The 50713-nt window shown below is 65.5% G+C and carries 45 protein-coding genes, 3 tRNA genes and 2 pseudogenes (1 of these 50 cut by a window edge); 30 read left to right on the top strand and 20 right to left on the bottom strand.

Features of this window, described 5'->3' with window-relative positions:
- From AC2W7L_RS08770 to AC2W7L_RS08740, 7 genes are all read right to left on the bottom strand, one after another.
- Nucleotides 1-475 (bottom strand): hypothetical protein (locus AC2W7L_RS08770; protein ID WP_486004137.1); only part of this gene is annotated, 475 nt, incomplete at its 3' end.
- Nucleotides 476-644: 169 nt separating this feature from the next.
- Complete coding sequence (ligA, locus tag AC2W7L_RS08765) at nucleotides 645-2873, bottom strand: NAD-dependent DNA ligase LigA (protein ID WP_486004136.1); 2229 nt, start codon at nucleotides 2871-2873, stop codon at nucleotides 645-647.
- A complete protein-coding gene (locus AC2W7L_RS08760) occupies nucleotides 2870-3811 on the bottom strand; it encodes a hypothetical protein (protein WP_486004135.1) in 942 nt (313 codons plus the stop codon). The genes ligA and AC2W7L_RS08760 overlap by 4 nt, the downstream gene beginning before the upstream one ends.
- Complete coding sequence (locus AC2W7L_RS08755; RefSeq protein ID WP_486004134.1) at nucleotides 3802-3999, bottom strand: hypothetical protein; 198 nt, start codon at nucleotides 3997-3999, stop codon at nucleotides 3802-3804. The genes AC2W7L_RS08760 and AC2W7L_RS08755 overlap by 10 nt, the downstream gene beginning before the upstream one ends.
- Nucleotides 3992-6085 carry a S9 family peptidase gene (locus AC2W7L_RS08750; protein ID WP_486004133.1) on the bottom strand — a complete coding sequence of 698 codons (2094 nt, stop codon included), beginning with the start codon at nucleotides 6083-6085 and terminating at the stop codon, nucleotides 3992-3994. Before AC2W7L_RS08750 ends, AC2W7L_RS08755 begins: the two co-directional genes overlap by 8 nt.
- Nucleotides 6086-6151: 66 nt before the next feature.
- Nucleotides 6152-7366, bottom strand: a complete 1215-nt coding sequence (mnmA, locus tag AC2W7L_RS08745) for a tRNA 2-thiouridine(34) synthase MnmA (protein ID WP_486004132.1) — start codon at nucleotides 7364-7366, stop codon at nucleotides 6152-6154.
- On the bottom strand, nucleotides 7363-8574 hold the full coding sequence (locus tag AC2W7L_RS08740; RefSeq protein WP_486004131.1) for a cysteine desulfurase family protein: 1212 nt from the start codon (nucleotides 8572-8574) through the stop codon (nucleotides 7363-7365). Before AC2W7L_RS08740 ends, mnmA begins: the two co-directional genes overlap by 4 nt.
- Nucleotides 8575-8688: 114 nt before the next feature.
- Here AC2W7L_RS08740 and AC2W7L_RS08735 point away from each other — a divergent pair, with 114 nt between their 5' ends.
- Complete coding sequence (locus tag AC2W7L_RS08735; protein ID WP_486004130.1) at nucleotides 8689-9039, top strand: hypothetical protein; 351 nt, start codon at nucleotides 8689-8691, stop codon at nucleotides 9037-9039.
- A 131-nt stretch (nucleotides 9040-9170) separates the two neighbouring features.
- Nucleotides 9171-9563, top strand: coding sequence for a hypothetical protein (locus AC2W7L_RS08730; protein WP_486004145.1), 393 nt, complete (start codon nucleotides 9171-9173; stop codon nucleotides 9561-9563).
- Nucleotides 9564-9667: 104 nt separating this feature from the next.
- On the opposite strand, the gene AC2W7L_RS08725 is transcribed toward AC2W7L_RS08730, so the two are convergent.
- The 4 genes from AC2W7L_RS08725 to AC2W7L_RS08710 all read right to left on the bottom strand — a co-directional run bounded on the left by AC2W7L_RS08725 (nucleotide 9668) and on the right by AC2W7L_RS08710 (nucleotide 14253).
- A complete protein-coding gene (locus AC2W7L_RS08725; RefSeq protein ID WP_486004129.1) occupies nucleotides 9668-10621 on the bottom strand; it encodes a hypothetical protein in 954 nt (317 codons plus the stop codon).
- A gap of 8 nt (nucleotides 10622-10629) precedes the next feature.
- Entirely contained in the window at nucleotides 10630-11460 is an 831-nt protein-coding gene (locus AC2W7L_RS08720) for a hypothetical protein (protein ID WP_486004128.1), read from the bottom strand.
- A gap of 50 nt (nucleotides 11461-11510) precedes the next feature.
- The gene (locus AC2W7L_RS08715) at nucleotides 11511-12479 is read right to left on the bottom strand and encodes a tetratricopeptide repeat protein (protein ID WP_486004144.1); all 969 of its coding nucleotides are present in this window, start codon (nucleotides 12477-12479) and stop codon (nucleotides 11511-11513) included.
- Between the two features lie 157 nt (nucleotides 12480-12636).
- Entirely contained in the window at nucleotides 12637-14253 is a 1617-nt protein-coding gene (locus tag AC2W7L_RS08710; RefSeq protein WP_486004127.1) for a DUF8094 domain-containing protein, read from the bottom strand.
- Between the two features lie 311 nt (nucleotides 14254-14564).
- On the opposite strand from AC2W7L_RS08710, the gene orn reads away from it, so the two are divergent.
- From orn to AC2W7L_RS08695, 3 genes are all read left to right on the top strand, one after another.
- A complete protein-coding gene (gene orn / locus AC2W7L_RS08705) occupies nucleotides 14565-15149 on the top strand; it encodes an oligoribonuclease (RefSeq protein ID WP_486004143.1) in 585 nt (194 codons plus the stop codon).
- 118 nt (nucleotides 15150-15267) lie between these two features.
- Nucleotides 15268-15639, top strand: coding sequence for an ArsR/SmtB family transcription factor (locus AC2W7L_RS08700; RefSeq protein ID WP_101553593.1), 372 nt, complete (start codon nucleotides 15268-15270; stop codon nucleotides 15637-15639).
- Nucleotides 15636-17300 carry a SulP family inorganic anion transporter gene (locus AC2W7L_RS08695; RefSeq protein WP_486004126.1) on the top strand — a complete coding sequence of 555 codons (1665 nt, stop codon included), beginning with the start codon at nucleotides 15636-15638 and terminating at the stop codon, nucleotides 17298-17300. Before AC2W7L_RS08700 ends, AC2W7L_RS08695 begins: the two co-directional genes overlap by 4 nt.
- A gap of 7 nt (nucleotides 17301-17307) precedes the next feature.
- On the opposite strand, the gene AC2W7L_RS08690 is transcribed toward AC2W7L_RS08695, so the two are convergent.
- Nucleotides 17308-18228 (bottom strand): SCO6745 family protein, encoded by a 921-nt coding sequence (locus AC2W7L_RS08690; protein WP_486004125.1) that lies wholly within the window; start codon nucleotides 18226-18228, stop codon nucleotides 17308-17310.
- A gap of 309 nt (nucleotides 18229-18537) precedes the next feature.
- Here AC2W7L_RS08690 and AC2W7L_RS08685 point away from each other — a divergent pair, with 309 nt between their 5' ends.
- The 9 genes and pseudogenes from AC2W7L_RS08685 (at nucleotide 18538) to AC2W7L_RS08645 (ending at nucleotide 27675) form a co-directional block, all read left to right on the top strand.
- The gene (locus tag AC2W7L_RS08685) at nucleotides 18538-19533 is read left to right on the top strand and encodes a (Fe-S)-binding protein (protein ID WP_486004124.1); all 996 of its coding nucleotides are present in this window, start codon (nucleotides 18538-18540) and stop codon (nucleotides 19531-19533) included.
- Nucleotides 19534-19544: 11 nt separating this feature from the next.
- Nucleotides 19545-21052: pseudogene (locus AC2W7L_RS08680) on the top strand (lactate utilization protein B).
- Nucleotides 21049-21771, top strand: a complete 723-nt coding sequence (locus AC2W7L_RS08675) for a LutC/YkgG family protein (protein WP_486004123.1) — start codon at nucleotides 21049-21051, stop codon at nucleotides 21769-21771. Before AC2W7L_RS08680 ends, AC2W7L_RS08675 begins: the two are co-directional and overlap by 4 nt.
- Before the next feature lie 109 nt (nucleotides 21772-21880).
- Nucleotides 21881-22615: an LmeA family phospholipid-binding protein gene (locus AC2W7L_RS08670; RefSeq protein WP_486004122.1), complete on the top strand. Its 735-nt coding sequence runs from the start codon at nucleotides 21881-21883 to the stop codon at nucleotides 22613-22615.
- A gap of 37 nt (nucleotides 22616-22652) precedes the next feature.
- A complete protein-coding gene (locus AC2W7L_RS08665; RefSeq protein ID WP_486004121.1) occupies nucleotides 22653-23891 on the top strand; it encodes a M20 family metallo-hydrolase in 1239 nt (412 codons plus the stop codon).
- A gap of 26 nt (nucleotides 23892-23917) precedes the next feature.
- A complete protein-coding gene (locus AC2W7L_RS08660; protein ID WP_486004120.1) occupies nucleotides 23918-25468 on the top strand; it encodes a SulP family inorganic anion transporter in 1551 nt (516 codons plus the stop codon).
- Nucleotides 25469-25617: 149 nt separating this feature from the next.
- Complete coding sequence (locus tag AC2W7L_RS08655; RefSeq protein WP_486004119.1) at nucleotides 25618-25767, top strand: hypothetical protein; 150 nt, start codon at nucleotides 25618-25620, stop codon at nucleotides 25765-25767.
- A gap of 113 nt (nucleotides 25768-25880) precedes the next feature.
- Nucleotides 25881-27167, top strand: a complete 1287-nt coding sequence (nhaA, locus tag AC2W7L_RS08650) for a Na+/H+ antiporter NhaA (RefSeq protein ID WP_486004118.1) — start codon at nucleotides 25881-25883, stop codon at nucleotides 27165-27167.
- A gap of 139 nt (nucleotides 27168-27306) precedes the next feature.
- Nucleotides 27307-27675 carry an antitoxin gene (locus AC2W7L_RS08645; protein WP_167197724.1) on the top strand — a complete coding sequence of 123 codons (369 nt, stop codon included), beginning with the start codon at nucleotides 27307-27309 and terminating at the stop codon, nucleotides 27673-27675.
- 121 nt (nucleotides 27676-27796) lie between these two features.
- On the opposite strand, the gene AC2W7L_RS08640 is transcribed toward AC2W7L_RS08645, so the two are convergent.
- Together AC2W7L_RS08640 and AC2W7L_RS08635 are read right to left on the bottom strand one after the other, a co-directional pair.
- Entirely contained in the window at nucleotides 27797-28531 is a 735-nt protein-coding gene (locus tag AC2W7L_RS08640; RefSeq protein ID WP_486004117.1) for a hypothetical protein, read from the bottom strand.
- Nucleotides 28531-29391, bottom strand: coding sequence for a hypothetical protein (locus AC2W7L_RS08635; RefSeq protein WP_486004116.1), 861 nt, complete (start codon nucleotides 29389-29391; stop codon nucleotides 28531-28533). Before AC2W7L_RS08635 ends, AC2W7L_RS08640 begins: the two co-directional genes overlap by 1 nt.
- Before the next feature lie 193 nt (nucleotides 29392-29584).
- Here AC2W7L_RS08635 and AC2W7L_RS08630 point away from each other — a divergent pair, with 193 nt between their 5' ends.
- Both AC2W7L_RS08630 and AC2W7L_RS08625 read left to right on the top strand, forming a co-directional pair.
- The gene (locus AC2W7L_RS08630) at nucleotides 29585-30916 is read left to right on the top strand and encodes a glutaminase (protein ID WP_486004115.1); all 1332 of its coding nucleotides are present in this window, start codon (nucleotides 29585-29587) and stop codon (nucleotides 30914-30916) included.
- Nucleotides 30917-31098: 182 nt separating this feature from the next.
- A complete protein-coding gene (locus tag AC2W7L_RS08625) occupies nucleotides 31099-31917 on the top strand; it encodes a siderophore-interacting protein (protein ID WP_486004114.1) in 819 nt (272 codons plus the stop codon).
- An 18-nt stretch (nucleotides 31918-31935) separates the two neighbouring features.
- Here AC2W7L_RS08625 and AC2W7L_RS08620 read toward each other — a convergent pair whose 3' ends face one another.
- From AC2W7L_RS08620 to AC2W7L_RS08605, 4 genes are all read right to left on the bottom strand, one after another.
- Nucleotides 31936-34050 (bottom strand): choice-of-anchor I family protein, encoded by a 2115-nt coding sequence (locus AC2W7L_RS08620; RefSeq protein WP_486004113.1) that lies wholly within the window; start codon nucleotides 34048-34050, stop codon nucleotides 31936-31938.
- Between the two features lie 173 nt (nucleotides 34051-34223).
- Nucleotides 34224-35117 (bottom strand): dihydrodipicolinate synthase family protein, encoded by an 894-nt coding sequence (locus tag AC2W7L_RS08615; protein ID WP_486004142.1) that lies wholly within the window; start codon nucleotides 35115-35117, stop codon nucleotides 34224-34226.
- Nucleotides 35118-35244: 127 nt separating this feature from the next.
- Nucleotides 35245-36090: a PfkB family carbohydrate kinase gene (locus tag AC2W7L_RS08610; RefSeq protein WP_486004112.1), complete on the bottom strand. Its 846-nt coding sequence runs from the start codon at nucleotides 36088-36090 to the stop codon at nucleotides 35245-35247.
- 143 nt (nucleotides 36091-36233) lie between these two features.
- A tRNA-His gene (locus AC2W7L_RS08605) sits at nucleotides 36234-36306 on the bottom strand.
- A gap of 227 nt (nucleotides 36307-36533) precedes the next feature.
- Between AC2W7L_RS08605 and AC2W7L_RS08600 the strand changes: the two genes are divergently transcribed.
- The 6 genes from AC2W7L_RS08600 (at nucleotide 36534) to AC2W7L_RS08575 (ending at nucleotide 41693) form a co-directional block, all read left to right on the top strand.
- Nucleotides 36534-38240 carry a hypothetical protein gene (locus tag AC2W7L_RS08600; RefSeq protein ID WP_486004111.1) on the top strand — a complete coding sequence of 569 codons (1707 nt, stop codon included), beginning with the start codon at nucleotides 36534-36536 and terminating at the stop codon, nucleotides 38238-38240.
- A 190-nt stretch (nucleotides 38241-38430) separates the two neighbouring features.
- Nucleotides 38431-39993 carry a hypothetical protein gene (locus AC2W7L_RS08595; protein WP_486004110.1) on the top strand — a complete coding sequence of 521 codons (1563 nt, stop codon included), beginning with the start codon at nucleotides 38431-38433 and terminating at the stop codon, nucleotides 39991-39993.
- Between the two features lie 6 nt (nucleotides 39994-39999).
- On the top strand, nucleotides 40000-40722 hold the full coding sequence (locus tag AC2W7L_RS08590) for an ASCH domain-containing protein (protein ID WP_486004109.1): 723 nt from the start codon (nucleotides 40000-40002) through the stop codon (nucleotides 40720-40722).
- Nucleotides 40723-40818: 96 nt separating this feature from the next.
- Nucleotides 40819-41103, top strand: coding sequence for a DUF3618 domain-containing protein (locus AC2W7L_RS08585; protein WP_062862037.1), 285 nt, complete (start codon nucleotides 40819-40821; stop codon nucleotides 41101-41103).
- Complete coding sequence (locus tag AC2W7L_RS08580; protein WP_486004108.1) at nucleotides 41096-41416, top strand: GroES family chaperonin; 321 nt, start codon at nucleotides 41096-41098, stop codon at nucleotides 41414-41416. The genes AC2W7L_RS08585 and AC2W7L_RS08580 overlap by 8 nt, the downstream gene beginning before the upstream one ends.
- 204 nt (nucleotides 41417-41620) lie before the next feature.
- A tRNA-Lys gene (locus tag AC2W7L_RS08575) sits at nucleotides 41621-41693 on the top strand.
- Between the two features lie 241 nt (nucleotides 41694-41934).
- Here AC2W7L_RS08575 and AC2W7L_RS08570 read toward each other — a convergent pair.
- Entirely contained in the window at nucleotides 41935-42573 is a 639-nt protein-coding gene (locus AC2W7L_RS08570) for a GntR family transcriptional regulator (protein WP_173155775.1), read from the bottom strand.
- Nucleotides 42574-42778: 205 nt separating this feature from the next.
- Between AC2W7L_RS08570 and AC2W7L_RS08565 the strand changes: the two genes are divergently transcribed.
- From AC2W7L_RS08565 to AC2W7L_RS08530, 8 genes and pseudogenes are all read left to right on the top strand, one after another.
- Entirely contained in the window at nucleotides 42779-44083 is a 1305-nt protein-coding gene (locus AC2W7L_RS08565; protein WP_486004107.1) for an NRAMP family divalent metal transporter, read from the top strand.
- Nucleotides 44080-44871: a LamB/YcsF family protein gene (locus AC2W7L_RS08560; RefSeq protein ID WP_486004106.1), complete on the top strand. Its 792-nt coding sequence runs from the start codon at nucleotides 44080-44082 to the stop codon at nucleotides 44869-44871. Before AC2W7L_RS08565 ends, AC2W7L_RS08560 begins: the two co-directional genes overlap by 4 nt.
- Nucleotides 44868-45683 (top strand): putative hydro-lyase, encoded by an 816-nt coding sequence (locus AC2W7L_RS08555; protein ID WP_486004105.1) that lies wholly within the window; start codon nucleotides 44868-44870, stop codon nucleotides 45681-45683. The genes AC2W7L_RS08560 and AC2W7L_RS08555 overlap by 4 nt, the downstream gene beginning before the upstream one ends.
- A complete protein-coding gene (locus AC2W7L_RS08550) occupies nucleotides 45680-46564 on the top strand; it encodes a 5-oxoprolinase subunit B family protein (RefSeq protein ID WP_486004104.1) in 885 nt (294 codons plus the stop codon). The genes AC2W7L_RS08555 and AC2W7L_RS08550 overlap by 4 nt, the downstream gene beginning before the upstream one ends.
- Nucleotides 46522-47388, top strand: coding sequence for a 5-oxoprolinase subunit C family protein (locus AC2W7L_RS08545; protein ID WP_486004141.1), 867 nt, complete (start codon nucleotides 46522-46524; stop codon nucleotides 47386-47388). The genes AC2W7L_RS08550 and AC2W7L_RS08545 overlap by 43 nt, the downstream gene beginning before the upstream one ends.
- A 3-nt stretch (nucleotides 47389-47391) precedes the next feature.
- Nucleotides 47392-49148: pseudogene (locus AC2W7L_RS08540) on the top strand (acetyl/propionyl/methylcrotonyl-CoA carboxylase subunit alpha).
- Nucleotides 49149-49286: 138 nt separating this feature from the next.
- A complete protein-coding gene (gene bcp, locus AC2W7L_RS08535) occupies nucleotides 49287-49760 on the top strand; it encodes a thioredoxin-dependent thiol peroxidase (RefSeq protein ID WP_486004103.1) in 474 nt (157 codons plus the stop codon).
- A 136-nt stretch (nucleotides 49761-49896) separates the two neighbouring features.
- Nucleotides 49897-49978, top strand: a tRNA-Leu gene (locus AC2W7L_RS08530).
- Between the two features lie 53 nt (nucleotides 49979-50031).
- Here AC2W7L_RS08530 and AC2W7L_RS08525 read toward each other — a convergent pair.
- Nucleotides 50032-50713: the final stretch of an MFS transporter gene (locus tag AC2W7L_RS08525; protein WP_486004102.1), read on the bottom strand. 710 nt of this gene lie beyond the right edge of the window; 682 of the gene's 1392 nt are visible here — the last part of the coding sequence; its start codon lies beyond the right edge, outside the window — the gene reads right to left on this strand; the stop codon is at nucleotides 50032-50034.

The raw sequence follows: 50713 nt of genomic DNA, 5'->3' as shown, positions 1-50713 counted from the left end.
GGTAGCAATTACTAGGCGGAGGGCGTTCGGGCCAGGTGCGGGTGCCTTGGATGTATCCGGCCATGTCGGCCACGACGCGGTCGGCGTCGGCCTGGGTGAACTCGCCGGCTGAGACTCCGGCCTGAAGGTCGGCGGCGAGATCGGCGATGCGGGTCCGGGCGTCGGCCGCAGTGGCCGCGACGAGTTCGGTGCCGGTGAACGAGGCGCCGACTGCAGGATCGTCGACGATGGTGCCCTCGATGACCTCATTCGCGTCAGTCGAGGCGCCTGCGAGCGCGGTCGATTCCTCGGTTCGTCCGGTGGCCGGAGCAGCCGGGGTGCGCATGGACGTCAGTGCCGGCTGGGCATTGCGTTTGGTGGTCGGCGGTCCCGGATTGAGCACCAGGTCGGCCAATCCTGCCGTCACGGGAGCCGCGGTCAGTGCCGCAGCGACGACGACGGCGGTGCCGGCGAGGAGTCGAGGAATCCATCTCATGTCCCACACTCTTCCACTCGAAGCTGTCTCTGAGCTTGGCTGAGTCTGAACCCCGACTTCGAGTTCGGTCACGAACGAATCACAGCCGCACCATGGAACCTCCCCGAACCGGAATGTATTCCCTCCGGCAGCGAACCGCTAGGAACCGGGCACGGGGCCCGGGCACACCTCAGTCGAGGCTGCCGGTCTCCAGCAGAACCCTGAACTGGTCCTCGTCGAGGACGGGCACGCCCAGCGACTCCGCCTTCTCCAGCTTCGATCCGGCGTTCTCACCGGCGACGACATAGTCGGTCTTCTTCGAGACCGATCCCGCTGCCTTGCCGCCGGCACCGAGGATCGCCTCCTTGATGCCATCGCGGGTGAACGAGCTCAGCGAACCGGTTGCCACGATCGTCAGTCCCTCGAGGGTCTGCGCGGCGGCTTCGACCTCGTCGTCTTCCATCCGCACCCCTGCGGCCGACCAGGTCTCGACGATCTCGACGTGCCAATCGATCTCGAACCAATCGCGGATGCTCTGCGCGATCGTCGGACCGATGCCCTCGACGGCCGACAACTCCTCGAGGCTTGCCTCACGGATGGCCTCAAGGGTGCGGAACTTCGCGGCCAGGGTCCGTGCCGCGGTCGGTCCGACATGGCGGATCGACAAGGCGACGAGCACCCGCCACAGATCCTGATCCTTCGCCTTCTCCAGTTCGTCGAAGAGCTTCTTCGTGTTCGCGCTCGGGGCACTCGGCTTCTTCGCGGTTCCCCGGGTGTAGAAATACGGCACAAGCTCACGCTCACCGGTCTCCACTCCCTTGGACTTCTTGTTCCGCCAGATCTTGACCTCGGCCAGATCTTCCGGGGTGAGGTCGAAGAGGAAGGCCTCCGACGTCAGCGGGGGCGTGTCCGGTTCGGCCGGCGCCGTCAGCGCCAGCGCGGCCTCCTCGCCGAGGGCTTCGATGTCGAAGGCCGCGCGGGAGGCGAGGTAGAAGATGCGGTTGGCCAGCTGCGCCGGGCACGACCGAGAATTCGGACACCGCAGATCCTTGTCGCCCTCCTTCTGCTCACCGAGCTCGGTCCCGCAGGACGGACAGTGGGTGGGCATGACGAATTCGTGTTCGGATCCGTCCCGCAGCGCCGCAACCGGGCCGAGCACCTCGGGGATGACGTCACCGGCCTTGCGCAAGGTGACGGTGTCGCCGATGAGCACACCCTTGCGTTTGACCTCGTACCCGTTGTGCAGGGTCGCCCGCTCGACGGTCGATCCGGCCACGGTGACCGGCTCCATCACGGCGAATGGGGTCACTCGCCCGGTCCGACCCACCTGCACCTGGATGTCGATGAGCTTCGTCGTGACCTCCTCGGGCGGGTATTTGAAGGCCGTCGCCCACCTCGGTGCGCGAGAGGTATAGCCCAACGTTTCCTGCACGGCGATATCGTCGATCTTGATGACGATTCCGTCGATCTCGTGGGTGACATCGTGACGGTGTTCGCCGTAGTAGGAGATGAAGTCCTCGATCTCGTCGACGGTGTCGAGGACCTTGAAATAGTCGCTGATCGGCAGACCCCAGGACCGGAACTGCTCGTAGACCTCGGACTGGTGGGCCGGTTCAGGATGCGAATCATCGGCCGGAGTCCACACGGCGATGCCGTGGACGAGCATATGCAGGGGCCTACGTGCCGTGACGGCCGGGTCCTTCTGCCGCAGCGAACCGGCCGCGGAGTTCCGCGGATTCGCGAACGGAGCCTTGCCCTCGGCGACGAGGGAGGCGTTGAGTTCGGCGAAGTCCTCGACGGGGAAGAACACCTCACCGCGGATCTCGACCTCGGCCGGCGGGTGCTCGGTGTCGAGGCGGTGCGGGATATCAGAGATGGTCCGCACGTTCGCGGTGATGTCCTCACCGATGCGTCCGTCGCCGCGTGTCGCCGCCCGCACGAGTTCGCCGTTCCGGTAGAGCAGATTGACGGCGAGGCCGTCGATCTTGAGTTCGCACAGGAACTTCGACTTCACCGAGGTGGCCGACCGTACCCGTTCGTACCAGGCTCGCAGTTCGTCATAGTCGAAGACGTTGTCGAGGCTGTACATCGGACCGATGTGTTCGACCGGGTCGAAGGTCGAGGTGTCGACGACGCCGCCGACGGTCTGCGTCGGTGAGGAATCGGTGACGAGTTCGGGGAACTGCGCCTCGAGGTCTTCGAGGCGGTGGACGAGTTCGTCGTACTCCGCATCGGAGACGAGCAGGGAGTCCTGATAGTAGGCGGCCCGCAGCTCCTCGATCCTCTCGGTCAGCTGGGCATGGGCCTGAGCGCGAGCGGTCGCGTCGGTGAGGTCGACTCCCTGCAGGTCGGGTGTGGTCGAATCCGAGGTCTGGTGCTCGGGCGTCGATGAGTCGGCATTGTCCGGTGTCGTGGTCATTCGATCTCCTCAAGAGCCCGCCGCAGACCGGCGGCGATGGTCATGGTTCCCCGATTGTGCTCGGGTCCGATCCCCTGCTGGTCCTCCAGCAGCGGCGGGTAGGTCATCGGCAGTTCGGGGCCGGCGATGATCCCGAATTCGCGCAGGCTCGCGACCCCCATGCCGATGCGCGACCACGGGGTGCGGATCCGCTCGCACCAGTGGTTGACCGCGTCCGATCGCCCACCGGCCGCCGCTGGCAGGTGGATCCAGGTGCCGAGCCCCGCCTCGGCGAGGATCGCCAGCTGTTCCCAGCTGTGTGGTTTCAGGCTAGCCAACGGCACTGACACGGATCGGGCGCCGGTGCGGCGGACCGCCTCGGCGGCGGGGATCTCCTTGCCCTGCAGGCGCAGAGGGTCGAGGTTCGGCAGCGCGAGCACGGCGGGTGGGAGGTGGCGCAGGGTGGATTCGAGGGCCGCCCACACCTGGGTTTCGCTGATGGCCGGCAGGCTCGCCCACCCGGACACGGTCGGCCAGGTGCCGGTGAGGACAGGGTTCAGGCGGGATTCGACGAGGCGGACCGTCGGCTGCATGCCCAGGCCCGCGATACGGTCGGTGAACGCGGCGATGCCGAAGGCGTAGGCCTGGACGACGTCGCGGCGGGCGCCGTAATCGCCGAGGACGCGGGCGCCGGAACTCAGGCTCAGCGCGGTCACCAGCGTCCACGGTCCCGGCAGACTGATCTGGATCTGTCCGGGCCGGGAGGCCCCGTATTCGGCGATCGCGTCGAAGGCTTCGATCAGGGCCGAGTCCTCGAGTCGTTCGTCTTTGCCCGCCGAGGCGGTCAGTCGCCATCCGTAGGATGTGCGGTCGACGTGGAGTTCGGTGAGCAGGCCGACGGCGCGGCCGATGGCGTCGGCACCCCATCGACCCTCGGATTGGTGAGCGGTCAGGGGCATCGGCGGCAGCTGGTCGGCGAGGAGATCGAAGCCGGAGCCGCGGCCTCCCGGACCGGACTTGTCGCGATGTAGCCGCGGCGCGGATCACGGGCTCCGGGCAGCCAGATTCCCGTGGTCGTGGCGGCGGGCAGAACGAACGTCGGGATCTCGGGGGTGGCCGCCTCGGCGGGTGAGTGAAGATCAGCCATGCTGGTGGGCGCGGGGGATTCCGAAGACGTCGACATAGAATCCGAACTCGCTTTCCAGGGAATCGATGATGGTCTCGGCGCGGACGAAGCCGTGGGATTCGCCCTTGTACAGACGGTAAATGTACTCCACTCCGGCCAGTTCGAGTGTATCGACGAACTCCTGGGCCTGGGAGGGTGGGACGATCGGGTCACGGTCGCCTTGCATGACGGCCACGGGCACGGTGATATCGGTGGTCCGGCGGATCGGCGAACGGGTGATGTATTCGTCCTGGGCGGCGGGCCAGGGGCCGACGAGTCCGTCGATGTAATGGGATTCGAAGTCGTGGGTGTCGACGACGAAGCGCATGAGGTCGGTGACTCCGAAATACGAGGTGCCGCAGGCGAACACTTTCGTCGAGGCGAGGGCGGACAGCACGGTCCATCCGCCCGAGGAGGCTCCGGAGATCGCGATGCGGTTCGGGTCGGCGAGTCCGGCTGCGACGAGTCCATTGACGGCGGCGACGGTGTCCTCGACGTCGACGACTCCCCATCCGCCGCGCAGCCGGTCTCGCCATGCGCGACCGAAGCCGGTCGACCCGGCGTAGTTGACTTCGAGGACGCCGATTCCCTGGGAGGTGAAGTAGCTCGTGCGGGCCGTCATCTCCGGGGTTGCCTGCCCGGTCGGTCCGCCGTGGATCGAGACGATGTAGGGCGGGAGTTCGTCATCGGGGGCGGCGAAGCGGGGATTGTGCGGCGGATGGATGACGACGGGCACTCCCCCGAGCTCGCCGACCTGCGGGCGGGAGTAATAGCCCTGGTGGGTGTCGAGGCGTTCGCTGGCGATCTCGGTGAACAGTCCGGTCACCCGATCGACGGCGTAGAGGACTCCGGGACGCCGTGTCGATTTCGCCGTCAGCAGCAGGTGGGTGCGTCCGAGGTCGAGGAGCTCGATCGTGCCGAAGGTCTCCCCCGTCGTGTCGATGGTCTCCCAGGGAGTGGCGACAGGGTTCGGTGCGGCCGGGTCGGAAGACGGTGAGGACCGGTCTGGTTCGAGCGCGACGGGACTGTCAGTGAGACGGCGGCGCACGAGTGTCGCGGTGGCCCCCTGCGAATGCGCCCACACCTCGTCGCCGTCGTTGAGGTGCCACCTCGTGCCCAGCTGCCAGAGGGCACCGCCGATCTCCTCGCCGGTGTCGATGACCGGACGCAGACGGTCGATGTCGAGCTGGACGGGGGCCTCTGCATGGCGTGCGTCGGTGACGACGGGACGAGCGGCGACGGGGTCGATGTCGAGTCCGTACAGCGACCAGTGACCTGCGTGGTCCGAGATGACGTGGAGGGAAGCGTCTGAGGTGAATTCCGGCTGGAGCAGGGAGATGCCCGGATCGGTCGGGCTCGGCAGTCCCGGATCGGATCTGCGTGGTCGTTCGACGCCGTCGCCGCTGAGCACTCCGACCGCAGGGGTGGCCGGGGTGCGCACATCGACCAGCCACAGGGTGGTTCCGTCCCAGGGCATGTTCGGGTGTTCCCAGCCGATGAATGCCAAGGTGCTGCCGTCGGGTGAGAGCCTGGGCCAGGCCATGAAATGAGAATGGGTCGAGAGCACATTCGTCGTCCCGTGCTTGGTCAGCAGCACGATGGCGCGTTCACGACGGGTGGACCGGCAGTCCTCGCGCACGCACAGCAGTCCCCACGGACTCATGTGCAGATCTCCATAGCGGATCCGCCCCGAGGTGTCCGGGGTCAGGGCATGCGGGGCACGCCCCGGAATGATCTGCCAGACGCGCTGATCAGCGGCGTTGACGAAGTAGATGACCTCGCTGCTCTGATCGAGAGCCCACGCGGCTCCCCCGTATTCGTGGACGGCGGAGCGGATGTTGAAGCCGGAGGGAATGACCTGTTCGCTGTCTCCCGGACGCGACAGCGAGGTGCGGACGAGTCCGGTGCGAGCCTTCTCTGTGGGGATCTTCGTCGAATAGAAGATCTCATCTCCGCGGAAGGCGGCATCGAAGATCGGAGCAGCACCGGCAGCCACCTCAGCGGCGTTGAGAGGCGAAGACCAGGTTCCATAAGGTGCCGTGACGACATCTTGGGGAAATTCCTTCATGCCCCCAGAGTATCGTCAGTGGCCGACATCGGGCCCGAACTCGTCGCTTAAGTGAGGTGAGTCAGCTCAGGCGTCGGCGAATTCCGGTGCCGGGGTGATGCGGTCCTTCGCCGTGGAGTCAATGGTGGCCTGGCCGAGCACGCGAGTGCCGCGGTAGATCACCATGGTCTGGCCCGGGGCCACTCCGGAAAGCTCCTCATCGACGTCGACGTGCATGAGCTGCCCGGCCGGACGTGCGGCGGGCACCTCGACCTCGTCGATGATCGGATTCGCCTCATGCTCGGGTGCCTCGGCGACGAAATCGCCGAGCCAGGCACGGGCCGGAACCGGGTCGGCGTGGGCGCGGATCTGGACTTCGCAGTCGATTCCGGTCTCCGGGGTGTCCCCCATATCCGACGGAGCCGCTCCGGCCCAGGAGGTGCGTATGCCGGTGAGGTGGGAGACCGCGAGATCGGCGCGCGATCCGACGGTGACGGTGTTCGTCGCCGGGTCGAGGCCGGTGACGAAGCGCGGCTTGCCATCGGCAGCGGGCTTCTCGATGCCGAGGCCCTTGCGCTGACCGATCGTGTACGTCATCGCTCCGTCGTGACGCCCAAGCACTTCGCCTTCGGAGTCCTTGATGAGTCCCGGACGCATCGGGATCTTGTCGGCCAGCCAGGCCTTCGTGTCCCCGTCGGGGATGAAGCAGATGTCATAGGAGTCGGGCTTGTTCGCCACGGAGAAACCGCGCTCGGCCGCCTCGGCGCGCACTTCGGCCTTCGACGCGGTCGCACCGATCGGGAAGTAGCAGTGCTCGAGCTGATCGGAGGTGAGCACACCGAGGACGTAGGACTGGTCCTTGGCCAGGTCCTCACCGCGGTGCAGTTCGGGTCGCCCTTCGTCATCGCGGAGCACCTCGGCATAGTGACCGGTGGCGATGGCGTCGAAGCCGAGCGCCAGGGCGCGGTCGAGGAGGGCGGCGAACTTGATGCGCTCGTTGCAGCGCATGCACGGATTTGGGGTGCGGCCGGCGGCGTATTCGGCGATGAAGTCATCGACGATGTCTTCCTTGAACCGCTCGGAGAAGTCCCAGACGTAGAAGGGGATGTCGAGCATCCCCGCCACGCGGTGGGCGTCGCGGGAGTCTTCGATCGTGCAGCAGCCGCGCGATCCGGTGCGCAGGGTGCCGGGCATCCGGGACAGGGCGAGGTGGACGCCGACGACTTCGTGTCCAGCGTCGACGGCACGTGCCGCGGCTACAGACGAATCGACTCCGCCGGACATAGCGACGAGTACTCTCATGATGCTCCTTGCATCCATCGGGGTGTTGCCGAAACCATCCCGGCTCGGCGTGCCTGGTCGACGACCTCAGGCAGGGCCGCGAGCAGGGCATCGACATCGGCTTCGGTCGTATCGTGACCGAGCGTGAAGCGCTGAGTGGTCCGGGCGCTGTCCTCATCGAGCCCGCATGCCAGGAGCACGTGAGAGGGGCGGGAGACGCCGGCAGAACAGGCCGAACCCGTCGAGGTGGCCAATCCCCTGGCATCGAGACCGAACAGCAGCGAGTCCCCCTCGCAACCCGGGAACGTGAAGTGGGCGTTGGCCGGCAGGCGGTCCGCTCCGCGCGGACCGGAGAGCCGTGCCCCGTCGATGCTCGATTCGATTCCCGCGATGAGGCGGTCCCGCAGTCCCGACAGTCGTGCCGACCGGGCCGCGAGGTCGTCTGTGACGAGGTCGACGGCGGCGGCGAAGGCCACGGCACCGGCGACGTCGAGGGTGCCCGAGCGCACGCTGCGTTCCTGTCCCCCGCCGTGGAGGATCGGAGTCGGGGTCGCCCCACGGTCGAGCAGGAGTGCGCCGATGCCGACGGGACCGCCGATCTTGTGCGCGGTGATCGTCATCGCCGTCGCCTTGAGCACAGCGAAGTCGAGCGGAATCTGCCCGAGGGCCTGCACGGCGTCGATGTGGAAGGGAATGCCGAGTTCGGCGGCGATCTCTCCGATCTCAGCGATCGGCTGCAGAGTGCCGATCTCGTTGTTCGCGGCCATCACGCTGATGAGCGCGGTGCGTTCGGGATCGCGGCGCAGTTCGGTCACTGCCGCGTCAAGGTCGAGGCGTCCTGCCCCGTCGACGTCGAGGTAGACGGCTTCGGCGCCTTGCGCCTCCAGCCATTCCACGGTCTCGAGGATAGCGGGGTGTTCGATCGTCGTCGTCAGCACCCGCGGGCGTGCGGGCGCGGTGAACGTCCCGTTGTTGCGAGCGAGGTAGAGGCCTTTGAGCGCGAAATTGTCCGCCTCGGTGCCTCCCGAAGTGAAGATCACCTCCGACGAGGTGGCCGCACCGACCGCGCGGGCGATGGCCTCGCGTGCTTCTTCGATGCGCATCCGTGCCGCCTGTCCGACCGCGTGCAGAGCCGAGGGATTGGCCCGCCGGGCCAACTCCTTCGTGTACACCTCGAGGACCTCGGCGGGCATCGGCGAGGTGGCTGCGTGATCGAGATAGATGGGCACCCTGCAATTTTAGGGCGTGAGCCAGGCTACGGCCAGGATCCGTGCGGCATCTCACCCGCGAAGCGGCGCATCCGGACGAGTTGCCTGCCGGTATGGCCGACTAAACTGGGTCGGGTGTTCACCGTTTTCACCATCGTCCTCTATGCCACCACCGGCATCCTGACCCTGTGGTCGATCATCGAGACTATCCGCAACCGTCCAGCTGGTAAGGCCCTGCTCGGCGGTGCCGCTCTGCTTCTGCTGCTGCTCATCGTGCAGCTGATCATCTCGATTGCGACCTTCGGAGCCACTCATGATGTCGACCCGCTGCTCTACTTCGGCTACATCATCACCGCGGTCATGGTCATGGCGCTGGCCGGGTTCTGGGCGTTTGCGGAGCTCAGCCGCTGGGGGCCCGGAGTGCTCGCCGCGGCGGGACTGACGGTGATCGTGATGATCGAGAGATTGGACCAGATTTGGCAGTGAACAGGCGCAACCGGTTCGGCGGGGATTCTGCCGACGATGCGAACTCAGCGGGCAGCGCACACCCAGCGGACGGTACGAACTCCGCAGCCGCCTCGGCGAAGGGAAAGACGGGGCGGTCACCGTATTCCGCGATGCATACCGGTCCGGGCCGGGCGCTGACGGCGGTGTACGGGGTCTTCGCCCTCTCGGCCACGGCCCGGGCGGGCTACCAGCTCATCCGCGAATTCGACGTCGCGCCGATCGCGTATTCGCTCTCGGCGCTGGCAGCGGTGATCTACATCCTCGCCACGGTCTGCCTCGTCATCGGCAACCGCATCTCACACCGGATCGCCGTCGCCGCCTGCGCGATCGAGTTCGTCGGCGTCATCGTCGTCGGCATCCTCAGCCACACCCACCCCGAGGATTTCGCGAAGCCGTCGGTGTGGTCGAACTTCGGCAGCGGATACGGCTACATTCCGCTGATTCTGCCGCTCATCGGCCTGTGGTGGCTGCTGCGCGTCGGCCGCCGCGCGAACCGCGACTGAGCGGCGTATGAGCGGGTTCAAAGCTCATATGCGGTGATCGTGATCAGCGCGTATGAACTTCGAACCCGCGGGTGCTGACACGACGAGCGAACAGCAGCCCCAGGTCACTCCACCTTGGAGGAGATGACGTTCCAGTCGGTGGCCACCGCGGTGAGCTCGTCACCGGTCTTCATCAGCACATAGGGGTGTGCGGTGTCGACCTTGATGGTGTCGCCCTCTTTGTCATTCGTCTTCACGGCCTCGACGGTGTCGCCGAGGTCGAGAGCGTAGTCGGACGGCGCCTTGATCGTCAGCGTGCAGCGGACTTCGCCCATCCCGATCGCACCGTTCTCGGTGCTCAGAGTCATGTCCTCGAACTTGAGGTCCTCATAGGGCTTGCAGTCGACGTCGACCTTGTCGAAGCCGGAGTCCTTGTCCCGCAGGTCACCCACGTAGTCGCGGAATCCCTTGAATCCGCCTTCCTTGAGCCCATCGGGTCCCCCGGACTTCGCCTTGCCGTCGACGAGGAACGACGAGACGTCTCCGGAGGCGGTGGTCAGATCGCTCGAGAATTCCTCCGGTGCCTCTTCCACGGCTCCCTGATCGTCGGCCATGAGCGCCGGAACCTGATCGGTGGGCACATACGATGCCTGGCGCACGAGGGGGTCGGTCGACGCCGATTCCCGCGTAACCAACATCACCTGGGTCAGCTGCTTGTCCCCGTCCGTGGACTTCTTGTCCGCGGTGCCGAAGGCGTAGAACCACATCGGGTATTCGGTGAAGCTCGGGCTGCCGGCGACGACCTCGGTGAAGTTCGGTGCGCGCAGCTTCTGCTTCGCCTTGTCCGCGATCTGGATCTGCGCGCGGGTGTGATCGATGAGCGGTGCCGCCTGGATCTTGTCGAGGTCGGTGCCCTTGTCGCCGAGGGTCTTGTCGAGCGATTCCGTGTAGTTCGTCATGAACTTCCCGGCCTCACCGGGGCGCACCGCAGTGCGCTCGTACGGGGTGACATCCGGGCTGCTGGGTTTGGCGATCGGCATGTTCGCGCAGCCGCTGAGCACGAGTCCCGTGCCTATCATCGCGGCCGTCACCGTCCGCAGGGACCGACGGTTCCGCAGATCCCGTCGCCGAGGCGGCGCTGAGCTTGCGGTTCCCGGCTGTACCGTCGAGATCGGCTGAGTCGCCGGACCTGACTCGCCCTTGACCGCGCGGTCATCGGCCGCTGACCGGCCGCCTCGGCGGGGGTGCGTTCGTCGGGGCCGCTTCCGCCGCCATCCGAGCCGCCGCGGCCGTTGCTGCCGCCGCCATCGGATCCCCTGTTGCCCGAGCGACCGACGTCCTTCTTGGGCGGGCGGATGCGTGAGGACCACCAGCGCATGAAGAAGAACACCGAGAATCCGGCGAGGATGATCGCGCCGGCAATGCCGAGCAGGCTGAGTGCGAACACGCCATTGACGCGCATCTGGAGACTCACCGTCGTTCCGTCGAGACTGTCATCGGAGTTCGCAGGGGCGATGACGAGCACCTGCGGCTGCGCATCGAGGTCGAAGGTTTTCGCGACCGTCTTTCCCGTGTCCGTGCTGATCCACCAGTCACGATCGGTGATATCGGCCTCCGGCTTCGCATCACCGGGAGTGAACCGGTGGGAGGCGGGGTTCGGGAACGACACATCACTGATCTGCTCCTGCGCCACCCCGTCGAGGTAGCTGTCGGCGTCGACCCCGCTGGCGGAGCCGACGAACAGCTCCGTGCCCTTCGAGTTCTTCGCCGTCACGGTCACACTCGACCCCGAATAGGGCACGATCGCTTCGTCGAGGACGACGGCGTACGCCCCGTCCTTGACCTTGAAGGCCGGCGTCTCGGTGATCTCGTCGGTGCCGACGGCCGAGAGCGCAGAGATGACCAGTCCGGCGAGCATGAGTGCCGCTACGCCGAAGAGGATGGCGGTGATGAGTCGGATTTGCTGGATCAGAACAATGCCCTCATGAGTGCGGTCCGTGCCTTGGTCACGGCTGGGTCGTCGGCGCCGAGGACCTCGAACAGATCGAGGACCCGCAGGCGCAGGGATTCCTTCTCATCACCCGCGGTGGTGCGGATGAGAGAGATGAGTCGGTTGAAGGCGCTGCCGGCGTTGCCACTGACGATCTCGGCGTCGGCGGCGGCCTTCGCGGCTTCGACGTCCTGGGGGTCGGCTTCGGCGGCGGCGATGAGGTCGGCCGGTTCCTGGTCGATGAGGCGGCGGCCCAGACCTGCCCGGGCGAGACCGAACTTCGCCTCCTCGTCGGCCGGAGAGTTCGCCAGTGCGGCCTTGAACAGGCTCTCGGCGGTGTCGAAGTCGCCCGTGGCGAGTGCCTCCTCGGCCTCCGGGTGGGCGGGACCGGCCGGTTCGGGTTCGGCTCCCCCGACGGCCGCATAGCCGGTCACACCGTTCTCACCGGCGAGCTTGAGGAGTTCGTCGAAGTACGCCTGGACCTGCGGTTCGGGCAGAGCGCTCTGGAACAGCGGCACGGGCTGGCCCTTGATGAGGGCGACGACCGTCGGGATCGACTGGACGCCGAATGCCTGCTGCAGACGCGGGCTCGCATCGACGTCGACCTTCGCCAGCACCAGGCGTCCCCCATAGGAGGTGACGACGCGCTCGAGGACCGGGGAGAGCTGCTTGCAGGGTTCACACCATTCGGCCCACAGGTCGATGACCACGGGCACGCGGTCGGAGATCGCGACGAGGCTGGTGAAGGTCGATTCATCGACGTCGAAGACCAGTCCCGGAACGGCGACCGCGTTCGGGTCCTGACCTGCCTGGCCGCCGGCGCCACCGGCAGCACCGGCACCCGCACCGGCCGCTTGCCCGCCCTGGTCGGCGGGCATATTCTTGCTGCGCACTGCCGACAGGTCGAGTCCCTGGTTGGGTTGCGTATTCTCCTGCGAGGGATCCATTGACACGTGGTCTCCTTTGTGACGCGGTCGGTGGGCTCGGCGAAAACCGTGACGCACCTGGTCCATGTTTATCCAACAGAACGTATCAACATCGGTGCGCCCACGGCTATTTCCTCAGCCGTCAGGGAAGGAGCGCCACGGTGCCGACCCGTCCGCCTCAGCCTGCTTCGGCTCCGGCGAGTGTCTCGAGACCGCCGATGAGCTTGACCTTGCCGTCCTTGGGCACGAGGAAGGTGAGCACCTGGGTGGTCTTCGTCGTCACAGGCTGCTGGGTCGACCCGGAGCCGACGAGCTCCTTCTGCGGCGACGACAGCGACAGGGTGCCGGTGCGACCTTCCTTCGATTCGGGACTGATCGTCGATTCCGCGTCGATGACTCCCGTGACGATGGCGGCGTCACCGGCGGTGCCTTGGGCGACGAGCTCCTTGCCCGGGGTGTACTTGTAGTCCACTTCGGCCTTGCCTTCTTCGGCGCTGGCCTTCTGATCCTTCTGGTTCTTCCAGATGGACTTCGAGAAGTCATCGGAGGCGAACTTCTTCGCTTCCTTCGAGTCCGCTCCGCTGCCGAGAGCCTTCGCGTAGTCGGCGACGGCCTTCTCCGGAGTCGTGACGAAGTCCTTGGATCCTGGTTCGAGCATCTTCGCACCCTGACGCGAGTCGGGCAGTTCGGGCAGCTTCGTGCCGGCCGTCAACTGGGTCTGCGACCACAGTTTGTAGTCGCTGCGCGGATCCTTCTGGGTCAGCACCAGCAACTGCGAGTTTCGCGCGGAGGTGATGAGGCTGGTCACGCGCGGCCAGGCGTCGGTGGCGGAGGTGTAGTTGGCGACGATCTCTTCGCTGGCCACTGCCGGCGCCATCTTCTGATCCTCGACCTTCTCCTTGACCTTGTACAGGTCTTCCCGCTGCTTCAGCGCGGGTCCGGTCGCACGTTCGGCCAGTGCCTTCTTATCGGTCTTCTTGTCCGCGGCCTTGACGTCGGCGGCCACGGAGTCGAGGATCCGCTTCGCCTGATCGTCGGTGACTCCCGCGGCCGCTGAGCTCGGAGCCTCGGAGGGCTCGGGCTTGGGCAGCTCTTCCGGCCCGCAGGCGCTGAGCGCGAGCACGGGGACGACGGCGAATGCGGTGCCGTATTCGGCGAGCTTGCGGCGGCGCTCCTGGCGTGCCTTGCGCCGGTTCGCTTCCTTCTTCGAATTGTTCGCGCCGAGGAAGAGGAGGACGACGCCGATGATGAAGATGACACCGCCGATGATCATCAGCGGGAGCGCCCATGGGGTCTCGGCGTGGTTGGGCCAAGTCAGGGTCACGGATTCGACCTTTCCGGCTTCTCCGTCGCCGGCGACGAGGAATCCGGTGCGGTTGGCGTCGTCGTTCCATTCCAGTTCCACCGAATCGGTGCCGGTGACCTCGGACTGCCACAGATCGGCCCCGGCGGGGTTGGGAACCTTGCCCTCGCCGTCGGTGCCCTTGACCGTGAGCTCGCCGCCTGCGGCGATCCCGGTGACGCGATCATAGGCGGACTGTCCCGCCCAGGCTTCGACGTTCTCGATCGGAGCTTGGGCGATCGTGAGATCACCGCTGCCCTCGACCGTCAGGGTCGCAGGCGTTTCGTAGAGGTTGAGCATTCCGGGGTCGACGATGACTGCCGGTTTGTCGGCGTCGATCTGTGCGGTGGCAGTGATCGTATCCTCCGGCGCCCACAGGGTCTTCTGCAGGATGCCGAGGCCACCGACGACGACACCCACCACCATGAGAATCACAGCGATTGTGTAACGCACGTGCGAACCTTCCCTCAGCCGAGCAAAATGGCACCCCTGGTTCGGGGACACTCCAAGTTTAAGTCACTTACCGGACATCGCCTTTGTGCGCACACTCAGTGTGTGTCGACGTTCACAGGCACTCCCCTACCCCGAACGTCACCGAGGCGGCCCTCCGACAGCCGTCCGTGCCCCGTCCTCCACCCTCGCCGAGGCGGGCGCGACCCCGCCCGCGGATGGGCACCGATTCGGTCCCGGAATGTCCCCAACACCGCCCCCTGCCCTAAGCTGGGCGGGTGAGCAACAACAGAATTGTGTGGATCGACTGCGAAATGACCGGCCTCGACGAGGTGCGGGACGAACTCATCGAGGTGGCTGCGATCGTCACCGATTTCGAGCTCAACCCCCTCGATGACGGAATCGACATCGTCATCAAGCCCTCGGCGGATGCACTGGCGAACATGAATGAGTTCGTCACGAATATGCACACCACCTCGGGTCTGATCACCGAACTCGACGCGGGCACCACCGTCGCCGAGGCGCAGGCCCAGGTCCTCGAATACGTGAAGAAGCATGTCCCCGAGTCCGGCAAGGCACCGCTGGGCGGGAATTCGGTCGGCACCGACAAGGTGTTCCTGAACAAGCAGATGCCCGAACTCGTCGAGCACCTGCACTACCGGATCATCGACGTCTCCTCGGTCAAGGAACTGGCCAAGCAGTGGTTCCCCCGCGCCTACTTCCAGGCACCGGCGAAGCACGGCGGGCACCGCGCGCTCGGCGACATCATCGACTCGATCATCGAGCTCCAGTACTACCGGAGGGCCGTGTTCTCCGCCGAGGGACCGAGCTCCGACGAGGCGAAGTCGATTGCCGCCGAGGTGGCCGAGACCTACCCGAAGCAGACCGACGAGGACTGACCGCCGCCTTCCGAAGCGATCGTGAGCACCAGCCCGGTTCCGCAGATGCGGAACCGGGCTGATCATTCTCTGAGACCGGTCGGATCTGAACCCAACCTTTCGATATGATGGTTTCATCATGCCATTGGATCAGCTTCAGCGCCCCCTGTACGAGGTCAAGGCGAACCTCTTCAAGGGCCTCGCCCACCCCTTCCGCATCCGCATCCTCGAGCTCCTCTCCGGCAACGACGAGGTCAGTGTGGCCGATCTGCAGGCAGAGACCGCGCTCGAGGCCTCGCACCTCTCGCAGCATCTCGCGGTACTGCGGCGCCACCGTCTCGTCGAATCCGAACGTCGGGCCAGCCATGTCTACTATCGTCTGGCCGACCGGCGCACCGCAGAGCTGCTCGCGGTGGCCAGGAGCCTGCTGCTGACGATGCTCGAAGACGATGAGCAGCGACTCGCTGAAGCCCGGTCACTGCCGAAGATCCCGGGCGCGGATACCGCATGAGCCCGGCATCGCTGCTGCGCCGCACCCGGTCTCTGCTGCCGTCGGTCGCCGACTACCGTGAGACCCGCCGCTCCTGGCCGAAGGACCTGCTCGCCGGTGCCACCGTCGGCATCGTCGCCCTGCCTTTGGCGCTGGGGTTCGGAGTCAGCTCCGGTCTCACAGCCGAACAGGGACTCATCACCGCGATCGTCGCGGGCTTCCTCGCCGCGGTCTTCGGCGGATCCCACCTGCAGATCTCCGGTCCCACCGGCGCCATGGCCGTCGTCCTCGTGCCGATCGTCGCCAGTCACGGTGCCGAGGCCGTCGTCGCCGTCACCCTCATCGCCGGCCTCATCGTCGTCGCGGCCGGACTGCTGCGCCTGGGCCGGACGGTGTCCTTCATCCCCTGGCCGGTCATCGAAGGCTTCACCGTCGGCATCGCTGCGATCATCTTCCTCCAACAGGTGCCGTTCGTCACGACCCCCGATGATCTGGCTCCGGGCGAGGTGAGCATGAATGCCTTCGCGGCAGCCGTGCAGCTCATCTCGGATGCGGACTGGTCGTATCTGCCCTATTCTCTGGGCGCTGTGGCGATCGTCGCCGTGTGCATGGCGGTCTCCCCGAAGATCCATTCCGCGATTCCCGGATCGCTGGTCGGCATCATCATCGTCACCGTGCTGTCTGGAATCATTCCGAACCCGTTGGCCACGATCGAGGCGATCCCCCAGTCCTTGCCTGCCCCGAGCATTCCCGTCATCGATCCTGCCGTTCTGCCGGCTCTGCTGCCGGCTGCGGGCACGATCGCCGCGCTTGCCGCCATCGAATCGCTGCTCTCGGCCAGGGTCGCCTCGTCGATGTCCGATGCCGGTGCCTACCAGCCCGATCGGGAGCTCGTCGGTCAGGGTGTTGCGTCGATCGGGTCCTCGTTGTTCGGCGGCATGCCCGCCACCGGTGCGATCGCCCGCACCTCGGTGAATATCCGGGCCGGAGGGCGCACACGTCTGGCTTCGATCACCCATGCGGCGGTGCTGCTGCTCATCGTGTTGGTGGCAGCGGCTCCGGTGAGTCAGATCCCGTTGGCCGCCCTTGGCGGAGTCCTCTTCGTCACCGCAGTGCGCATGATCGACCTTGAGACGATGCGCTCGATTCTGCGCTCGACGAAATCCGATGCCTTCGGGTTCGTCATCACTGCGCTCATCACCGTCTCCTTCGACCTCATCGTGGCTGTGGGCATCGGTGTCGTCGTGGCGGCGTTCTTCGCTCTGCGGAAACTGTCCGCAACGACCTCGGTTCGCATCGAACGACTTTCGGAAACAGAGGCCGCTCAGCCAGGCGACGAGAAGATCGCGATCGTCCATTTCCGAGGACCGCTGTTCTTCGCTTCGGCCGATCGCATCTCCGATGAGGTCATGGAACTCAATGGAGTCTCGGTCGTTGTGCTGCGGATGTCGCAGCTCGAACTCGTCGATGCCACCGGAGCTCATATCCTCACCGAAATGGTCACGGCTCTCGAACGCCGCGGGATCACGGTGCTCATCAAAGGCGTCAGGGACAGTCAGGCCGGACTGTTCGAACAGGTCGGAGTGCTCGCAGCTCTGCGCCACCACCGGCACCTGTTCGATGAGCTGCCGGCGGCACTCGACCACGCTCGCTCTCATGTGGAGCGGGCACACCAGAGCTGAATCAGCTTCAGCCGACCTTCTTCTCGGGCCGCGCGAAGATGTTCGACGGGAAGGCACCGGACTTCGCGATCACGCGCAGCAGGTCACGGCTGGGGGCGAGCAGCGATTCGATCGTCTGATCGTCAAGGACCGACCACGCGGCTGTGACCGTGCCGTCGGTGAGGATTTCGACCTGTTCCTTCAGGTCGCGCCCTGCCTCGGTGATGGTGGGAAGATCGTGCCCGCGGTCATCTTTTTCCACGGTGATCAGCCCGGCCTCGGCGAGCCTGGTCTGCGCGGTCTGCCATTCCCCATCGGTGTAACCGCGGGTCTTCTGTGCTGCTCGCGGACGGAATCCGGCTCCGGTCGCGACATCGAGCATGAGAGCGTCGATTCCGGGCACACCGGCGGTGACAAGGGAGGCGACATGGCCGTCGCCGCGGAATTCGCGGGCCACGGTGGCCACGTCCCACAGCTTCTCGAAAGCGGTGTTCGCTTGGTGGGAGCCGATGACGTCGGCGGTGGCCGCGGACAGGGGCCGCCCGGCGAAGTCCATGGCGGTGAGCACGGGGGTCAGCGTTTCGGTCAGCTGGGTGGCCGCCTCGGTGAGCAGGGCGATATCGTCACGGTCGCCGAAGAGTTCGGCCATGAATGCGGACACGGCGTCGAAGCGGGCCTGGACCATCTGCTCCGGGCTCACCGTCTCCCACAGTCGCGGCAGCAGATCGGCGACGAAGTTCGGGGAGTAGTTGTAGTACGCGGCGCTGACGACTCCGGGATTCACCCGCCCCAGCGGCGCCGAACGCGCGGCCATATTGCCCTCGACTCCGGGTTCGAGTCCGTACTTGGCGTATTCGGCGCCGACCGTCTGTGAGAAGTACATCGACGAGTGGAATGAGTTGATGCGGGCCGAGACCGTTCTGATGTTCTGTGTGCGCTGGGAATCCATATCGTCATCCTATGGGCGGTCTCCTCCCAGGTAAATGGGTCTGCACGTGCATCGTCGCCGCTCTGATCGGCGCCGGAGATTAGCGCAGTCCCATGGGACCTAAATCGCTTGCCCCTCCCCCGAGGTGGCCGGACTTCCGCGTCGATCCGCGCACCGGCACGCCCCTCCGGTCGTGTCCATTTGCCGCGTCAGGACCCGGTGCTACGGTCTGAGCATGGAGTGACACGGACCGTTTGCGACCACGGCATCGTCCCGGTCGGAAGCCGATCCCGCCAACCGCATCAGCACAGCGTCCGGCTTGGAGGTCAGATGAGGATCGCACTGTTCGCCACCTGCATCGTCGATGCGATGTATCCCGAGGTTGCGCAGGCAACCGTGAGAATTCTGCGCCGACTCGGCCATGAGGTGATCTTCCCCGAAGGCCAGTCGTGCTGTGGGCAGATGCACATCAACTCCGGCAAGTTCGCGCAGGCCGAACCGGTCATCGCCAATCACGTCCGCGCTTTCACAAGCACCGAATGGGATGTCGCCGTCGCCCCGTCCGCCTCCTGCGTGGCCTCGCTCGGCCACCAGCAGCCGATGGTCGCCACCCGGGTGGGCAATGATGCCCTGGCTTCCGAGGCCGCCGAGGTGGCCGAACGCACCTATGAGCTCACCCAGTTCCTCACCGACGTCGAAGGCGTCACGGATGCCGCGGCCGATCTCGGGTCCTATTTCCCGCACCGCGTGACGTATCACCCGTCGTGCCACGGAATGCGGCTGCTGCGCCTCGGCGATCGACAGTCCTCCCTCGTCCGGTCCGTCGAGAGCATCGACTTCGTCGAACTGCCTCTGGCCGATTCCTGCTGCGGGTTCGGCGGCACTTTCTCCGTGAAGAACCCGGAGGTGTCCTCGGCGATGCTCGCCGACAAGGTGCGCACGATCCAGGCGACCGAAGCCGATGTCTGCACCGGCGGCGATGCCTCCTGTCTGCTGCACATCGGCGGTGGAATGTCGCGGTTCGAACGCACCGGAAGCTTCGACGGCGCGCCGGACGTCACCGCCGTCCACGTCAAGGAGACGAGCTCGACCGATGAGCGGGGGCACACGACCGAGACGCTGACGACGGTCGTCGGTGCCGACGATGACGACCACCTCACCCCAGGCCATCGGGGCACCTCTCCGGCCGAGCCGAGCCGCACCCAGTCCGGGTTCCGCGTCGGTCAAGCCGCGGTCCATCTGGCCCGGATCCTCGCATCGACGAAGGAGGACCCGCTGCGGGTGCCGAGCGAAGGAGCAGAAGTGAGCGGAGGGAGCCTGCGATGACCTTTCTGGGAATGCCGCTGCTGCCGTCGAAGCGACGCAGCGATCTGCCCGGCGGGCAGGGCAACATCATCGAAGCCGAGGCCTTTCCCGAGGCCTCGCACGAACATCTGAGCAACCAGCAGCTGCGCAACAACATCGGCCACGCCACCTCGACGATTCGGTCCAAGCGCGCCGAGGTCGTCTCCGAGCTCGACGACTGGGAAGCCCTGCGCGACGCCGGTGAGGCCACGAAGAACGAAGTGATGGCGAACCTCCCCGAGTACCTCGCGCAGTTCGAAGAGTCATTCACCGCCGTCGGCGGCATCATCCACTGGGCCCGCGACGCCGATGAGGCCAATGCCATCGTCACCGAGCTCGTCGAGGACAATGCGCCGATGCTCGAGACCGGTCGTCGTGAGGTCATCAAGGTCAAGTCGATGGCCACCCAGGAGATCGGGCTCAACGAGCACCTCGAGGCCGAAGGCATCGATGCGTTCGAGACGGATCTGGCCGAGCTCATCGTTCAGCTCGGCGAGGACAAACCCAGCCACATCCTCGTTCCCGCCATCCACCGCAACCGGGATGAGATCCGTGAGATCTTCATGGACAAGATGCCGACGTCGGGGAGCTGACGAACGAACCGGCCGTCCTCGCCGAGGCGGCCCGCCGACATCTGCGCCACAAATTCCTCACCACGAAGGTCGCGATCTCCGGAGCGAACTTCGGTATCGCTGAGACCGGCACCCTCGGCGTAGTTGAGTCCGAAGGCAACGGGCGCATGTGCCTGACCCTGCCGGAGACGCTCATCACCGTCATGGGCATCGAGAAGCTGCTGCCGAGGTTCGCCGATCTCGAGGTGTTCCTGCAGTTGCTGCCACGCTCGTCGACGGGTGAGCGGATGAACCCGTACACCTCGTTCTGGACGGGGCGGTCCGAGGGAGATGGTCCGCAGAACGTCCATCTCGTCCTCCTCGACAACGGACGCACCAGGGCCCTGACCGATGAGCACGGACGTACGGCGCTCAACTGCATCCGCTGCTCGGCATGCATGAATGTCTGCCCCGTCTACGAACGTACCGGCGGCCACGCCTACGGCTCGACCTATCCGGGACCGATCGGAGCGATCCTGTCCCCGCTGCTCACGGGAGTCGAAGAGCAGGGCAACGGTTCGCTGCCGTACGCGTCGAGCCTGTGCGGCGCCTGCTACGACGTGTGTCCGGTGAAGATCAACATCCCGGAGATCCTCGTCCACCTGCGGGGCGAAGATGTCAAGGCCAACCACTCCCCTGTGTCCTCCCAGCTCGACGCCGCCCTCACCGGCGCGTCGTGGATGATGGGCGACGGGAAGCGGATGGCCGCGGCGGAGAAGGGACTGCCTCTCGCGCACAAGGTCACCGGCGGTGAGCAGATCAACACCCTCCCCGGAATCGCCGGCGCCTGGACGTCGAGCCGCGACATTCCGGCCCTGCCGGAGAAGAGCTTCCGACAGCTCTGGGCCGAAGAGGAAGCGGATGACCGCGAGGAGGAGGGACAGCGATGACCGACACCGCCCGCGAGGAGATCCTCGCCCGCATCAGCGAAGCACTCGGTCGCCGCGGCGGCGGGGAATACGTGTCGTCGTCTCCGCAGACGGCGGCACCGGGCACCGACGGCACGGCACAGGCCGATTCCGGTGGGGCTGCCTCGGCGAAGACAGCTGCCACGGCCGCCGACGCCGGATACCACCATGAGGGCACGCACACGGGTGAGGCCCTCGTCGAGCTGCTCATCGACCGCCTCGTCGACTACAAAGCCAACGTCCACCGCGCCGATGGCGACCCGAGCGCGACGATCGCCGAACTCATCGGCGACCATTCCTCGGTCGTCGTCCCCCGCGGTCTCGACTCGTCCTGGCTGACGGGGTACTCCGGTGAGTTGCGGGTCGATGCTCCGGGTGAGGAGCTCAGCGTCGATGACCTCGACGCACAAGGGGCGGTGGTGACCGCCTCGGCGGTGGCGATCGCACAGACGGGCACGATCGTCCTCGACGGATCGGACGAGTGCGGGCGGAGGGCGATCACGCTCGTGCCCGACCATCATGTGTGCATCGTCCGGACGGACGACATCGTCGACATCGTTCCCGAAGGAGTCGCCCGCCTCGACGCGCACGCACCGCTGACGTTCATCTCCGGGCCCTCGGCCACGAGCGATATCGAACTCAGCCGGGTCGAAGGAGTGCACGGTCCGCGCACACTCGACGTCATCATTCTCGACGAGTGAGCGCAGCGAGGACCTTCGACTCTGCCGTGCCGGTTAGCGCACCCGGACCGGCGGGTGCGAGTCGGTCGGCGAATGCGCACGGACCGTCGGGTGCGGAACAATGGAGTCCATGACCACGGCGCAGACCCTTCAGTACCCGCGGCCGGATGACCGGCCACGACGTCGCAGCCGGTGGACGACATTCATCGTCTCCGCGGTCGTCATCGTCCTCACCCTCATCATCGGCAGTGTCGCGGCCGACCGCATCGTCGACTACACCACGGAGCAGCGCATCGCCGATGGGCTTGCCGACTACGGTGATGCCGAGGTCTCCGTCGACGGCTTCCCCATCCTCACGCAGCTGGCCTCCGGGGAGCTGAACTCGGTGCATGTCACCGCCGACGAGGCGACCTATGAGGGTGTCGACTTCACCGATGTCGATGCGAAACTCTATGACGTTCCGACCAGCGGGTCGAAGCCCATCGGCACCGTCGACGGTACGGCGGTGCTCCCCCACTCGACCCTCGACGAACTCGCCGCCGAGCATGCGAACCTGCCCGAGGGGATGACGTTCACCACCGTCGACGGCGAGCTCTTCCTCAAGGGATCGATGCTCGGTCAGGATCTGCTTGTGGGCATCGACCCGAAGGCCGACGGCAGACGGGCCGTCGTCGACGCGACGACGATCGAGTTGGGTTCGGCGGAGTTCTCCCTCGATCGACTGCCCGGCTTCCTCACCTCGGAGATCTCCGATATAGTCATCGATCTCGACTTCCTGCCCGCCGGGCTCGAACTCACCGACATCACCGCCACCGACTCCGGGCTGCAGGTCCGCCTCCACGGATCAGGGGTCAGCCTGCAGTAGACGAATACAGACACACGACGAGGACTCAATGATGAGCATGATCTCTCCCGCACCCGAACGCGTCGCCTCCGAACTCACCGAGCTGTCGACATTGACCGACTCCGATCGTCCCGGCTGGACGAGGCGTGCCCTGAGCGAATTCGACGTCTCGGGTCGGGAATTCGCCCGCAGACTCATGCGGCAGGCCGGGATGGACACCCGCATCGACGGCGCCGGCAATGTCATCGGAGTGCTGCCCGGCCGCCTCGGCGGCCGTCAGATCATGCTCGGATCGCACACCGACACCGTCGACGGCGGCGGACGTTTCGATGGGATCGTCGGGGTGCTCGGCGCGATCGAGGTGGTGCGGCTCATCCAGGAGCACGATATCCGCGTCGATCACGATCTGGTGGTCGTGGTGTTCTTCAACGAGGAGCCCAATGACTTCGGCCTCTTCTGCGTCGGCTCCCGCGCGATGACCGGACAGGTCGACCGTCAGACCTTAGCCATCACTGATCCCACCGGACGTTCTCTGGCAGACGCACTGCCTGATTCCCGCATCGACCCCGACGACTTCCTCTCGGCCGCCTACGATTTCAATCCGGTCACGGCCTTTCTCGAACTCCACATCGAGCAGGGCCCAGAGCTCGAACGGGCGGGTCGGCAGATCGGCGTCGTCGAGACGATCACTGGAATCAACCACTTCCGGGCCCTCTTCACCGGTCGTCAGGACCACGCCGGCACGACCCCGATGGACGTGCGGGCCGATGCCGGCTGCGCGGCGGCTGGAACGGTGCTCGCCGTAGAGTCGATCGCCGAATCCGGATTGAATACTCGAGGCACCAGCGGACAGATCCGCTTCACTCCCGAGGCAGTCAACGTCGTTTCGCAGATCGCAAGCCTCGAAGGAGAGTTCCGAGGCCCCGAGGGCTCCTGGCTCAACGAAGCTCAGCGTCGACTCACTGCGGCGGCGGGGAGCGAGGCCGAGAAACGCGGAGTCGAGGTCGAAATCGAATGGACCACCGACGATGCCCCTGTTCCGCTGCATGAGCCGATCACTTCCACAATCACCGAAGTGGCCGACGATTTCGGGCTCTCGCGCGCAACCATGTTCTCGGGTGCCGGCCACGATGCCGGGATCATCGCCGCAAAGACTCAGGTGGGAATGATCTTCGTTCCGTCTGTCGACGGCCGCAGCCATTGTCCCGAAGAGTTCACCGACTTCGCCGACATCATGCCCGGCATCTCGGTCCTCCTCGAGACTGTGCTGCGCACAGACCGGCGCGCTCGCGGCTGACCGCGGGGGCGGGTAGTGTTCCGGTCGTGACGACTCCCATTCCCGCCGAGACCGCCGACGACTCCAGACGCTACCGCCCCGACCCGACCGTCCTGAACGCACTGACCTCACCGAGGCTGCTTACCCGTGAGGTCCTCGCCGGACTCGTCGTCGGGCTCGCCCTCATCCCCGAGGCGATCGCGTTCTCGATCATCGCCGGGGTCGATCCGAAGGTCGGGCTGTTCTCCGCTTTCATCATGGCGACCTCGATCGCGTTCCTCGGCGGGCGTCCGGCCATGATCTCGGCGGCAACCGGAGCGGTGGCGCTCGTCATCGCCCCCGTCGCCCGCGAGCACGGGATGGACATGTTCATCGCCACCGTCATGCTCGCCGGTGTGTTCCAGATCCTGCTGGCTGTGGCGGGCGTGGCAAAGCTCATCCGGTTCATCCCCCGCAGCGTCATGGTCGGGTTCGTCAACGCCCTGTCGATCCTCGTCTTCGCAGCTCAGGTCCCCCACGTCATCGGAGTGCCGTCGATGGTCTACCCGCTGCTGGCCATCGGCATCGTCGTGCTCGTGTTCATGCCGAAGCTGACGAAGATCGTGCCGGCGCCGCTGGTCACGATCGTGCTCATCACCGGCATCGCCATCGTCTTCGCCATCGATGTCCCCACCGTCAGCGATCAGGGCGAGCTGCCTCGCAGCCTGCCCGAGCTCTTCATTCCGGACATCCCGCTGACTTGGCAGACCTTCACCACGATCGCGCCCTATTCGCTGGCCATGGCTCTGGTCGGGCTGATGGAATCGCTCATGACCGCCAAACTCGTCGACGAGATCACCGACACGCACTCGAACAAGACCCGCGAGTCCTGGGGCCAGGGTGCCGCGAACATGATCTCCGGCCTCTTCGGCGGTATGGGCGGCTGCGCGATGATCGGGCAGACGATGATCAACGTCCGTGCCTCGGGTGCGAGGACCCGGATCTCGACGTTCATGGCCGGAGCGTTCCTGCTCATCCTCGTCGTCGTGCTCGGCGACGTCGTGGGCATGATCCCAATGGTCGCGCTCGCTGCAATCATGATGATGGTCTGCGTCGACACCTTCGACTGGCATTCGATCCGCCCCTCGACGCTGAAGATGCTGCCGAAGTCCGAGACCTTCGTCATGATCGCCACCGTTGCGGTCGTCGTCGCCACCGGCAACCTCGCCATCGGCGTCGTCGTCGGAGTGTTCGTGGCCAGTGTGCTCTTCGTTCGGCGGGTCGCCCACTTCGTCACCGTCGAACGCACGATCACCAGATCCGCGGCAGGTCCGGACGGGGACGATTCCACCGACACCGAGGCGGTTGCCCGCTATGTGGTCCGCGGCGAGCTCTTCTTCGCCTCGTCGAACGATCTGACGACTCAGTTCCGATACACGCACGATCCCGATCACGTCGTCATCGATATGACGGAATCGCATGTCTGGGACGCGTCGACCGTGGCCGCCCTCGACGCGATCGTGACGAAGTACGAAGCGCTGGGCACGCGCCTGGAGATCACCGGAATGAACGCCTATACCGAGGCACTGCATGCTCGGCTCTCCGGCGGGCTGGGGTAGGTCCCCGGCGACGCTGCGCAGAGGCTCGTGTGCCCTCAGCTCCCCCGATAAGTGTGGCCAGATTGCCATTTTCGCGCCCGAAGCGTGCAATCTGGCCACACTTATCTCCCGTTGGCGCGGTGTGCAGAGGGTCGGTTAGACTGCAACGGATGATTTCCACCATGCGCGGCACCGATTTCAGGCCGCAGGTGTGGGTGCTCGGACATTCCGGCACCAACGGCTACATCACCTCGTGGGGCATGATGCTCTCCGGCACTGCCCCATTGCCTGCCGGATCACCACTCCGGCCCTCTCCCTGAGCAGAAGATGACACTCGCCCCCGCCTCGGCGACCCAGCGGTGACCTGACGGGGCGACCACTCGCACATTTCGGGCCGGACATGCACAGACTCCGGCAACGAAATGGACTCATCGTGACCTCACCTTCCCTCGCCACATCTCCCGGTTCCCGCCTGTTTGCGACGCTGCGCCGCGACACCGTCGGCGGCGCATTGCTCCTCATCGCCGCTGCTGCCGCTCTGATCTGGGCCAACTCTCCGGTATCGGCCGGATACTTCGCGATCCGAGACTGGGAGTTCGGCTATGAACCATGGCACCTGCGGCTGAGCATCGGGCAGTGGGCCTCCGACGGACTGCTCGCGGTCTTCTTCTTCCTCGTCGGCATCGAACTCAAGGCGGAATTCTCCCGCGGTGACCTGCGCCGGCTCCGCACCGCTGTCGTCCCGATCACTGCGGCGGCCGGTGGAGTCCTCGTCCCCGCCCTCATCTGCGCGGCCTTTCTGCTCACCCGCCCGGAACTGATGCGCGGCTGGGCCATTCCCACCGCGACCGACATCGCCTTCGCAGTGGCCGTCCTCGCGATCGTCGGATCCCATCTGCCCAAGGCTCTGCGTCTCTTCCTGCTGACTCTGGCCGCGGTCGACGACCTATTGGCGATCGCCATCATCGCGATCTTCTATACCGAGACCATCGCGATTCGCCCCCTCGCCACCGCGCTTGGAGTCGTCATCGTCTACGGACTCATCGCAAGTCGTTTCCGTCGCATCTTCGTCGAGCGCGCCTGGGCCACATGGGTCGTTCTCCTCCCCCTCGGGCTCGTCGCCTGGGCGCTCATGCACGCCTCAGGTGTCCACGCGACCATCGCCGGAGTGCTGCTGGGTTTCACGATCCCCGCAGTCGTCGGCCGTGCTTCGAACCAAACGCCCGCTGCCCCCGGCGGTCACTCATGCGAAGGCGAGGCCCAGTCCGGAATCGACCTCGCCGAGGCGCTCGAACACCGTATACGGCCGCTGTCGGCCGGGTTCGCCGTCCCGGTCTTCGCCTTCTTCGCCGCCGGTGTCGATATCGGAGGAACTGACGGCCTGGTATCGGCGTTCTCCCATCCCCTGACCTACGGAATCATGGCGGCACTGGTCGTGGGCAAGCCGGTGGGCATCCTCGCCTCCACATGGCTGGTCAGCCGGTTCACCTCAGGTTTGGATCCCAGCCTACGTTGGGCCGACCTCACCGGCATCGGACTGCTTGCCGGAATCGGCTTCACCGTCTCTCTCCTCGTCGCCGAACTCAGCTTCACCGCCGGTTCGGTCGAACACGATGTTGCGAAGGTCGCCATTCTCAGCGCCTCTCTGCTCTCGGCAGTACTCGCCGCGCTCATCCTCACTGCCCGTAATGCCCCTCACCGTCGCCTGTCGCAGGAGTGAAGGAGGTCGGTGACCGGCGAATCCGCATCATGTGATTGCCAGTTCCGACACAGACTGCCGCACTAGGATTCGAACCGTCCCTGTTCATCCCCACGACCAACATCGACAGAGCATTCGACCAACTGAGAAGGACCGTGCCATGGCATTCGACAAGTTTCTCAACAAGGCCAAGAACCTCGCCAATGATCCCAAAGTCAAGGACAAACTCAATTCGGACAAGGGCGAGAAGATCACTGACTCAGTCCTCGACAAAGCCGCCGGCGTCGCCGACTCGCTGACCGGGGGCAAGCACTCGGACAAGATCAAGAAGGCCCGGGATGCGGCGGATAACGCCATCGGCAATGACCGTGGCCAGACCGGTGGAACGAACCGTGGAGACGATCAGCCCGGTGGCGCGAACCGCAACGACGTTCGCGGGAACGACGTCCGCGGAGACGATCAGACCGGCGGAGCGAACCGTCGTGACGATGGCTTCGACGGCGACAATGGATCAGCCGGAAGCCGCTGACCACTGATCTTCTGCATCAGCTGTTCGAGCCCCTGCCGATCACGGCAGGGGCTCGAACTCTGTTCGGCGGTGCCCTGCGACACAGCAGAGGCAGAGACGCAGTGCGGTCGGCAACGCAGACTCAGGAATCGACCTCCGGGGTCGGCAGGGATGCCGGGTCGGCGTCGATCGTGATCCGCACCGCGTCGATGGCGGTGTGATCGCGCAGCAGCTCCTCGCCCGACACCTCCCACCCATCTCCCTTCTTCTCGCCGCACGACTCGCTGTGCGGAGAGATGACCTCACAGTCGACGGCGGTGATCGGTGCCTCGGACTCGACGACGAGGTCGCCGCGGTCCAAGGGCCGGAAGTACACCACAATGCCGCGGCCCTGTTTCCCGTGGACGTCTGCGGCCGGCACCGCCGCCCCGGCAACCTCGTAGTCGAGGACGCCGCGGTGAGATCCTGCAGCGAGTTTGTCCGTGGAGAAGCCGATGTCGACGGAATGCAGCTCTTTCTCGATGGACGCCTCCGCTTTGGTCGAATCGATGGTTCCTCGCGGATTCGAATAATCCGTCCGCAGGTACGGCGGCAGCAGGGACTCAGTATCTGGCAGGCGGAATCCGTCGTGGATGTCACCGCCGAACGACCATTTCGTATCCCGCGCGAGCTCGAATCTCGTGTCCAGCCGCACCGAGTAGCTGCCATCGGCGGCGATGCTGAGCGTGTGCTCAGCGGTTTTGCTGCGCAACGGATTCGGTGCTGCGTCCACCCAACTGGGCACGGCAACCGCGGTCACGATCATCGCGGTGAGGGCGAGCGCTGCCAGCGAGGACGAACCGCGGCGGCGCCTGGTTCCTCGTTTGATCTCTCTCATCACTGCCTCTCATATGCAGGGATCGGGGATGCAGTCATTCCTGCGGGAGGGGTGAAGGCGATGACGTCATGACTGTCGGTCAGGGACTCCCGCCAGACCACGCGGGCGCCGGCCTCCGAGTCTTCACCATCATCGACTCGTGCGAATGCTGCAGCGTCGCAGCCATCACCGAGTTCGAAGTCGACGTTGTCGGCCGGACAATGCACCGGCCCGTCGGTGTCGATGTTCAAAGTGTGTGTCTTCTGCGTGTGCTGACCATTGCCGATCACGGGGATGGGCACGGCGAAGACATCCTCGCCGGCCACGGTGATGAATACCTCGTCGAGGACGTATTCGAGTTCGATGACGTGTCGGCCTTCGCTCCACTGTCCGGTCTTTCCGTCGGAATCCTCCGGGTTGAACTTGAAGTGCGCCTCCGGGTGGTCAAAGCCCTGCTCCCTCTCTTCATCGACGGCGATGTCCAACTCTCCGAGTGTCTTCGGTGAGGTCCGAGTCGAGTCATCGGCTGTGCTCAGCTCGACGGCGCTGAGCGAAGACAGTTTCGGCATCATCGCCAGTCGGTTCCCGGTCTGAGGATTCCGACCCACTCCTGCATCACTGATCCACAGACCGACCGGTTTTCCGCCTTCAGGCGGGGTCTCGTAGATCAGCCTTTGGCGGATCTGCACGGTCCCGTCCCTCTGCGGGGCCACCTCGGTGATGGATTCCTGCGGGGTCAGCGCATGCTCGGACAGACGTTCGGTCTCCGGGTCTGGCGGTGCCGACCGCAGCACCAGCGCGGTGACGATCACGCCGATGACGACGACAGCGACGGCGGTGAACGCGATGCCGACGAGAAGGAGCAGCTTGGAACGGGTCATGACTTCACACTAAGGTCGGGACCCGTCACAGGAGCAGCACATTCGGTGCCAGACCTGGAACATGCCAGGACCGGATCAGCCGATTCATCGGCTCAGTCACCGACACACAGCGGGCAGCGAGCGAGTGTGTGAGAATGGCAGTCTGCGTCAAGCCACGCTGTGCCGACCGACCACTACTGCAGCAGGAGGTGCCATGCGATCGCCCATTCCGGATTTCCTCGATGAGACGCTCGACCGATTCCGACCGGATCGGTCCGGCGAGAATGCGGACTACATCCCGGACCTCGCAGCAGCGGATCCGGAGAAGCTCGCGATCTGCATCTCCACCCTCGACGGCGTCGAATACACCTCCGGCGATGCCGACCACGAGTTCTCGATCCAGTCGATGTCGAAGCCCTTCATCTACGGCCTCGCCCTCGAACAGGAGGGTCTGGCCGGAGTCCTCGAGAAGGTCGGCGTCGAACCCAGCGGTGAGAAGTTCAATGAGCTCTCCCTGGACAAGAAGTCCGGCCGCCCGCTCAACCCGATGATCAACGCCGGGGCCATGACCATCCACTCCATCCTCGGCGATCCCGGTGCAGGACTGGCCGAACGCACGGAGATCGTGCGTGCCGGGCTCTCCCGCTTCGCCGGCCGAGAGTTAACGATCGACGACTCGGTGGCCGACGGCGAATGGCGTGAGGCTTACCGCAACGTCGCCATCGCGAACATGCTCCGGTCCTACGACATCTTCTACGACGACCCCGACGAGGTGGTCCGCGGCTATATCGAACAATGCGCGATCACCGTCACCGTCAAGGACCTCGCCATCATGGCCTCGACCCTCGCCGGGGGCGGGATCAATCCGCTGACCGGTGAGCAGGTGCTCTCTCCCAGGGTCAACCGGCAGGTGCTCGCGGTCATGATGACATGCGGCATGTACGACGCGGCAGGCGACTGGATGACGGAGATCGGGATTCCCGCCAAGAGCGGCGTCTCCGGCGGCGTCTTCGGCGTCATGCCAGGTCAGGTCGGCATTGCCACGTTCTCTCCGCGCCTGGACAAGCACGGCACGAGCGTCCGCGGGTCGAAGATCTTCCAGGACCTCTCCGACCGGTTGAGCCTGCACATCATGGATGCACCGGAACCGGCCCGCTCGATCATCCGCCGTGACCGTCGCTTCGTCGATTCCGAGGGCAAGATGGTCCGCATCTGCAGCCTGCAGGGCCTCATCCAGTGGAGCGGTTCGGAGAACGTCCTGCGCACGATGGACGAGCCCGGTTCCACCACGAACACCTTCGTCCTCGACCTGCGCCGAGTCAATGAGATCAACTCCATCGCCCGGAGCATGCTCACCGAGGCGCTGTCGCGCATGAAGGACGACGGAATCCGCGTGGTGCTGCTCGACCCCGACGACATGATGCAGTGCAAGGGACCGAACTCCCCGCTTCCCGGCGTGCAGATCCTCGATTCGCTCAAATCGGTCAAGGGACTCAAACGCATCCGCGACGATCGCCGCCGAGAGATGGCCGACCGCGCCCACTGACGGCCATGGCGGGTGGTCGAGGCCAGCGGCAGGAACGGTGCGAAACCGTCCGCTGAGACCCGGAGCCCACCGCTGATACAGATTTGCTAAGGTGAGCCTTACCGAATCCCTGCGCCGAGGCGGCTTCGCCCTCCGAAGTCGACCTGAGCTTTCAGGGGTACCCCGTTTGAGAAAGGCCGCCTGTGACGACCGCACCCAACACCTCAGAGCGCACTGCACGACCCGCCCGCCAGCAGGCGGTGCTCACCGTCCTCGAGACGACCGAGGTCAGCCCGCATCTGGTGCGGCTGCGCCTCGGCGGCGACACCTTCGACAACATCGACTCAAACGATGCGACCGACAAGTACGTCAAACTCCTCTTCGCCGATCCTGCGCATGAACTCGTCCCGCCCTACGATCTGGCGGAGCTGCGCGAGCAGTCCCCCGAGAAGCTGCCGAGTCGCCGCACGTACACGGTGCGAGAGATCGATGTCGAGGAGAAGTGGCTGAGCATCGACTTCGTCATCCACGACGATGATGGAATCGCCGGACCCTGGGCGAAGAACGCGAAGCCCGGGGATACGCTCGTCCTCTCCGGAGCGGGCGGCAAGTACGCCCCCGCTGCCGAGTCCGCCTGGCACCTGCTCATCGCCGACCACTCCGCGATCCCGGCGGTGAGCTCCGCCATCGAAGCGATGCCTGCCGGAGCCACCGGAGTTGTCCTGGCCTGTGTCACCGACGAAGCCGATCGGGTTCTGCCCGAGGCGCCCGCTGGCATCGAGGTGAGATGGGTGGACTCGCAAGAGGAACTCATTGCTGCGGTCGAGGGACTCGAGTGGCGTGCGGGAACTCCGCAGGTCTTCGCCCACGGCGAGCGAGAGACGATCAAGGTCATCCGCAAGATCCTCAAGGAACGCGAAGTGCCGCGGGAGGCACTGTCGATCTCGGCCTATTGGGCCCGCGGCCGCGCCGAGGATCAGTTCCAGGCCGAGAAGCGCGAACCCATCGGCCAGATCGACTGAGCTCCCTGATTTGCGAACTCAGCGGCGGCGCGTGACGAAGAAGGCTGCTGTGCCGAGGGCGATGAGTCCGACAGCGATTCCACCGAGGATGAGGTACTGACCGAGGTCGGCACCGGTGCGCGGCAGCGGATCGCCGTCGGCCTCGTTCGGGTCTGCGGAGTCGTCGCCGTTCGAGCTGGCCGCTGAGTCGCTGCCAGCGCCGGTGCTCGAGCCGCTGTCCGCTTCTGCCCCGTCAACGCCCGAGTCGGAATCTCGGCCAGCGTCGGCCTGAGCGTTGTCGTTCGCACCGGCCTCAGTGTCGACGTCGCTCTCGGAGTCTGCGTCGTGGTCAGCGCCTGCATCTTCATCAGCACTGGCGTTCTTCTCGTCTCCGCCGGCACCGGCCTCGCCGTTCTCGTCCCCGTCGTCCCCACCGTTCGCGAGGTCGGCCACCGAGTAGAGGCTCGTGGTTCCTGAGACCTCGTTGCCAACGACGAGTGCCGCCTCGCCCGACGGCGACTCATACGCGCTGAGGAAAGTGATGCCCTCCGGCCCGAGGTCACCGACGCTCGAGAGCAGCGCTGCAGGATCCGAGACATCCTCGATCTCGTCCTCGACCGAGAAGGAGAAGTCCCTGTTGTTGAAGTAGGTCGCGAACTTCGGGTCACCGGGTTTGCTGAGGTCGAAGGCCGCGATTCCGCCGATGCGTTCGAAGCCGACGAACGCGTAGGTCGTCTCCCCCACCTCGCCGATGGTCAGCGCCTCGGGTTCGGGTCCTTTGTCGTCGCTGCGTCCCTCGAGGTTCGACTCGGAATGGTTGGAGTTGAAGAAGTCGGGCACAGCCTCGGCGGTCAGACGTTCGAACTCATCCGCGGAATCGGCGACGAGCTTTCCGTCGGTCGTCCACACGGAGAACGAGCGGGCACCGAACGCCACGAGCTCCTCATAGCAGTCACCAGCTTCGTTGAGCCCCAGATCGGTGATGACGTTCAGCCGTCCGAGATCCTCATCGCCGAGCTTGTCCTTAAGCGGCGAGGTCTCGCATACCGGCGCCAGACCGTCCTCGCCGAGGTCCTTGACCCTGGCCGCATCGACGAAGTCGCCCCATTCGCGCGAGTCACCCTCGTTCGCGGTGACGAGGTAGTCGGTGCCTCCGGAGGTGAACGTCGAGATCGTGTCGGGCATGTACGCGCCCTTGAGTCCCTCGTGTTCCGTGATGTTCACGGTCGGGGCATCCTCGGGGTCACGGTCGGAGGCGTCGAGTCCGTTGCCGGCCTGCCCATGGTCCTTGAGCCCCAGCGGGAGGATGTCCTCCACCTCGGCGGAGGCGATGTCGACGACCGCGAGCGCGTTCGCCTCCTGCAGGGTCGCGTAGGCCTTGCTTCCTGCGACGGTGATGTATTCGGGTTCGAGGTTGCGCGAGATCGGCAGGTCGTCTTCGGGGGTCGGTCCGAAGATCCGCACATCCTCCGGCAGCGTCTTCGCTCCCCCGTCCTCGAATTCGTGGAAGTCCGCGGTGTGCACATCCGAATCCGACGGCGCAGCCACCTCGGCGGGGAGGTCGATGACGGACACCGAACCTTCTGGATCGGTCGAGAAATCGTCGGCCGGTTCGCCCTCGTTCGCCACCAGGGCGTGAGTGCCGTCGGGGGTGACGGTGACCATGTCGGGCAGGGATCCGACGGGAACCTCGCCGAGGATGTCCGCCTCGGGGTCGTTCGCGTCGAAGAACATCACGGTTCCGGGCTGCGTCTTGTCCTCGTTCTCGAGCGCAATGACGCCGAGTCCGTCCTCGCGGATGGAGATCGAGTTCGCCACCCCGGTGCCGGTGATCTCGGAGACCTTCTTCGGGCTCTTCGGGTCCGATGCATCGATGACGTCGACAGTGGCGGCCTGCGCGTTGACGGTGAAGACCGTGTCACCGTGGACGGCGGTGATCTCGGCAGCGGATTCATCGAACTGCCCGGTCTCATGCGACCCGAGGAACCCCATGTCGATCTGTGCATCCTCGGCCGAGAAGCTGATGGGGTCGTCCACCTCTGCGGCGTGGGCGGTGCTCGCGCCGGTCGTCGTGCCGCCTACGGTGAAGCCGGTGGCCAGCAGGAGGGCGGCCGCCGAGGCCGTGAGCGTCTTCGCAGACAGTGGGATCGTCATCGGTTCTCCGGGATCGGATGGGCATCGCGGGCCGACTGAACCCACAAGCACCTATTCATAGGCCCCCGGAATGGACCGATTCCGAACCGCAGGTGGACGGATCGTGAACTCGTTCACCTGGAGCCGAAGGTCGGAGCCGGAGGTTGGAGCCGGAGGTTGGAGCCGGTGGCTGGTCAGGCGAGGTCGAGGCTCTCGGCCACCTCGGCGACCTTGCGCTTGGCCGCCTCATCAAGGTCGCGGAGCGGCAGAGGGAGGCTGCCCGCGCCCATGAGCCCGAGGTGTTCGGCGATGGCTGCGGTCACCCGCAGGCTTCCCCCGAACTCGGTGAACAGATCCCACAGCGGCTGCAGCTCGGCGGAGAGTTCGCGGGCAAGATCGGCATTGCCGAGTTCGGCGGCCCGGGTGATCTCGAGCAGCGGCTCCGGAAGGGTTCCGCCGACTGCCGCGTACCAGGCATCGCAGCCGGCGATGAGGCCCTCCGCGCCGTGAACGTCGCCGGAGATGCCGATCGTCACCTCGTCACCGATGGCTGCGCGGATCTCACCGATGCGCTCATCCCATCCGGCAGGTGAGGCCGGCGACCCGGGTATTTTGATCGAAGCCACTCCGTCGAGCGCGGCCATACGAGAGTAGAGCTCTGTGGTGAACGTGAAGTGCGTGGTGCCCGGGTTGTCGTAGACGACCACGGGCAGGTCGGTGGATTCGGTGACCGTGCGGAAGAGTTCGACCACCTCGTCGTCGGTCAGCGGCTGATAACTCACCGGTGCCAGCAGCAGCCCCTGGGCTCCCGCGGTTTCGGCGGACGCGACATTGGCCAGCACGTCCCTCGTCCGCAGTGCCCCGACGCCGATGAAGACGGGGATGTCGATAGCGGATTCGACGCTCAGCTGCGCGACCCGGGCGCGCTCCTCGATATTGAGGTAGGCGTACGAACCGGTCGATCCCAGCGCCGTAATCGAATCGACTCCCGCGAGGACGAGGCGTTCGATCAGTCCGACGAAGGCATCCTCGTCGAGGGAATCACCCTTCAGCGGAGTCAGCGGGAAGGCGCTCAGCCCGGTGAACAGGGACGGGTCGTGCGCGGGGGTGTTCGTCAATGATCCTCCTCATGTGGCGGCGGATCCCGGGTGGCGACAGTGGATGGATCCGCTTTCGTCCAGTCTGTCAGGTCAGTCGAGGGCCGGGTCTGCCAGGTCAGTCGATGACCGGCAGATAGGCCTCGAGCCGATCGAACTCCGGTTGGGCGGATGCCACTTCCACAGCCGCTGCACCCACGGCGTTGGCCGCTCTGAGTGCGCGTTCGGGTTCAAGCCCGCTGGTCAGCCCGATGGTCAGGGCCGCACAATAGGCATCCCCGGCGCCGACAGTGCTCACGGGGTTGGCTCGGACCGCCTCGGCGAAGGCGATCTGTTGGCCGTGCCTCAGCAACGCCGATCCTTTCGCCCCGAAGGTGACGGCCACGAGCTTCGCGGCCTTCAGCTGCGGCAGCTGGGAGTACTCGTATTCGTTGACGATGATGAGATCGGCCCGGTCGACCACCTCGGCGGGCAGCGGAATGGCGGGAGCCGCATTGACGGCGAGGAATCCGGGCACCCGGTCAGCGAGTTCGACGATGAGGTCGAGGGAGATCTCGAGCTGGGTGAGCACGGCCTCGTCGGCGCAGAACTCGATGCCGGCGAGACTGACCTCGGCATTCGCACCTTCGCACACGGCGATCTGATTCTCACCGGCGGCGTCGACCATGATGAGCGCGGTCCCGGTCTCGGCGGTCGCCTCGGCGATGTCATCGGTTAGGACGCCGACAGAGCGAAGGGCGTCGAGCATCGCCTGACCGTCGGAATCGGGGCCGACCGCGCCGATCATGCGGGTCCGCGCACCGAGGCGGGCGGCAGCTGCGGCCTGGTTCGCGCCCTTCCCGCCGGGCGACCTGCTGAGCCGGCCGCCTCCCACGGTCTCACCGGCGGCGGGGAGTCGGGACGTGGTGGCGGTGATGTCGGCGTTGATGCTGCCGACGACCGTCAGGGAGCCATCGATGGTCATGTCCCCATTATCGGCGATCGGGGTCGATCAAGGACGACCGTCGGCAACCTGGGGTGGGAAAGTGTGGGCACACAGTGGGCAAGCTGTGGGGATGAGAGAAGCCCCGTGATCCGTTCGCACGGATCACGGGGCTTCCCGATCGGGGTGAGTAACGGGACTTGAACCCGCGACATCCGCGACCACAACGCGGCGCTCTACCAGCTGAGCTATACCCACCACATGCGCTGCACCATCAGGCGCAGACAGCAAGATACATCTTAACCGCACCCGCTTGACCCGGGCAAACCAGAACCGCCCAAGATTCCCGATGAGACGCAGATCTCATTACATGCAACGATTCAGTAGCGATCTATAACGGTTTCGGAAAAGTGGTAGGAGCGACCCTCGACATTCATTAGTATTGACTCGGCCCTGCCCTCGATAACTGTCAAGGAACCCTGTACATGCCTCGTGCGTTGATCGCCGTCTCCGATGACGGGTTCACCTACACCACCCTCAACGGGGCGACGAGTCGCTATTCGGACACCGGGCAGGCCATCTCTTACCTCGGCGACTACGCTAAGGAGACCGCGACTCCCCTGACCGTCACGATCGACGACGGCACGAAGACCACTGAGATCGGCATCGACGAAAACGGCAGAGTCGGGGCCGTCCCCAAACAGGACACCCCCACCGAGGCGGCTCCGGACGAATCGTCGAACGCTCCGTCCACGGATGGGTCGGCAGCTGGTTCGACTGAATCGGCCGGAAATTCGGCCGGGCAATCGGAGAATGCCGAACTTTCGGAACCTGCCGACCAGAGCACGAACGGCCGGTCCGGCCAGTCCTCAGGTGGGCAGAACGGCTACCTCGCCCAGGACGATTCGTCAGGCTCGAACGGCGAGGCCTACCCGATGGGCACGCCGTTCTCCGGACCAGCCACACCGGCTGCGCCGACGGTGAAGAAGACACCGGTGCGCAGACGATCGGCTCGCAACCGCCCGCAGCGGCTGAAGAAGATCACCGTTCCCGGGCTCGTGCTCATCGGTCTGGCGATCCTCATGATCGGCGCATTCGTCGTTCCCAATATCGTCCCCGTCGACTCCCCCGACACCCCGCAGACGATCGGCTCGGAACAGCAGGTCAATCCCGCGTCCGAACTCTCCGTCGACAAGACTCAGGACGTTGTTCCCAGCTACGACAATTCCCCCAAGTGGGAAGCCGAGGTGCCCGAGGACGCCTCGGTGACGGCCTCCGATCGCGGGGTCCTGCTGGTCAACGACGGCCGCCTCGAAGTCCTCGACGCCGACACCGGCAAGACTCGGTACAAGACGAAGATCGATCAGTCCCCGACCTTCGCCGTCGACACCGTCATCGACGGGCGTCCGGCCCTGCTGTGGCAGGCGGGCGACACCGCCGAGGCACTCTTCGACGGGGAATCGAAGCCGAAGAGCTACCAGCTGCCGGAGAAGGCACGCATCACCTCCGCCGGCAAGAGTGTACTCATCAAATCGGGCAACAAGCTCTCGACCTTCGGCGCCGATGGCCTGGAAGATGTGCCCACCCCGCAGGCCGGTTCGACACCGATGGCCATCGATGACGATGAGCTCTTCAGCTCGGACTGGAACGGTCCGGTCAAGGCGAAGAACATCGAGACCGGCGACGAGCGGAGCATCAAACTCGAAAGCCCCGGGGACGAACTGAAGATCATCGACTGGATCTCGGCCGGCCATGGCAAGGCGATCACGCTGTGGGGCGAACAGGGCGCTTCGACGAACTCGGGTCACAGGATCCAGCTCGTCGTCCACTCCCTCGAGGACGGATCGATCCTCTCGACCGTGACCACGACGACCGACATCGTCGGCGAGAAGTCCTGGGTCCGCGGACAGGCCGGAGAACGTGCCTATATCGGCCCCTATCTCTTCGACCTGGAGTCGGGTCTGCTGCTCATGGATGTCTCCAGCCGTGATATTCACCTCTCCGAACCACGCGGAAGCATCGTCCCCTGCACGATGGACACGAGCACCTCGTGCCTGCTCGCCGGCAAGCGGGCGTTCAAGACAGATACCGATCTGCTTGCGGTCGTCGACAAGGGCAACAGCGCCCTGGTGCTCGGCGATGATTCGACCATTCGGGCCTATCCGAAGAAGTCCGAAACACAGGATCGCTGATTCCACGCTGGGGGCGCCGGCCGATGATCGCCGCCCCTTGACCACGGTCCAGTCATGGCTCCCGCGCCACGGCGAAACACGCCTATGGCTTTAACACATCTGGTCGAGACATTAAGATAGTGCCCGATGTGTCTGAACGTCATGTCCCCTTGACCCAATGAAGTCGGAATCCCCACCGCGAAGGAACGCAGTGCCAGTCTCACACAGGCTCAGCCGCAGAGCCGCCGCAATCGGCGCCGCGCTTGCCCTGGCAGCACTACCGATCTCGGCGACTGTCACACCTGCATTCGCCCAACCGAGTCCCACTCCCACGACCGAAGCCAGTTCGAGTGCCGAGGCCCGCGCTTCCGCCGGAGCTGATTCCGCTAACGACGACGATGGTGGTTCGTCGGCAGACGGCACAGACGGTGCCGACGCCGATTCGAGCGGCGCCGACAACGGTAGCGCCAAGGCCGAAGGCGGAGACGGCGGTCCTGGTCCCACTGAAGAGGGTGACAAGGCCTGCAAGGATCAGGAGTGGACCTCGGACGAACCTTGTGCAATCGAAGGTGAGCTCGAAGCGACTTGGGATAAGGACACTAAGCAGCTTTCGGTCAAGCCGAACGACAATAAGCCCGGAAGCCTGCCGAAGAGCTGGGAGGGCGTAGAGTTTGACGCGCCGACTGATCGCGGAATGGTCCGAGTCCCAGCGCAAGACGCATCGATCAAAGGCACCGCGGACTCAACCAGCAGCGATTCGGATACTGACGACAGCGGCCGATCCGTGGCTGACGCGACCACGCAGGCCGATGCACCCACCCAATTCGAGTTCGGCTCTGACGGCACGATCAGAGCAGCGGGCGAAGAAAAGGCCTTCAGGTTCGAGGGCTTTGGAGACAAGGGCCCCGACCCGGAGTGGACTTTCAAAGCCGACGGCAAGAACATCACTGCCAGTGGCGAACAGTACTCAGATGACGAAGGCACTGCCGAAGCATCGAGCGACTCTGATGGCACCGAAAAGGACGGGACGGCGGACAGCGATCCCTCTCCAACAGCGGATGGGTCCACCTCATCCGAAGGTGCCGAGGCCGACAGCGACCCGGACGGCGGCAAGACCGCCAGCAAGGACGGCGCCACCACCGATGACGGCTCCGGAAGCGACCGCGAGGCCGGCAAGAACGGCTCTTCCTCGGACAGCAACACCTCTGACGACAGCACCACCTCGTCGGATTCGGACTCGACGGAACGGGCAGATACGTCTGCCGACGGGGACTCCGACGGCAGGGAATCTGATTCCGATACCGGTACGGGCTCCGACGGCTCTCGCAGCAGCGATTCCGACAGCTCGGATTCCGGCGAGGACGACGAGAAGGATTCGGACGGTGCCGGTTCGTCGGCCGGCACTTCAGACGCCGACGGCACCACTCCGGACCCGTCAAACGGCAACGGTTCTCCCGACGACGAACGCGAAACCATCCCCGGCACCGCAGGTGATGAATTTCTGCCCGGAGATGACGAGGGCGCAGAACGCCCCGACTATTCGGATCCGGTTCCTCGCAACCCAGACGAACAGACGCCCAAAGACGATACGGACCTCATCACGGGTGGCGATCAGCCGTCCCCGAGGGCCAATCAGAATCCAGCGACCTCGTTCGGCGAATCCATCATCTCCACGATCGTCAGCTCCTGGCCCATCTTCGTTCTCGCCGCCTCCGGTATGGCAGCAGTCGGGTTTATCATCTACCTCATGGGACGCCGCGGAAAACAGGACTGAGGCCGAATGGGCCTCTTCGACTCAGAGCTGCGCGTAATCGCCGCCGCTAAAGAACTCGTACGCGGCCTCAGGCCGGATGAGAACCACACCGTTGCTGCTGCCGCCATGGACACTGTCGGGCGAATCCACACCGGTGTCAACGTCCACCACTTCAACGGTGGACTCTGCGCGGAACTCGTCGCGATCGGCACCGCCGCGGCCGCGAACGCCGGTCCGCTCGTCACGATCGCCGCGGTCGGCGACCAAGGCCGTGGGCTGCTGGCTCCGTGCGGACGATGCCGACAGGTCCTCCTCGACCTCCATCCCGATGCCCTCGTCATCGCTCCGGCTGACACCACGGGCGAACCGTCGATCGCCACGGTCCCCGCTCTGCTCCCCCACTCTTACCGACATCCGGATTCTGCACCGAAACGACTGCTGAGGTTCCACGCTCGCTACTTCGACGCCGTCACGGATGGGACGAAGACGCTGACGGTGCGGTGGAACGAAGGCCACCGCACGGGTCCGGCTCTGGCGTACTTCGAGAACACCGAACATGGCACCCTCCCCGTGGAAGTCGCCTCGGTGATGGTGAAGCGAACCGACGAACTGCAGCCTGAGGATCTCGACCTCACCCGCCAGAGTGGATTGGAGCGGTATATCGCCAATGTCCGCAGTCACTACCCAAACATGCCTGCGGCCGCGAACGTCGAGATCGTAAGATTCCGTCGAACCGCGGCCGATATCTGACACTCCCAGTGCCCAGCCGCTAAGCTGGACAGCGAAGCACTGTGGCACAAGGTCACAGACGCAGCAAAGCATTCTCGACCGGGAGGACTCGACCCGATGACTGACAACGTCTACACCTCAGATGTGACCGTCGACCAGGCGACAACCGCACAGCTTGCGGAGTCGATCCGACTGCGCGAGGAGCGCATCGCCGAGAACATCGATGAGCTCGTCGGCCGCATCCACCCGAAGGTACTGGCGACGCGCGCCGTCAACAAGGCGAAGTCCGAGGTCGTCGAGGAAGACGGCTCCCCCAAGCCCGAGATCATCGCACTCGGCGCCGGTGCCGTCCTCGGTGTGGCCGCCCTCATCGTCGGACTCTCCGGTCGCAAGCGTGGCTGATGCCGCACTACCGATCCGGATGCTCCATGACCGGATCCTGCTCGAACCCAGCGCGGAAGCCGGGGAACGCAAGTCCTCGGCGGGCATCGTCATTCCCGCCACCGCCAGCATGGGCAGACGCCTCGTGTGGGGCAAGGTCGTAGCGGCCGGCCCTCACGTGAGGCAGGCCAACCTCGGCGAAACCGTCCTCTACGATCCCGAGGAACTCGCCGAGGTGGAGCTCGAGGGACGCGCGTACGTGCTGCTGCGTGAGCGCGACGTCCACGCGATCTCCGAACCGGCCGAGCAGTCGAGTTCCGGAATGTATCTCTGAAGTGCCTCCGGGCATCGGGGACGAATCCGGTGCGGTGGAGGGACTCTTAATCAGTGGGTTCCGGGTCGCCGGATTCGCTGGCAAAGAGATTCTGACCAGGGGCTTGCGACCTTCATCACAAAACCGAATATGGGCCGATCTCGGTTTGCATGATCGGTCGACACCTGAGTAATATTAATTCTCGTTGCACAGCATGTGCGGCAAGCACCTCTAGCTCAATTGGCAGAGCAACTGACTCTTAATCAGTGGGTTCCGGGTTCAAGTCCCGGGGGGTGCACAGCACAGAGAGAACCGCTTTCGACTTCGGTTGGGAGCGGTTCTTTCGCGTTCAAGGTGGCGGCCGGCGGAGTTCAGTTTCCGGCGAGGAACCTTAATAGCCAGGTTTCGCCGGCGGGACTTGCCGATAGCCCAGTTTGCGGCGAATAGCCCCTGTTTGAAACTGGGCTGCTCGCCCCGGAGTGGGCTTTTGCGGAATCTCGACCGGGCCGCTCATGGCAGCCGGTCTGCCGCCACGCGGCTCAGTCCTGACCGGCGCGGGCATAGGCACCGAGAACCTGTCTCTCCGAATCCCCGAGGTAGACGGCAAGCCTAGCTGCAGCGGCCCCCGGCCCATCAGAGCGATAGATCTCGACCACCTCGCGGTTGCGCTCGATGAAGGGCGCATGGAGGAAGTCGAGGACCTCCACCTTGAGGAAGGCCAGGCGAAGCTCGGCGAGCACATTGGCAAACGAGCGCATCAACCGCCTGCTGTCCGAAAGCGAGACGACGGCATTGTGGAACCCCATGTTCGCCGTGCCGACTTCCAGCCAGTTCTCTTCGGCAGCGAACTTCTCGGCAGCCTCGACGGCCGCCTCCATCCTCACGGCGTTCGGGTGATTGCGCGGCGCGTACTCGAGCACCGAGCACTCAACATGATGACGCACCCGGTAGATGTCGACGACATCAGCGGTGCTCGGTGACGCCACTGAGACGCCTCGGTGCGGGATATGCGTGACCAGGCCCTGCTCACCGAGCACCCGGAACGCCTCACGCAGAGTATTGCGCGAAACATCGAATTCCTTCGCCAGCGCGGTTTCGGACAGCCGCTCACCGGGGCGCAGCTCTCCGGCGATGAGGCGGTCAGTGAGCCTGTTGACCAGGGACGAATCGTGATTCACCTCTCCATTCTACTGAAACAGCACCCCGAACTCCCATCCGTCAGTCGACAAAGAGACGAGGAAAGTGTGACCCTCGTCTATGTTTGTTGAACAATGAGTGCTAGATTGTTTACCACTTCACGTGTGCCAGGACACAGTCATCGCTATCCACACCCCATCGACACACACGAAGGAACAACTGACCACCAGACAGTCGGAGACTCCTATGTCACACGCACCGGAATCCCAACCGCCGGAACCCTCTGCTACGGATGGGACCGCCTCGGGCCTTGACAATACCAAGAGCGAAATCGGCTCCAAGATCAGCCGCAGCGCGATCATCGGCGCCATCTTCCTCATGGCCACCTCGGCGATCGGTCCGGGCTTCATCACCCAGACCGCCACCTTCACGGCTCAGATGGGCGCGGCCTTCGCCTTCGCGATCTTCGCGTCGATCCTCATCGACATCGCCATCCAGCTCAATATCTGGCGGATGGTGACCTCCTCGGGCAAACGTGCTGCCCAGCTGGCCTCCTCGGCCGTGCCGGGTTCGGGCATCCTCCTATCCATCCTCATTGTCGTCGGCGGACTGGCCTTCAACATCGGCAACATCGCCGGCGGCGGCCTCGGTCTCAATGCGCTGCTGGGCATCGATCCGAAGCTCGGCGGGCTCGTCACCGGCGTCCTGGCGATCGGCATCTTCCTGTTCAAGCGCGCCGGCAAGGTCGTCGACACCGTCGTGCTCATCCTCGGCATCGGGATGATCATCCTCACCTGCATCGTCGCCATCGTCTCGAACCCGCCGGTCGGTGAGGCACTCAGACAGTCGATCGCGCCCGACACCATCAACTTCGCCACCGTGACCACGATCGTCGGCGGCACCGTCGGCGGCTACATCACCTATTCCGGCGCCCACCGGTACCTCGATTCGGGCAAGACCGGCCCGGAGAACGCCGGTTCTGTCATGCGCTCGGCTCTGTCGGGGATCCTCGTCACCGGAGTCATGCGCTACGTCCTCTTCCTCGCCATCCTCGGCGTCGTCGCCTCCGGCGTCGCTCTCGACCTCGACTCGAGCGTGGCCAACCCCGCCGGTCAGGCCTTCGCCGCCGTCCTCGGAGATGCGGGAATGCGCGTCTTCGGCGCGATCTTCTGGGCCGCGGCTCTGAGCTCGGTCATCGGCGCAGCCTACACCTCGGCGACGTTCCTCTCGGCGTTCTCCAAACGCCTCGAAGGCGGGTGGCCGCTGCAGCTGGCGACCGTGGCCTTCATCGTCGTCTCGCTCGTCGTCTACCTCGTCCTCGGCACCGCGCCGGCCACGCTGCTCGTCTTCGTCGGCGGCTTCAACGGCCTCATCCTGCCGATCGGTCTGACGATCTTCATGTACATCGGCTGGTTCAGGCCCCGCCTGCTGCGCACTGACTCGTACCCGAAGTGGTTGCTCATCATCGGCACCGCGGCAACACTGGTCACGTGGTACACGGCCACACAGTCCATCGGCCCCATCTTCGCCATGATCGGAATCGGAGGATGACATTGTCTGTCAACAGCGAACTGAGAATCGACCTCAACTCTGACCTCGGGGAGAACGTCCCCGACCGCGTCGTCAGCGACGATGCGGCCATGCTCGGCCTGGTCACCAGTGCCAACGTCTCCTGCGGGTTCCATGCTGGCAATCCCGAGGGCATCCGCGCCACCGTCGACGCCGCCACGAAGGGCGGAGTGGTCATCGGAGCACACCCCGGATACGACGACTACGAAGGCTTCGGTCGTCGCGCCCTCGACGTCCCCGCGGCCACCCTGCAGGCCCAGGTCGAATACCAGATCGGTGCCCTCATCGGACTGACCACGGCCGTCGGCGGAGACGTTGCCTACGTCAAACCCCACGGCGGTCTCTACAACGCGATCGTCCACGATGAGGCACAGGCGAAAGTCGTCGTCGATGCCGTCAAGGCCATCGATGACTCCCTGGTCTTCCTCGGACTCGCCGGCAGCGTGGCCAACCGCGTCGCGGCCGAGGCCGGACTGACCGTCGCCGCCGAGGCCTTCGCCGATCGGTCCTACAACCCCGACGGCTCCCTGGTCTCCCGGTCGGAGCCGAATGCGGTCCTCCACGATCCCGAAGCCGTGGCCGCCCGCGTGCTGCGCCTCGTCCAGACCGGACAGGTCGAAGCCATCGACGGCAGCCTCGTCGACGTCGACGCGCAGTCCATCTGCTTCCACGGCGACAGCCAGGGATCCATCGACATGGCCCGCGCCGCCCGTGATCTCCTCGAATCCGAAGGCGTCACGATCGCCGCCTTCGCCGGAGCCGGCAAATGAGCGCTGCAACCACGACCGCCACTGCCATGGACACGATGCGGGCTGCGGGCGCGGAAGCCCGCGGCCGCATCCGGGCAGGATTCGACGGTCCCACCTCGGGGATGGCGCCGGGACTCGTCCAGGCGAACCTCATTTCCGTGCCTGCGGACTGGGCCTTCGACGTCCTCCTCTTCACCCAGCGGAACCCGAAGCCGTGCCCGGTGATCGACGTCCTCGAACCCGGGCAGCTGGCATCCGCACTCGCCCCGGGCAGCGATATCCGAACGGACATTCCCGGCTACCGGATCTGGGAGAACGGCGCCCTGACCGACGAGGTCACCGACGCCACCGAAGTGTGGGAGCAGCATCCGAACCTCGTGTCCTTCCTCATCGGCTGCTCGTTCACTTTCGAGAACGGGCTGACCGAAGCGGGCATCCCGGTCCGCCACCAGGAGGCGGGTCGCAACGTGCCGATGTACCGCACGTCGACGGCCTGCCGTCCCGCTGGCCGGATCAGCGGGGACATGGTCGTGTCCATGCGCCCGATCCCGGCCTCCCAGGTCGCCGAGGCGGTGCGCATCACCGACCGCTTCCCCGCCGTCCACGGCGCCCCCGTCCACATCGGCGAACCCTCCCAGCTCGGCATCGATGACCTCGGCGCCCCGGATTTCGGTGACGCCCCGGTCATCGAAGGCGGCGACATTCCCGTCTTCTGGGCCTGCGGAGTCACCCCGCAAGCCGCCATCCAGGCGTCGGGAATTCCCTTCGCGATCACGCACTCACCTGGGAAGATGTTCATCACCGACGAACCGGAAGACACCTACCGCCAATGACCTCGACACCGCAGGCCGACTCCCTGACCTTCCACACCGCGTCGAAGCGCGACCTCCTCGTCGAGTGTGTCGACCTGACCGCGACGATGGCCCTCCACCACAGCCTCGAAGCCGCCGACCTGCGCGGCGTCACCGAACTCATCCCCGCCGCCCGCACCGTGCTGATCAGCTTCGATCCCGCACGCACGAACGCCGAGTTCCTCGCCGAGGCAGTCCGCGGGCTCGGGCACACGGAGTCGACATCCGGCGATGCCCGGGAGGTGATGATCGACGTCCACTACGACGGGGACGACCTCGCTGAGGTGGCCGACCTCCTCTCCGTCTCCCCCACCGAAGTGGTCAACCGCCACCAAGCCGCCACCTGGCAGGTCGCGTTCGCCGGATTCGCTCCCGGCTTCGGCTACCTCGCCGGTGACGATGAGCTGTTCAACGTGCCCCGCCGTTCCTCCCCGCGCACCCGCGTGCCCGTGGGATCGGTGGCTCTGGCCGGCGAGTTCACCGGCGTCTACCCTCGTTCCTCCCCCGGCGGCTGGCAGCTCATCGGCCGCACCGATGCAAAGCTGTGGGACCTCGAACGGGAACCGCCGGCCTTGTTCGTCCCCGGCACGATCGTGAAATTCGCCGAGGCGCGCGCCAGACGGTGGAGGTCGCGAGCTCGAGTGCGGGGTCAGGTTCGTCAGGTTTCTCGGGTTCGCCAGGTGCGGCGTCGGATTCTGCGGTGGATTCAGCAGCGGATTCGGCATCCGATTCGGCGGCAGCGGCTTCCCACTCCCTCGAGGTGCTGCGTCCCGGGCTGCAGCTTCTCGTCCAGGATCTCGGGCGGCCCGGTTTCGCTTCGATGGGAGTCTCCGCCGCCGGTGCCGCCGACCGCACCGCGTTGACCACCGCCAACAGTCTTGTCGGAAACGCCGAGACCGCTGCCGGGCTGGAGAGCTTCGGGGGCGCAGTGCTCCTGCGCTCCACGGGTGACGGTGTCGCCGCTGTCACCGGGGCCACCGGAGCGATCACCGTGACCGCTGCCGATGGCACGGTCCTCACGCCCCGCCTCGGCGAGGCCTTTGCTCTGTCCGATGGGGACGAACTCGAACTCGGACCTGTCGAGCGCGGAGTCCGACGCTACCTGGCGGTCCGGGGTGGGATCGATGTCGAGACGGCTCTGGGCAGCAGTTCCGCTGACACCCTGGCCGGGCTCGGTCCGGCCATCGTCGACAAGGGCGCCACGGTCGGTGTGCACGATCCGCGGACGGCGCCCCACCTCGTCGATCCCACTCCAGCCCGACCGCGGGACCTGCCGCAGGCGGGCGAGACCGTGGAGATGACGGTGACCCTGGGACCCCGTGAGGGCTGGTTCACCGACGCCGGAATCGAAACGCTGCTGTCACAAGAATGGACGGTCACCCACGAATCGGACCGGGTGGGACTGCGCCTGTCCGGTGAGGTTCCGCTCGACCGTGCCCGCACCGGGGAGCTGCCCAGCGAGGGCGCGGTCACCGGCGCCCTGCAGGTTCCGCCGAACGGTCAGCCGGTGCTCTTCGGCCCCGACCATCCGCTCACCGGCGGTTACCCGATCATCGCCAGCGTCGATGATCTCGACCTCGCCGCGCAGCTGCCTCCGGGCGTGAAGCTGCGCTTCACCACCTCTGCCCGACCGACGCCGAACAATCGCCCGGCCGAGGCGCCCCGCCCCAACGACAACGAAGGCTGAACAATGTCGAGAATCCTCATTGCCAACCGCGGCGAGATCGCCGTCCGCATCATCCGCGCCTGCGCCCAGCACGGGCACACCTCGGTGGCCGTCTACGCTGATCAGGACGCCGAGGCCATGCATGCTCGGCTCGCCGACGAAGCATTCGCCCTGCCCGGGACCACCGCGGGTGAGACCTACCTCAATATCGATTCGATCCTGGCCGCAGCGAAGTCCGCCGGTGCCGATGCCGTCCATCCCGGCTACGGATTCCTGTCCGAGAACGCCGACTTCGCCGCCGCCGTCGAAGCCGCAGGTCTCATCTGGATCGGCCCGACCGCAGACACGATCACGGCCCTCGGCGACAAGGTCACCGCCCGTCAGCTCGCGCAGAAAGTCGGCGCTCCCCTGGCACCGGGCATCGACCGTCCCCTGGAGAACGCGGCAGAGGTCGAATCCTTCGCCGCCGAGGCGGGACTGCCGATCATCATCAAGGCCGCCCACGGCGGCGGCGGGCGCGGAATGAAAATCGTCCACGAGCTGACCGAGGTGGCCGGTGCCTTCGATTCGGCGACCCGTGAGGCCGTCGAGGCCTTCGGCCGCCCCGAATGCTTCGTCGAGAAGTACCTCGAACGTCCCCGCCATGTCGAAGTCCAGGTCGTCGGCGACGGTCAGGGTCGGGTCGTGGCCGTCGGTGACCGCGACTGCTCCGCCCAGCGACGCAATCAGAAGCTCATCGAGGAAGCACCTGCCCCGGGCCTGACAGTTGAGCAGCGGGAGCGTCTGCACCGTTCGGCCGAGGCCATCTGCGCCGAGGTGGACTACCGCGTGCCGGCACCGTCGAGTTCCTCCTCGCTGCCGACGGCACCATGACGTTCCTTGAGGTCAACACCCGTCTGCAGGTCGAACATCCCGTCACCGAGGTGACCTCCGGGGTCGATCTCGTCGCCGAACAGTTCCGCATTGCTTTCGGTCAGGGCCTGTCGCTGGAGTCGACTCCGCAGCCGGCCGGTCATGCGATCGAGCTGCGCATCAATGCTGAGGATCCCGGTCGCGGCTTCCTGCCGACGCCGGGACGCATCGATGTCCTCGATGTGCCCGGTGGCCTCGGTGTGCGGTGGGATTCCGGTGTGCGTGCAGGTGACACGGTGCAGCCGGCCTTCGATTCCCTCTTCGCGAAGCTCATCGTTCATGGTCCCGACCGTGAGCAGGCGATCGCTCGCACCGTCACTGCGGCGAGGGAACTCACCGTCGAAGGCCCGGCCACAGTGGTTCCCTGTTCCCTGGCGATCCTCACCGATAAGGCATTCACCGGCCTCGGCCTCGACGGTGTCGACGGCATCCACACCCAGTGGATCGAAGCCGAGCTGCTGCCGCGCCTCGAGACTCAGGAACGTCCGGCCCCGGTGGCCGACGGCGAGCTGCAGCGCATGCAGATCGAGATCGACGGAAAGCTCACCACCATCGGCCTGCCGGCCGGGCTGCTCTCGGCACTCGGTTCGGTCGGTGGGGTTCAGGGCAACGCCGGTCAGGGCGGTGCTGCCGGGAACGGTGGAGCCGCCTCGGCGAGTGCCGGGGATGTCACCGCACCTGTGCCGGGCAGCCTCGTGGACTACCTCGTCGACGACGGTGCGACGGTGGCAGCTGGTGACGAGGTCGCGGTGCTTTCGGCCATGAAGATGGAGACACGCGTCGAAGCACCTGTGGCGGGAACGTTCCGCCGCTCGGCGGCCGTCGGCGATGTCGTGGCCGTCGGGCAGGCCATCGCGCGGGTCGAGTGAGACGTCGGGCCGCCTCGGCGAGGAAGAGCGTCGAGGCCGTCGCCCGGACCGCGGCGGCACCGGTCGTTGCGACGGAATAGAGTGGTGGGCAGCAATGGTTGTCCACTTCGGAGACCGACCCCACTAGGAGGAGCATTCATGTCACGTCTGTCAGTCGGCGACACCGCCCCGGATTTCACCCTCGTCAACCAGGACGGGAAGTCCGTCAGCCTCAGCGATTTCCGAGGTCAGCGGGTTGTCGTGTACTTCTACCCGGCCGCAATGACCCCGGGATGCACGACCGAGGCCTGCGATTTCCGGGACTCGCTTGCCGCACTCAAGGCCGCCGGGAGCGCCGTCGTCGGCATCTCTCCGGACAAGCCGGAGAAGCTCAAGCAATTCATCGAGAAGGAGGGTCTGAACTTCGACCTGCTCTCCGATGAGGACAAGACGATGATGACCGAGTGGGGCGCCTTCGGCGAGAAGAAGAACTACGGCAAGGTCGTCCAGGGAGTCATCCGCTCGACCGTCGTCGTCGATGCCGAGGGCAAGGTCGAACTCGCGCAGTACAACGTCAAGGCCACCGGACACGTCGCCCGCGTGCGCAAGGAGCTCGGCATCGACGCTGCCTGAGTCCGCTGCAACTTGAGCGTCGGGCGGGCCGAACTGCCCGTGCTCAACGTGCGCATCGGGGCGGTCCGAGTTTTCAACAACTCGGGCCGCCCCTGCTAATCTTGAGGGCGTTGCGGCCGCGTGGGTGGCCGCTTCAGCGCGAGTGGCGGAATTGGTAGACGCGCTGGATTTAGGTTCCAGTGTCTTCGGACGTAGGGGTTCAAGTCCCCTCTCGCGTACGACACGACCGGCCCCTGACCGTGAGCTTCTCAGCTCCGATCAGGGGCCTTCCTCATGCCGAGACCGCCGGCTCAGACTCTGATTGCGGGGTGGCCCGCAGCGCCAGAGCAGTGAGGACGAGGCCGAACAGTGCGAATGCGGCGCCGCCGAACCCGCCCCACTGCAGAAGACCTACAGCAACGGTGAAGCCGCCGAGGGTGGAGCCAATGGCATTCGCCAGGTTGAAGGCTCCGACGTTGACCGCTAGCGACAGGGTCGGCGCAGCACCGGTGTGACGCATCACCAGCGATTGCAATGGTGCAATGGTCGCCGTCGACAAAAGGCCCAAGAGGAGAACGAGGGCGATCATCGGCACCGGGAGCCTTGCAAACAGGGGGAACGCGGACAATGTGATGATGAGTGCGCAGAACACTCCCACCAAGGTTCTGCCGAGTGAGAGATCGGTGAGACGCCCGGCAATGAGGTTACCGACGAAGCCTCCGACCCCATAGGCCAGCAGGAGTCCGGGAATTGCGGCGTCGGTGATGCCGCTGATGTCCGAGAGGAGCGGCACCAGATAGGTGAAGACGATGCTAACCCCGGCGAAACCGATGACCGTCGTCGCCACGGCCAGCAGAACCGGCCCTCGCAGGAGGGTTCGAATCTCGTCTCTGACCCCGGTCGCAGGGGCCGGAGTACGCGGCATCGCCGCTGCCAGCAGCCCCACACCGATGATTGCGGCGACGGCCACGAAG

Source organism: Brevibacterium sp. LAARM3_SD1 (genome assembly GCF_057364765.1).
The sequence above is the reverse complement of the archived record's forward strand: the minus strand, read 5'-3'. Positions and strand labels throughout refer to the sequence as shown.

What these genes read in the sequence shown, in the direction of transcription:
- AC2W7L_RS08590 (WP_486004109.1), top strand. Translation starts at nt 40,000, where the DNA reads ATGGGCCTCTTCGACTCAGAGCTGCGCGTAATCGCCGCCGCTAAAGAA.
- orn (WP_486004143.1), top strand. Translation starts at nt 14,565, where the DNA reads ATGACCGGCCTCGACGAGGTGCGGGACGAACTCATCGAGGTGGCTGCG.
- AC2W7L_RS08550 (WP_486004104.1), top strand. Translation starts at nt 45,680, where the DNA reads ATGACCTCGACACCGCAGGCCGACTCCCTGACCTTCCACACCGCGTCG.
- AC2W7L_RS08720 (WP_486004128.1), bottom strand. Translation starts at nt 11,460, where the DNA reads ATGCTCGCCGGACTGGTCATCTCTGCGCTCTCGGCCGTCGGCACCGAC.
- AC2W7L_RS08760 (WP_486004135.1), bottom strand. Translation starts at nt 3,811, where the DNA reads ATGCCCCTGACCGCTCACCAATCCGAGGGTCGATGGGGTGCCGACGCC.
- AC2W7L_RS08695 (WP_486004126.1), top strand. Translation starts at nt 15,636, where the DNA reads ATGAGCCCGGCATCGCTGCTGCGCCGCACCCGGTCTCTGCTGCCGTCG.
- AC2W7L_RS08685 (WP_486004124.1), top strand. Translation starts at nt 18,538, where the DNA reads ATGAGGATCGCACTGTTCGCCACCTGCATCGTCGATGCGATGTATCCC.
- AC2W7L_RS08555 (WP_486004105.1), top strand. Translation starts at nt 44,868, where the DNA reads ATGAGCGCTGCAACCACGACCGCCACTGCCATGGACACGATGCGGGCT.
- AC2W7L_RS08675 (WP_486004123.1), top strand. Translation starts at nt 21,049, where the DNA reads ATGACCGACACCGCCCGCGAGGAGATCCTCGCCCGCATCAGCGAAGCA.
- AC2W7L_RS08690 (WP_486004125.1), bottom strand. Translation starts at nt 18,228, where the DNA reads ATGGATTCCCAGCGCACACAGAACATCAGAACGGTCTCGGCCCGCATC.
- AC2W7L_RS08640 (WP_486004117.1), bottom strand. Translation starts at nt 28,531, where the DNA reads ATGAGAGAGATCAAACGAGGAACCAGGCGCCGCCGCGGTTCGTCCTCG.
- AC2W7L_RS08600 (WP_486004111.1), top strand. Translation starts at nt 36,534, where the DNA reads ATGCCTCGTGCGTTGATCGCCGTCTCCGATGACGGGTTCACCTACACC.
- AC2W7L_RS08700 (WP_101553593.1), top strand. Translation starts at nt 15,268, where the DNA reads ATGCCATTGGATCAGCTTCAGCGCCCCCTGTACGAGGTCAAGGCGAAC.
- AC2W7L_RS08670 (WP_486004122.1), top strand. Translation starts at nt 21,881, where the DNA reads ATGACCACGGCGCAGACCCTTCAGTACCCGCGGCCGGATGACCGGCCA.
- AC2W7L_RS08585 (WP_062862037.1), top strand. Translation starts at nt 40,819, where the DNA reads ATGACTGACAACGTCTACACCTCAGATGTGACCGTCGACCAGGCGACA.
- ligA (WP_486004136.1), bottom strand. Translation starts at nt 2,873, where the DNA reads ATGACCACGACACCGGACAATGCCGACTCATCGACGCCCGAGCACCAG.
- AC2W7L_RS08715 (WP_486004144.1), bottom strand. Translation starts at nt 12,479, where the DNA reads ATGGATCCCTCGCAGGAGAATACGCAACCCAACCAGGGACTCGACCTG.
- AC2W7L_RS08565 (WP_486004107.1), top strand. Translation starts at nt 42,779, where the DNA reads ATGTCACACGCACCGGAATCCCAACCGCCGGAACCCTCTGCTACGGAT.
- AC2W7L_RS08610 (WP_486004112.1), bottom strand. Translation starts at nt 36,090, where the DNA reads ATGACCATCGATGGCTCCCTGACGGTCGTCGGCAGCATCAACGCCGAC.
- AC2W7L_RS08620 (WP_486004113.1), bottom strand. Translation starts at nt 34,050, where the DNA reads ATGACGATCCCACTGTCTGCGAAGACGCTCACGGCCTCGGCGGCCGCC.
- AC2W7L_RS08545 (WP_486004141.1), top strand. Translation starts at nt 46,522, where the DNA reads ATGGGAGTCTCCGCCGCCGGTGCCGCCGACCGCACCGCGTTGACCACC.
- AC2W7L_RS08635 (WP_486004116.1), bottom strand. Translation starts at nt 29,391, where the DNA reads ATGACCCGTTCCAAGCTGCTCCTTCTCGTCGGCATCGCGTTCACCGCC.
- AC2W7L_RS08750 (WP_486004133.1), bottom strand. Translation starts at nt 6,085, where the DNA reads ATGAAGGAATTTCCCCAAGATGTCGTCACGGCACCTTATGGAACCTGG.
- AC2W7L_RS08725 (WP_486004129.1), bottom strand. Translation starts at nt 10,621, where the DNA reads ATGATAGGCACGGGACTCGTGCTCAGCGGCTGCGCGAACATGCCGATC.
- AC2W7L_RS08665 (WP_486004121.1), top strand. Translation starts at nt 22,653, where the DNA reads ATGATCTCTCCCGCACCCGAACGCGTCGCCTCCGAACTCACCGAGCTG.
- bcp (WP_486004103.1), top strand. Translation starts at nt 49,287, where the DNA reads ATGTCACGTCTGTCAGTCGGCGACACCGCCCCGGATTTCACCCTCGTC.
- AC2W7L_RS08560 (WP_486004106.1), top strand. Translation starts at nt 44,080, where the DNA reads ATGACATTGTCTGTCAACAGCGAACTGAGAATCGACCTCAACTCTGAC.
- AC2W7L_RS08655 (WP_486004119.1), top strand. Translation starts at nt 25,618, where the DNA reads ATGATTTCCACCATGCGCGGCACCGATTTCAGGCCGCAGGTGTGGGTG.
- AC2W7L_RS08645 (WP_167197724.1), top strand. Translation starts at nt 27,307, where the DNA reads ATGGCATTCGACAAGTTTCTCAACAAGGCCAAGAACCTCGCCAATGAT.
- AC2W7L_RS08630 (WP_486004115.1), top strand. Translation starts at nt 29,585, where the DNA reads ATGCGATCGCCCATTCCGGATTTCCTCGATGAGACGCTCGACCGATTC.
- mnmA (WP_486004132.1), bottom strand. Translation starts at nt 7,366, where the DNA reads ATGAGAGTACTCGTCGCTATGTCCGGCGGAGTCGATTCGTCTGTAGCC.
- AC2W7L_RS08755 (WP_486004134.1), bottom strand. Translation starts at nt 3,999, where the DNA reads ATGGCTGATCTTCACTCACCCGCCGAGGCGGCCACCCCCGAGATCCCG.
- AC2W7L_RS08730 (WP_486004145.1), top strand. Translation starts at nt 9,171, where the DNA reads ATGCATACCGGTCCGGGCCGGGCGCTGACGGCGGTGTACGGGGTCTTC.